The sequence below is a fragment of the Ureibacillus chungkukjangi genome (assembly GCF_044795995.1).
Lineage (GTDB): Bacteria > Bacillota > Bacilli > Bacillales_A > Planococcaceae > Ureibacillus > Ureibacillus chungkukjangi.
The window spans coordinates 1571787-1629457 of the sequence record NZ_CP085009.1 but is presented as its reverse complement, the minus strand read 5'-3'; the positions used below and the strand labels follow the sequence as shown (position 1 = coordinate 1629457).

Annotated in this window: 58 protein-coding genes and 1 other RNA gene (2 of these 59 cut by a window edge); 3 read left to right on the top strand and 56 right to left on the bottom strand. The window is 37.0% G+C overall.

The features are described from left to right. The 7 genes from LG296_RS07985 to LG296_RS07955 all read right to left on the bottom strand — a co-directional run. On the bottom strand, positions 1-147 hold the beginning of the coding sequence (locus tag LG296_RS07985; protein ID WP_404427884.1) for a putative bifunctional diguanylate cyclase/phosphodiesterase. Its footprint begins 1605 nt before the window's first position; only the first 147 of its 1752 coding nucleotides appear in the window; its start codon is at positions 145-147; the stop codon falls past the left edge of the window. A 140-nt stretch (positions 148-287) separates the two neighbouring features. Beyond that, positions 288-670, bottom strand: an RNA gene (gene rnpB / locus LG296_RS07980) — RNase P RNA component class B. A 122-nt stretch (positions 671-792) separates the two neighbouring features. After that, entirely contained in the window at positions 793-1092 is a 300-nt protein-coding gene (gene gpsB, locus LG296_RS07975) for a cell division regulator GpsB (protein WP_251400576.1), read from the bottom strand. A 283-nt stretch (positions 1093-1375) separates the two neighbouring features. Beyond that, positions 1376-2641, bottom strand: coding sequence for a ribonuclease H-like domain-containing protein (locus tag LG296_RS07970; protein ID WP_107934357.1), 1266 nt, complete (start codon positions 2639-2641; stop codon positions 1376-1378). A gap of 6 nt (positions 2642-2647) precedes the next feature. Beyond that, positions 2648-4924: a DEAD/DEAH box helicase gene (locus LG296_RS07965; RefSeq protein WP_404427882.1), complete on the bottom strand. Its 2277-nt coding sequence runs from the start codon at positions 4922-4924 to the stop codon at positions 2648-2650. Beyond that, on the bottom strand, positions 4914-5285 hold the full coding sequence (locus LG296_RS07960) for a YppE family protein (RefSeq protein ID WP_107934353.1): 372 nt from the start codon (positions 5283-5285) through the stop codon (positions 4914-4916). Before LG296_RS07960 ends, LG296_RS07965 begins: the two co-directional genes overlap by 11 nt. Before the next feature lie 21 nt (positions 5286-5306). After that, the gene (locus LG296_RS07955; protein WP_404427881.1) at positions 5307-5534 is read right to left on the bottom strand and encodes an endonuclease; all 228 of its coding nucleotides are present in this window, start codon (positions 5532-5534) and stop codon (positions 5307-5309) included. 153 nt (positions 5535-5687) lie between these two features. Between LG296_RS07955 and recU the strand changes: the two genes are divergently transcribed. Both recU and LG296_RS07945 read left to right on the top strand, forming a co-directional pair. Beyond that, a complete protein-coding gene (gene recU / locus LG296_RS07950) occupies positions 5688-6302 on the top strand; it encodes a Holliday junction resolvase RecU (RefSeq protein ID WP_107934349.1) in 615 nt (204 codons plus the stop codon). Between the two features lie 26 nt (positions 6303-6328). Beyond that, the gene (locus LG296_RS07945) at positions 6329-8956 is read left to right on the top strand and encodes a PBP1A family penicillin-binding protein (protein ID WP_404427880.1); all 2628 of its coding nucleotides are present in this window, start codon (positions 6329-6331) and stop codon (positions 8954-8956) included. Positions 8957-9194: 238 nt separating this feature from the next. Here the strand turns inward: LG296_RS07945 and LG296_RS07940 are convergent, their stop codons facing one another. The 16 genes from LG296_RS07940 to dapB all read right to left on the bottom strand — a co-directional run bounded on the left by LG296_RS07940 (position 9195) and on the right by dapB (position 25017). Further along, on the bottom strand, positions 9195-9545 hold the full coding sequence (locus LG296_RS07940) for a YpoC family protein (RefSeq protein ID WP_404427879.1): 351 nt from the start codon (positions 9543-9545) through the stop codon (positions 9195-9197). Beyond that, a complete protein-coding gene (gene nth, locus LG296_RS07935) occupies positions 9542-10201 on the bottom strand; it encodes an endonuclease III (protein ID WP_404427878.1) in 660 nt (219 codons plus the stop codon). The genes LG296_RS07940 and nth overlap by 4 nt, the downstream gene beginning before the upstream one ends. A gap of 11 nt (positions 10202-10212) precedes the next feature. Continuing rightward, positions 10213-10932, bottom strand: a complete 720-nt coding sequence (locus LG296_RS07930) for a DnaD domain protein (protein ID WP_404427876.1) — start codon at positions 10930-10932, stop codon at positions 10213-10215. Positions 10933-11079: 147 nt separating this feature from the next. Continuing rightward, positions 11080-12375 carry an asparagine--tRNA ligase gene (asnS, locus tag LG296_RS07925; protein WP_404427875.1) on the bottom strand — a complete coding sequence of 432 codons (1296 nt, stop codon included), beginning with the start codon at positions 12373-12375 and terminating at the stop codon, positions 11080-11082. A gap of 113 nt (positions 12376-12488) precedes the next feature. Further along, positions 12489-13682, bottom strand: coding sequence for a pyridoxal phosphate-dependent aminotransferase (locus LG296_RS07920; protein WP_107934339.1), 1194 nt, complete (start codon positions 13680-13682; stop codon positions 12489-12491). Between the two features lie 15 nt (positions 13683-13697). Next, positions 13698-14180 carry a DUF5590 domain-containing protein gene (locus LG296_RS07915; RefSeq protein WP_107934337.1) on the bottom strand — a complete coding sequence of 161 codons (483 nt, stop codon included), beginning with the start codon at positions 14178-14180 and terminating at the stop codon, positions 13698-13700. Between the two features lie 34 nt (positions 14181-14214). Beyond that, entirely contained in the window at positions 14215-17025 is a 2811-nt protein-coding gene (gene dinG / locus LG296_RS07910; protein ID WP_107934335.1) for an ATP-dependent DNA helicase DinG, read from the bottom strand. Positions 17026-17417: 392 nt separating this feature from the next. After that, on the bottom strand, positions 17418-17801 hold the full coding sequence (panD, locus tag LG296_RS07905) for an aspartate 1-decarboxylase (RefSeq protein ID WP_107934333.1): 384 nt from the start codon (positions 17799-17801) through the stop codon (positions 17418-17420). After that, on the bottom strand, positions 17794-18657 hold the full coding sequence (panC, locus tag LG296_RS07900) for a pantoate--beta-alanine ligase (RefSeq protein ID WP_107934331.1): 864 nt from the start codon (positions 18655-18657) through the stop codon (positions 17794-17796). The genes panD and panC overlap by 8 nt, the downstream gene beginning before the upstream one ends. Then, positions 18654-19493, bottom strand: coding sequence for a 3-methyl-2-oxobutanoate hydroxymethyltransferase (panB, locus tag LG296_RS07895; protein WP_107934329.1), 840 nt, complete (start codon positions 19491-19493; stop codon positions 18654-18656). Before panB ends, panC begins: the two co-directional genes overlap by 4 nt. A 458-nt stretch (positions 19494-19951) precedes the next feature. Then, positions 19952-20077, bottom strand: a complete 126-nt coding sequence (locus tag LG296_RS07890; protein WP_255502509.1) for a hypothetical protein — start codon at positions 20075-20077, stop codon at positions 19952-19954. 256 nt (positions 20078-20333) lie between these two features. After that, positions 20334-21320, bottom strand: a complete 987-nt coding sequence (locus LG296_RS07885; RefSeq protein WP_107934327.1) for a biotin--[acetyl-CoA-carboxylase] ligase — start codon at positions 21318-21320, stop codon at positions 20334-20336. Beyond that, positions 21298-22482 carry a CCA tRNA nucleotidyltransferase gene (locus LG296_RS07880; protein WP_107934325.1) on the bottom strand — a complete coding sequence of 395 codons (1185 nt, stop codon included), beginning with the start codon at positions 22480-22482 and terminating at the stop codon, positions 21298-21300. Before LG296_RS07880 ends, LG296_RS07885 begins: the two co-directional genes overlap by 23 nt. Continuing rightward, a complete protein-coding gene (gene bshA / locus LG296_RS07875) occupies positions 22479-23615 on the bottom strand; it encodes an N-acetyl-alpha-D-glucosaminyl L-malate synthase BshA (RefSeq protein WP_107934324.1) in 1137 nt (378 codons plus the stop codon). Before bshA ends, LG296_RS07880 begins: the two co-directional genes overlap by 4 nt. Before the next feature lie 184 nt (positions 23616-23799). Beyond that, complete coding sequence (gene mgsA / locus LG296_RS07870; protein WP_107934322.1) at positions 23800-24204, bottom strand: methylglyoxal synthase; 405 nt, start codon at positions 24202-24204, stop codon at positions 23800-23802. A 15-nt stretch (positions 24205-24219) separates the two neighbouring features. Further along, positions 24220-25017: a 4-hydroxy-tetrahydrodipicolinate reductase gene (gene dapB / locus LG296_RS07865; RefSeq protein ID WP_107934320.1), complete on the bottom strand. Its 798-nt coding sequence runs from the start codon at positions 25015-25017 to the stop codon at positions 24220-24222. A 439-nt stretch (positions 25018-25456) separates the two neighbouring features. Here dapB and LG296_RS07860 point away from each other — a divergent pair, with 439 nt between their 5' ends. Beyond that, a complete protein-coding gene (locus tag LG296_RS07860; protein ID WP_107934317.1) occupies positions 25457-26323 on the top strand; it encodes a YitT family protein in 867 nt (288 codons plus the stop codon). 102 nt (positions 26324-26425) lie between these two features. Here the strand turns inward: LG296_RS07860 and LG296_RS07855 are convergent, their stop codons facing one another. From LG296_RS07855 to LG296_RS07695, 33 genes are all read right to left on the bottom strand, one after another. Further along, the gene (locus tag LG296_RS07855; protein ID WP_107937149.1) at positions 26426-28639 is read right to left on the bottom strand and encodes a PQQ-binding-like beta-propeller repeat protein; all 2214 of its coding nucleotides are present in this window, start codon (positions 28637-28639) and stop codon (positions 26426-26428) included. Between the two features lie 328 nt (positions 28640-28967). After that, the gene (locus LG296_RS07850; RefSeq protein WP_107937200.1) at positions 28968-29642 is read right to left on the bottom strand and encodes a zinc metallopeptidase; all 675 of its coding nucleotides are present in this window, start codon (positions 29640-29642) and stop codon (positions 28968-28970) included. Between the two features lie 144 nt (positions 29643-29786). Further along, a complete protein-coding gene (locus LG296_RS07845) occupies positions 29787-30395 on the bottom strand; it encodes a DUF1405 domain-containing protein (protein ID WP_107937151.1) in 609 nt (202 codons plus the stop codon). Positions 30396-30531: 136 nt separating this feature from the next. Then, positions 30532-31320, bottom strand: coding sequence for a menaquinol-cytochrome c reductase cytochrome b/c subunit (locus LG296_RS07840; RefSeq protein WP_107937153.1), 789 nt, complete (start codon positions 31318-31320; stop codon positions 30532-30534). A 49-nt stretch (positions 31321-31369) separates the two neighbouring features. After that, positions 31370-32044, bottom strand: a complete 675-nt coding sequence (gene qcrB / locus LG296_RS07835) for a menaquinol-cytochrome c reductase cytochrome b subunit (RefSeq protein ID WP_107937155.1) — start codon at positions 32042-32044, stop codon at positions 31370-31372. A gap of 20 nt (positions 32045-32064) precedes the next feature. Beyond that, positions 32065-32568, bottom strand: coding sequence for a ubiquinol-cytochrome c reductase iron-sulfur subunit (locus tag LG296_RS07830; RefSeq protein WP_107937157.1), 504 nt, complete (start codon positions 32566-32568; stop codon positions 32065-32067). Positions 32569-32724: 156 nt separating this feature from the next. Continuing rightward, positions 32725-33174, bottom strand: a complete 450-nt coding sequence (locus tag LG296_RS07825) for a YpiF family protein (RefSeq protein WP_107937159.1) — start codon at positions 33172-33174, stop codon at positions 32725-32727. Between the two features lie 225 nt (positions 33175-33399). Beyond that, positions 33400-33957, bottom strand: a complete 558-nt coding sequence (locus tag LG296_RS07820) for a ReoY family proteolytic degradation factor (RefSeq protein ID WP_107937161.1) — start codon at positions 33955-33957, stop codon at positions 33400-33402. 16 nt (positions 33958-33973) lie between these two features. After that, the gene (locus LG296_RS07815) at positions 33974-35230 is read right to left on the bottom strand and encodes a lipopolysaccharide assembly protein LapB (protein WP_107937163.1); all 1257 of its coding nucleotides are present in this window, start codon (positions 35228-35230) and stop codon (positions 33974-33976) included. Between the two features lie 217 nt (positions 35231-35447). Continuing rightward, positions 35448-36746: a 3-phosphoshikimate 1-carboxyvinyltransferase gene (aroA, locus tag LG296_RS07810; protein WP_251400598.1), complete on the bottom strand. Its 1299-nt coding sequence runs from the start codon at positions 36744-36746 to the stop codon at positions 35448-35450. 34 nt (positions 36747-36780) lie between these two features. Then, positions 36781-37878 (bottom strand): prephenate dehydrogenase, encoded by a 1098-nt coding sequence (locus LG296_RS07805; RefSeq protein ID WP_404427873.1) that lies wholly within the window; start codon positions 37876-37878, stop codon positions 36781-36783. Then, the gene (gene hisC, locus LG296_RS07800) at positions 37875-38975 is read right to left on the bottom strand and encodes a histidinol-phosphate transaminase (protein ID WP_404427872.1); all 1101 of its coding nucleotides are present in this window, start codon (positions 38973-38975) and stop codon (positions 37875-37877) included. The genes LG296_RS07805 and hisC overlap by 4 nt, the downstream gene beginning before the upstream one ends. A 16-nt stretch (positions 38976-38991) precedes the next feature. Next, positions 38992-39366, bottom strand: a complete 375-nt coding sequence (gene aroH, locus LG296_RS07795) for a chorismate mutase (protein ID WP_107937171.1) — start codon at positions 39364-39366, stop codon at positions 38992-38994. Next, entirely contained in the window at positions 39363-40454 is a 1092-nt protein-coding gene (aroB, locus tag LG296_RS07790) for a 3-dehydroquinate synthase (protein WP_404427871.1), read from the bottom strand. Before aroB ends, aroH begins: the two co-directional genes overlap by 4 nt. A 2-nt stretch (positions 40455-40456) precedes the next feature. Further along, a complete protein-coding gene (gene aroC / locus LG296_RS07785; protein ID WP_251400604.1) occupies positions 40457-41638 on the bottom strand; it encodes a chorismate synthase in 1182 nt (393 codons plus the stop codon). A 250-nt stretch (positions 41639-41888) separates the two neighbouring features. Then, entirely contained in the window at positions 41889-42659 is a 771-nt protein-coding gene (locus tag LG296_RS07780) for a CheR family methyltransferase (RefSeq protein WP_404427870.1), read from the bottom strand. Positions 42660-42775: 116 nt separating this feature from the next. Beyond that, the gene (locus LG296_RS07775; RefSeq protein ID WP_248283794.1) at positions 42776-43015 is read right to left on the bottom strand and encodes a hypothetical protein; all 240 of its coding nucleotides are present in this window, start codon (positions 43013-43015) and stop codon (positions 42776-42778) included. A 131-nt stretch (positions 43016-43146) separates the two neighbouring features. Continuing rightward, positions 43147-43563, bottom strand: coding sequence for a nucleoside-diphosphate kinase (gene ndk, locus LG296_RS07770; RefSeq protein WP_404427869.1), 417 nt, complete (start codon positions 43561-43563; stop codon positions 43147-43149). Positions 43564-43674: 111 nt separating this feature from the next. Then, the gene (gene hepT / locus LG296_RS07765; protein ID WP_107937183.1) at positions 43675-44649 is read right to left on the bottom strand and encodes a heptaprenyl diphosphate synthase component II; all 975 of its coding nucleotides are present in this window, start codon (positions 44647-44649) and stop codon (positions 43675-43677) included. An 18-nt stretch (positions 44650-44667) separates the two neighbouring features. Continuing rightward, complete coding sequence (locus tag LG296_RS07760; protein ID WP_251400605.1) at positions 44668-45372, bottom strand: demethylmenaquinone methyltransferase; 705 nt, start codon at positions 45370-45372, stop codon at positions 44668-44670. 66 nt (positions 45373-45438) lie between these two features. Then, positions 45439-46197 carry a heptaprenyl diphosphate synthase component 1 gene (locus tag LG296_RS07755; RefSeq protein ID WP_404427868.1) on the bottom strand — a complete coding sequence of 253 codons (759 nt, stop codon included), beginning with the start codon at positions 46195-46197 and terminating at the stop codon, positions 45439-45441. A 130-nt stretch (positions 46198-46327) separates the two neighbouring features. Next, positions 46328-46549 (bottom strand): trp RNA-binding attenuation protein MtrB, encoded by a 222-nt coding sequence (gene mtrB / locus LG296_RS07750; RefSeq protein WP_107937188.1) that lies wholly within the window; start codon positions 46547-46549, stop codon positions 46328-46330. Positions 46550-46677: 128 nt separating this feature from the next. Further along, a complete protein-coding gene (folE, locus tag LG296_RS07745; protein ID WP_107937190.1) occupies positions 46678-47247 on the bottom strand; it encodes a GTP cyclohydrolase I FolE in 570 nt (189 codons plus the stop codon). A 214-nt stretch (positions 47248-47461) separates the two neighbouring features. Beyond that, positions 47462-47734, bottom strand: a complete 273-nt coding sequence (locus LG296_RS07740; RefSeq protein ID WP_004232618.1) for an HU family DNA-binding protein — start codon at positions 47732-47734, stop codon at positions 47462-47464. A 403-nt stretch (positions 47735-48137) separates the two neighbouring features. After that, positions 48138-49616 (bottom strand): stage IV sporulation protein A, encoded by a 1479-nt coding sequence (gene spoIVA / locus LG296_RS07735; RefSeq protein ID WP_107937192.1) that lies wholly within the window; start codon positions 49614-49616, stop codon positions 48138-48140. A gap of 235 nt (positions 49617-49851) precedes the next feature. After that, entirely contained in the window at positions 49852-50604 is a 753-nt protein-coding gene (locus LG296_RS07730) for a hypothetical protein (RefSeq protein ID WP_107937194.1), read from the bottom strand. Positions 50605-50671: 67 nt separating this feature from the next. After that, positions 50672-50932, bottom strand: coding sequence for a DUF2768 domain-containing protein (locus LG296_RS07725; protein WP_235867704.1), 261 nt, complete (start codon positions 50930-50932; stop codon positions 50672-50674). A gap of 164 nt (positions 50933-51096) precedes the next feature. Further along, a complete protein-coding gene (locus LG296_RS07720; RefSeq protein ID WP_107937196.1) occupies positions 51097-52107 on the bottom strand; it encodes an NAD(P)H-dependent glycerol-3-phosphate dehydrogenase in 1011 nt (336 codons plus the stop codon). A 22-nt stretch (positions 52108-52129) separates the two neighbouring features. Further along, entirely contained in the window at positions 52130-53440 is a 1311-nt protein-coding gene (gene der / locus LG296_RS07715; protein ID WP_107937198.1) for a ribosome biogenesis GTPase Der, read from the bottom strand. 505 nt (positions 53441-53945) lie between these two features. Next, positions 53946-55091, bottom strand: a complete 1146-nt coding sequence (rpsA, locus tag LG296_RS07710; RefSeq protein WP_107935381.1) for a 30S ribosomal protein S1 — start codon at positions 55089-55091, stop codon at positions 53946-53948. Between the two features lie 126 nt (positions 55092-55217). Continuing rightward, positions 55218-55892, bottom strand: coding sequence for a (d)CMP kinase (gene cmk / locus LG296_RS07705; protein WP_107935380.1), 675 nt, complete (start codon positions 55890-55892; stop codon positions 55218-55220). Positions 55893-56095: 203 nt separating this feature from the next. Then, a complete protein-coding gene (locus tag LG296_RS07700; protein ID WP_404427867.1) occupies positions 56096-56752 on the bottom strand; it encodes a flagellar brake protein in 657 nt (218 codons plus the stop codon). A gap of 173 nt (positions 56753-56925) precedes the next feature. After that, positions 56926-57671, bottom strand: partial view of a PepSY1/2 domain-containing protein gene (locus LG296_RS07695; protein WP_251400438.1) — the 3' portion only. The gene runs 544 nt beyond the window's last position; the window shows 746 of its 1290 coding nt (coding positions 545-1290); its start codon lies off the right edge, out of view; its stop codon occupies positions 56926-56928.

The window sequence follows — 57671 nt, the reverse complement described above, 5'->3', positions numbered from 1 at the left end:
ATTATTCACAAATAAAATTTTCATTTGTGCGTCAGTGATCATTATACCCTCTTGTATGTTTTCAAATACCTTTAATAACAGGCTAGTAGTATGTAGTGTATTTCCATTATTTATGTTCAATCTCAAATTATTAAATAATTCCCTCATATTGACTCTCCTATTCACTATAAGAAAAGCTCTCCAATTTGAATGGAGAGCCTCTTATGTGACTTTAGTAAACTCAATTTGAATTTACATGAATAATTTTTTATTTTGTATGAAAGTAATTGTATTAATAATCATAGAAATTCATAAGCCATGTTTTGTTCCCGGGTACTCAAGCGGCGTTAGCCTCGTACGTATCGGGTAGTAATCATCTATCTACGAGAATTAGGCTTCTCGTCCCTCCATCCGTTCAATTCCTTTTGGAGAGTGCCCCTACCATAATTTGGGTTTCTCACTCGTGGGGTTTACCTCGTTCCACCTTTATTGTTTCCAATAAAGCTCCGTCACTGTGGCACTTTCAGGAAGTGTCAACCATATCGAAACCGACTTAGGTTTTCCTTCCGCCGTCAAGGTGAATCACCTTGCCTTACCTTATTTTTTCAGTAAGCACGAACACTACGGTCATCTCAGAGCCGTGTGAGCATGGACTTTCCTCTACAATAAATTGCAGCGATTACTCGAATTTGACTATGATAGATAATATTATACTAAAAAATCATCAAAATGACAACATTTTATTATTATTTGGCATAAATTCGTCATGGTTTTAATAGCATACAGACTATCAACTCACAACAAGCCTATAGCTTACTCAAATAATTTGCTGCCAAAAACATGCTTTTCTAAATTTGAAAGACGTTTTAAAATATCAAAATTAGTATTTCCCACAGCTGGAGGAGACACTTGTGTTCTTCTAGCTGTATTATTTTCTAATTCTTCTTTTAAACGGTTATTTTCAGAACGTAATTCTTCGACAATTTTCTCAAAAACATCATAATCTTCCATAATTTGATCTAAAAATTGATCTACTTGGTCAACACTGTAACCTTTCATCGCCTTTTTAAATTCTTTTTCTAATATGATTTTTGAATTTAATTTAATTTCCATTCACATCGCCCTTCCATCCCATACAGTACATAACCCAATTATATCATATGAATGTCATAAAAGGCATTTAAAGTAACTATTTCTTAGAAAACTTGGCTAATCGAAAAGACCTTTATTTGTGATTAACCGAAGTTGCACTTTGAAGTTATAAATGCTTCTACTTACCTTATGCCTAAAATAATTTTATCTTCCTTTGACTCGAATCGACACAAACCCGGTTTGTTGTCAAATTATGCGCTTGCCTGGGAAATTATTTTTGTAATTTTCTAAAATTTCCCCAATGTTAGAGATTAATTTTATTTTTTAATAGCTTCATCTCAAGCCTTTGAAGTCTTTTTAACCAAACACCTCGAAGTTTAACAGCTTGGTCCCTTTTCATAAATAGATTGTTATCTATCACAGTTATGCCCTTGTTGGTATAATGTAAAGCTTTTTCATAGTCTTTAAATTGATGCTCAAATACAATTGCTAACTGCTCCAATGCTTTTAGTTTTTCTCTATTTCCAATAAATAATAAGGCTTTTTCAAAAGAATTTACTGCTTTTGCATATTGCCCGTTTCTTTTTTGTTGAAGTGCTAAATAATAATTTGCTAGCCCTGTATTTTCATCATCATAATTATTTGTAACCGTTGTTAGTACCTGTTCACTTTGACCTGAATCCTTTAAATCTCCAAACCATTTCCCGATATTTGTATAGGTAGTGGCCGATTCACTCAATTCCTGTTCTAGTAATAGATTAGTAGAATGGATATAGAGTGTGACTAAGGATAAAAGATCCCATTCGTTATGATGCAATACCTTCATTAAAGCATCTGCATTTCCACTTTTAATCGCGTCTGAGTAAATGATAGGCGCTAAGAATCCAGGAATATCACCTTGTCTTGTAAATCCAAGCTTTTCTTCCTCTACCTTTGTTAGCTTCATTCTTTCCAAATTATTTTTCCATATCCGTTTTGAGCTATGTAATAAATCAATTTGTTTTTGTGAGCGTAATTTCGGTAAAATTTGTTGGTTTAAAGTCCATCTTGTTTCCAATTGTGGCCAATCAAAGCTTTTACCGTTATAGGTAACCACCGTCTTTGAATGCTGCCAGAATTTCGATTCAAATAGAAAGGATGCTTCATTTGCCGGGTCAGCTAATACATATTGCGTTAAAACAAATTGATCATCCAAAGCATCTAACAGCCCTATTAAAAAGATGTTCGTCCCCACACCTTTTAGGCCGGTTGTTTCCGTATCGAAAAAAACAATAGATTCATCAAAATTCATGGCATAGGGATGCTGAATGGATGATTGCTCCCATTTTTCAATCGCATCATACAATAACCCTAATTGGTAGGAACCATGGAGATAATCAAGTGGATACGTCACTACCCGTTTAAACAAAACACCAAAATCATTTTCAACTAATGTTAATCCTGCGCTTTCCCATTCTTTTATATAAAATGGTTTTTCTGGTCGTCGAAAGGTCGGTTTCTCTTCTTTTTGCTGTTCCTTCTTTTTGCCGAGCTTTTGTTTTAACTGCAGCATTTTATTTTCGTAAGACATGGGAAATCACCCTATTTCATTCTTTAAAATTGAAAGCACTTTGATTACTTTGTCCTTGCTCTCATTTAAGCTATCCTGTGCACCAATACAGGATGGGCAGCCACTTTTACATGGACAATTTTGAACATGATGGATTGTTGCATCTAAAATCGGCCCCAAAATATCATATACTCTTTCAGCTAAGCCTATTCCACCAGCGTAGCTATCGTAGATAAATAGTGTTGGCTTATCATTATGCGTGGATTTCACCTGCGGCACGACCGATAAATCACTTCTGTCACATTGAATATACAACGGTATAAATGAACCAATGGCATATGCTGCCCCCGTTAATGCATCTGTTAACATCTCCTCTGACCAATTTTCAGGTAAGTTAAAGGACATCCACGTAGCATTTGTATGCATTTCAAGTGGTGGAATATGAATTTTCCCCGAACCAATATTTTCATGGGTCTGGAAGCGTATTTTTTTAAAGATTGTCGGTATCGCCAAAATACTTATATCACCATAGCTAATCGTTGCAGAATTTAATGCTGCACTTTTATCTTCATTGAGAATTTTTAATTCTACTGCTAAATTCGCATCTGTAAAATAGTCAACATCTACTTCACGTACATACGCTTTCTTTTCTTCCCAATCTAATATTTCAACCTGGAATTGAGTTCCCTGATGGAGATAAATTGCTTCTTCATGTAAAAGAGTCATTGCACTATAGGTATCCATCTCACCGATAACCTTAGTTCCAGCGGGAATTGTCTGATCAATAATAACCACATTCTCTTGTGCAGCAGAACGTAAAGAAACCTCATGCGCAGGGAAGCGTTCACTCATCCAATACCAGCTTGAGCTAGTTTTAACAAGGACACCTTCGTCTTGTAAAAACTCCAGCAACTCCTGTACATCAAACTCTCCATAAGTATCTGTCACTGAAAATGGCAATTCAAAAGCCGCACATTTCAGGTGATCCATTAAGATTAAGATGTTCTCTGGATTGATTAGCGCCTCTTCTGGTGAGCTGCCTAACATATATGTAGGATGATTTACCACATATTGATCAAGGGCTGTTGAATTTGCTACATAAATTATGAGCGCTGAGTCTTGTCTTCTTCCAGCCCTTCCTGCCTGCTGCCAAGCACTTGCGATGTTACCTGGGTACCCCGTCATAATACATGCTTGCAATTGACCGATATCTACACCCAGCTCTAAAGCGTTAGTACTGACAACTGTTTGAATCGTTCCATCTCTAAGACCTTTTTCAATCTTACGACGTTCTGTTGGTAAGTAGCCGCCTCTATACCCTCGAATAGATTCATCTTGGATTTTGTTCTTTGTAAGGCTTTTTAAATAGGTTACTAGCATTTCCACCCGAACACGTGATTTTGCAAATACGATGGTTTGAATTCCTGCTTCAAATAAACGTGTGGCTAAATCACGCACCTCTAAAACACTACTCCGCCTCACGCCAAAGGTTGGATGCACAATTGGTGGGTTATAAAATAAAAAGGTCTTCTTCCCAACCGGAGCTCCTGAATCTGCAATCAGCTGATGCTTTGTATTTGTTAAGCTTTCAGCCAGCTCTTTCGGATTTTTTATAGTAGCAGAAGTACAAATAAATATCGGATCACTTCCATAAAAAGCACAGATTCTTTTTAGTCGACGAATAACATGTGCTACGTGACTTCCAAAAACTCCTTTATATGTATGCAATTCATCTATGACAATATATTTTAAGTTTTCAAAGAGTGAGACCCATTTTGTATGATGAGGTAAAATCCCCGAATGGAGCATATCTGGATTTGTCATTACAATATGTCCTGCTTTTCTAATTTTTTGTCGAATTGCAGGTGCAGTATCTCCATCATAGGTATAGCTTAAAATTTCCTCCCCCATTTCCTCTACCAGCTCATTTAAATCGGATTTTTGATCCTGAGCTAACGCCTTTGTGGGGAATAAATATATTGCTCGACTCGATTTATCTTCTAGAATTTTTTGTAGCACAGGCAAATGGTAGCACAGAGATTTTCCAGATGCAGTAGGTGTTACAGCAGTAAAAGATTCTCCAGAAGTGGCATGATCAAAAGCTTCCCTTTGATGCGTATAAAGCTGTTCAATCCCTCTAGCTTCAAGAGCTTTTTGGATAGAAGGATGCAGCTCTTTTGGAAAAGAAGCATATTTTGCCGGTCTAGGCTCTAAAGTGTGCCAATGCAAAATGTTTTGTTTTAGCTCTTCGTCAAATCGCCATTCTGTCAGCAGATCATCAATTGAACGTTTTTTACTGAACATCCTGATCATTCTCCTCCTCTAAATATCTTAAAAAGAAAGATAATGTGTAGTGTACAGATTGAACAGATTGAATAAAACGTTTCTTACTTGTTTCCTTATAAAAGGACTGGACGACAAATTGATCCATTGCATCAACAACATTTTGAATTTGAGATTTGTGCATATATTTAGGACGATTTTCTTCAATCCAATTTAAGGCATGCTGTTGCCAATCTATTAAAACGGAATGATAAAAATCCGCATGTGGTTTAACTTCTTCAAAAAATTGAGGCGTTGCGTCAAGTTCACGCTGTTTAAAAAAGCGACTAATTGACGCATCACACTCATTTAACAATTGCTTTGATAGTTCTATTAGTTGCATTTTAGTACCCTCTTAAAATTATTATATTTCTTCTTTTAAGTGTACCAAAATCTCATTGTTAACACTAGTATTAGGGGAACAGGCATTCTTTACATGAAACTGCTTTTCTGCTAAGCTTACTTTTTGATAAGTAGTTCCTAATTGAGAGAAAATTTGGCTGTGAATTTGAGCTCTTTCATTATCAATTTTTGCTGTCATAATTTGATCGATACACTCAAGTTGTGAAATAAGCATTTGAATTCGTTGCATGGTCATTCCTCCTTATAGGAGGTTTAATTCCTTGCAATTATTCAATTCCCTTCCTACTTGTCAAAACTAGACATAGGTTGCTAAAACAAGAAGATTTTCGATATGTTTTTTATGCTAAAAATGGGTATCATTTTAAGAAGGAGTGTTTTTTCGATGTTTCATTATCCAAATGGCAAACCGTACAAGCCTAGTGAATCTTCAGTGCAAAAATCTACCTCGAAAAAAAAAGATTCCTCCTTTAGTAATCGGGGTAAAACACTAGAAGATGAAATTAACGAAACAAATACTTACTATTTAAATCAACAAATTGCAATTATCCATAAGAAACCTGTTCCAGTGCAAATCGTCAAAGTAGAGTATCCATCACGAAGTGCAGCAGTTATTCGTGAGGCATACTTCCGAACACCGTCGACTACCGATTATAATGGTGTATGGAATGGATATTATATTGACTTTGAAGCCAAGGAAACAGAAAGTAAAACATCCTTCCCATTAAAAAACGTCCACCTTCATCAAGTAAACCATATGAAAGAAGTGACAAATCAAAAAGGAATTACTTTTACAATAGTCAAATTTACGACTTTGGATCGTTATTTCATCGTACCATTTAATGTTTTACACGAAGCCTGGCAAATGATGGAATGCGGCGGCAGAAAATCGATTCCATTAAGTGTATTTGAATCAAAAACAATAGAAATCCAACCCGGTTACAATCCTAGGATTGACTACTTAACCGTAATAAAAAAAATGATAGCAAACGAAAACTAATTGTTTGTTAAAGTGAGGAGATTACTTTGGCTGAAAAACGTCGAACTCGCGAGGAGTTAAAGCGCGAACGTGAATTACAAAAGAAAAAACATAAAAAACCAGTAGGCATATGGGTAAAACGCATCGTTCTAACGATTGTCATTATCGGCATTGTCGGGCTGATTGGTGGTGCTGGCCTATTTGCTGTATATGCAAGCTCGGCTCCAGAACTAGATGAAGAATTATTAAAGGATCCAATTTCATCAGAATTTTATGATACGAATGGGGAGCTTTTTGCAACAATCGGTGCTGAAAGTCGAAAATATGTAGAATATGACGATATTCCGGAGGATATGGTAGATGCTATCCTAGCAACAGAGGATGTACGCTTCTTTAACCACTTTGGGATTGATGTTTGGCGATTAGGAAGTGCCGTTATTGCAAACTTTACACAAGGATTCGGCTCTCAAGGTGCAAGTACCATCACGCAACAGGTTGTAAAAAATTCATTTTTAAGTAATGACAAGCAGCTAAAGCGTAAAGCACAGGAAGCATGGCTTGCCATCCAGCTTGAAAGACAATATGAAAAAGAAGAAATATTCGAAATGTATTTCAATAAAATACTTATGTCAGGTCGAATTTACGGATTTGGTACTGCCTCAGAGTATTTCTTTGGTAAAGAGCCAAGTGAATTAGAGCTTGATGAAATGGCATTATTAGCCGGGATTCCACAAAGTCCCAATAGATATAATCCATATAAAAACCCAGAGCGTGCTCAGCAACGAAGAGACCTTGTTTTAGACTTAATGGTACAGCATAAAAAGATTACACAAGAACAAGCTACTGCTGCAAAAGAAATTGATGTAACTTCTCGCCTATTGGCTGAGGAGGAACGCCAATCCGTAGCTGGTACTAAATATGATGCCTTTTTAGATGTTGTGTTAAATGAGCTTGAGGAAAAAGGTGATGGCGAAGCACTAGCTGAAGGAATTAAAGTATATACAACACTTGATCCAAAAGCACAATCGACTGTAGAGGATATTTTGAATAATCCTGAAAACTTCCCTACTGAAAATATTGAAGCTGGTGTTTCTGTAGTAAATACTAAGACTGGTGAAATCGCAGCAATTGGTGGAGGTAGGAATTACGCAAACCGCGGCTATAACTTTGCACAGGATTTAACACAACGTTCACCTGGTTCAACAATTAAGCCATTAATTGACTATGGTCCTGCAATTGAAAATTTAAAATGGTCTACGGGTCAAACAATTGTAGATGAAAAAATGAATTATTCTAATTCGAAGCAGGTTATTACAAACTTTGATAACAAATATTTAGGAACGATGACAGTACGTCAAGCACTGTATCAATCTCGAAACGTTCCAGCTGTAAAAACACTTCAAGAGGTTGGAATCGACAAAGCGGAGGAATTTATCAATAAGCTCGGTATCGAACCAGAAGCTGTCTATGAATCCGATGCAATTGGTGGCGGTAAGGTCTATATTAGTCCAATTCAATTATCTGCTGCATATGCGGCATTTGGTAATAACGGAGTCTATAGTGACCCTACTTCTATTAAAGAAGTCGTTTATCGAGATGGCACTAAAAATTCATACAAATCAAAACAGGTACCTGCTATGAGTGACTATACTGCCTATATGGTAACAGATATTTTACGTGATGTTGTAAGTCAAAAACCAGGTGCTTCTGGAACTGCTGCAGCTGTGTCAGGCATAGATATCGCTGGTAAAACAGGTACAACAAACTATTCAGCCGATGAGTTTGAAAAACAAGATTTACCAGGAAGCAGTGTTCCTGATTCTTGGTTTGCTGGTTATTCAACGAATTATTCAATTGCTGTTTGGAGTGGATATTCGAAGCGTTACGATCCAATTACTACTTGGGATGAGCGTCGTTTACCACAGCGATTATTCAAATCGATTATGACTGAGATTTCAGCAGATATTGAAACAGCAAACTTTAAAAAACCAAGTTCAGTTGTGGAAGCAACAATTGAGGTTGGAACAAACCCATTACAATTAGCAAGTGAGTATACTCCTTCTGAATTAAGACAAACAGAGCTATTTGTAAAAGGCACGGAGCCAACTCAAATCTCGGAAGAATTCGAGCAATTAGAGTTAAATGCCCCAACAAACCTACAAGCAAATTACAGTGTTGAAGGCAATCTTGTAGATCTAACTTGGGACTATTCCCCTCCAAGTGATGAGGAAGATATCGACATTACATTTGAAGTGTCAATGGGGATGGATAATCAAAAACCAGTTGTCATATCGTCAACTGGAGAAATGCGAGCAACACTTTCAAACTTAGAAGCCGGACGTAATTATACGTTTAGTGTAGTGGCCATTTCGGGCGATGTCCGAAGCGAGCCTGCTTCCGTATCAATTTATATCGAAAATGCTGTTGAAGAGCCTGAAGTAGATTCCCCAGAAGAACCTGAAAACGGTGGTGGGAATGGAAATAACGGTAATAACGGCAATGGAAACGGTAATAATGGTAATGGTAATGGCGGGAACGGAAACGGGAATGGCAATGACAACGGTGGAAACGGTGAAGAAGATGGTGATTTCGACGATTGGTTCGGACCTGGTGGTGATGAGGGAGAAGTAGAAACCCCCACTGAGCCAACAGATCCAACTGAAAAACCAGAATAAGATATCGGGGGATGCATCTAATAGTAGTGCTCCCCCCTATATGGATACAGATGGCGATGAAAAATGTAAATTTTTCATCGCTTTTTTTATTTCATAGCTTTTAATTAGGATGAAGTGTGGGACTATTTAATTGGCTATTATCCATGGGGAATGTGTGTCGCGTATTTCATTACTCACCAAAAAAAGACTCAAAAGCAATATATAATTGCTTTTGAGTCTAATGCTACACTATAAATAGCTATAATTTTATTCTTAGACGGGCTAGTCTTTTTTTAAGTTCTTTGAAGAGCTCGTCTAACTGGCGAAAGCAGGCATATTGTCCAGGACGCATTTTTATGAACTGAAGGCGCTCCATGCCATTAATCGGAAGGACCTCGTAGTCTTCCTTTTCATTGATAGTTTGAAATGCTGTTTCCGAGCAATTTAAAATACAGGATTCGAAAAGGTCGATACCTTTTTCCATTAAGGTTTTGGCCTCTCCGTTTCTTAAATCATGTGCTTTGTGGATTTGCTCACTCAAATCATTCCATTGTTCAAAATATGGCTCCACTGCTTCTTTTGCAATCGATTCTATATGAACTTTAATCATTGCTTCACCAATCCTTTTTTCAGTCGCTTTTGCCCTTCACGACAATCATCAAGAAGTGGGCATATATGACATTGGGGATTTTGGGCTTTACAATGATAGCGACCAAAGAAGATCAGCTGGTGGTGCGTTTTCGACCAATTATCCATTGGCGTCTTTTTCATAATTGTTTCTTCGACTTCTAATACCGAGTCTTTTATGCGACATAAACCCAGGCGTTTGGAAACACGCTCCACATGGGTATCTACTGCAAGTGCAGGGATATTGAAAGTAACGGATAATACAACGTTTGCCGTTTTTCGACCAACTCCGGGTAGTGTGACTAGCTGTTCTCGGCTTTGTGGAATTTCTCCGTTAAATTCATTTAATAGCTTCTCACAAAGCAGTTGAATATTTTTAGCTTTATTGCGATATAGACCAATAGAACGAATATCGTTTTGTAATTCCTCTAAAGGTACAGCCAGATAGTCCTCTGGTGTTTTATATTTTTGAAATAATGTTCTCGTTACTTTATTGACGAGTACATCGGTGCATTGTGCTGATAATAATGTTGCAATCGTTAGCTCAAATGGGTTCTCGTGAACAAGCTCACAATGCGCATCCGGGAACATTTCGTCCATTACTGCCAAACAATGCTCCCACTGTTTTTTCGTAAGCATCGTTACACCCCCTATTCTCTTTCCTCTAGCCAGTTGTAAAAGGATACTTTTTTCGTATTTTCTGGTGCCACACTTACTTTCGGCTGCACAGAAGTTGTTTTACTATGAAATTGCTCCGTATGTTTTTCAACTTGCTTTACGGATGTAATATTTTTCTTTTTCCACTCAAATAAAATTCGGTCGATATAACGTAATGAAATTTTACCTGCAAGAACAGCCTCTTTAAGGGCAGCTTTGATGATTGCTGGTGAATGGTTGTCGGTATCAAGCCACATTGAAATCGTTTCAATTTCCATCGGTGATAGAAGACGCCCAAACTCCTGCTCAAAAATGGCGAAAATTTCTCCCTCTTCATTTTTCTCTGCTTCAATTTCTTGCTGCATTGAAGAGGCTTCGATATGATCCAATATTCTCTCCCATAATGGGTAAATCGAGTATTTCTCATAGACGATTCCATTTCCATCAATTCCTTGAGTAATCTCTAAAAAACCCTTTTGCATAAGTCTTTGTAACTTCGAGCTTATTTCGTTTTCACTAGAATAAATTCTTTTTGCTATATCACTTGGAGTGGGAAAATCATTTTGCTCTGAATGAAATGCCAATAAATGTAATAAGAGCAGTGCTTCATCATCTGCAATCTTTAACGCTTTATAATACTGGAAAAACAGCTTAGGTATCGAAACATTTCCTTGCTCAATCCACATATGGAGTCGCTGATATTTCTTTTTCAATTGATGGACTCCTTTCTTTGTTAAAATACTAAAGTATGTCTATTTGAACGAATTCCGTTAACGCCAAAATACTTAAAATACCAAGGAAAGCGCCCGTGCGAGACGAGCGCTTTAACTTTATCTAATGGAATTTAACTTACCTAGAGCTTATGGATATAGACGGTTTAAAAGTCTTGGGAATGGAATACTTTCACGAACGTGCTCTGCACCACTAATCCATGCAACTGTTCGCTCTAAGCCTAAACCAAATCCTGAGTGAGGTACTGAGCCTTGTTTACGTAGATCTAAATACCAAGCATAAGCTGATTCATCTAATTTATGTTCAGCTAAGCGTTGTTTTAGTAGATCGTAATCATGGATACGTTCAGAACCACCGATGATTTCCCCGTAGCCTTCTGGTGCAATTAGGTCTGCACACAATACAACATCATCACGTTCTGGATGTGGCTGCATATAGAATGGCTTGATACCTACAGGGTAGCATGTAATAAATACCGGCTTGTCATAGTGTTCTGCAATCGCTGTTTCATGTGGCGAACCGAAATCGTCACCCCACTGAATATCTGTAAATCCTTTTTCATGTAAGAATTTAATCGCATCATCATAAGATATACGTGGGAATGGAGCTTGGATGTTTTCTAATTTAGAAGTATCACGCCCAAGTCTTTCTAGTTCAATCTTACAATTTTTCAATACTGATTGAACAATGTAAGCCACATATTGCTCTTGAACTTCTAGGTTTTCTTCAAATTCCACGAAAGCCATCTCTGGCTCGATCATCCAGAACTCAATTAAATGACGACGTGTTTTTGACTTTTCTGCACGGAATGTAGGACCAAATGAGAATACTTTTCCTAAAGCCATTGCCGCTGCTTCCATATATAATTGTCCAGATTGAGAAAGATATGCGTCTTCGTCAAAGTATTTTGTTTGGAAAAGCTCTGAAGTTCCTTCTGGAGCTGAGCCCGTTAGAATTGGCGGATCCACTTTAACAAAGCTGTTATTATTGAAAAACTCGTATGTTGCACGAATTACTTCGTTACGGATTTTCATAATAGCATGTTGTTTACGTGAACGTAACCATAAATGACGGTTGTCCATTAAAAATTCTACACCATGCTCTTTTGGTGTAATTGGATAATCTACTGCTGCATGAATTACTTCGACACCAGTAATAGCTAACTCACAGCCAAATGTTGAACGTGTATCTTCTTTAACAACACCTGTTACGTACATAGACGTCTCTTGAGTTAAACCTTTTGCTGTAGCGAATAGTTCTTCCCCTACTTCTTCTTTTACAATTACACCTTGCACAAAGCCTGATCCATCACGTAATTGTAGGAAGGCAATTTTACCACTTGAACGTTTGTTTGCTAACCAAACGCCTAATTTTACAGTTTCGCCAATAGCTCCTGGCATGTCTTTAATCATTATTTTTTTCATAGTTGTTCCTCCGTCAAAAAACTAATCATGTTGCTACTTTGCATAACCTTGAGAATGAATATCTAGATTGCAGGCTAATAATTTTTTACTAGCCTGCAGCTTGTTAGCTTAAATTAGTCTTGCCATTTTGATTTTACGAAATTATCCATACGACGAACCGCTTCTTCCAGGTTCTCTAAAGATGTAGCATAGCTTAAACGTATTGTAGATGGTAGTCCGAAGCCTGAACCCGGTACAACTGCAACATTAGCATCAGTAAGAAGAGCTGTTACGAAATCATCAACAGAAGCGTAGCCCGTTTTTTGTGCTGCTTCTGATACATCTGGCAATAAATAAAATGCACCTTGAGGTTTAATCACATTAAAACCAGGGATTGCATTTAATTTTGGATAGATTGTTTCTAATCGAGATTCAAAAGCCGCTCTCATTTCTTCTACAGAATCCTGTGGCCCGTTATATGCTTCAATTGTTGCATATTGAGATGTAGTAGTTGGATTTGATGTTGAGTGTGAAGCAAGGTCAGTCATTGATTCAATAATCTCTGCATTACCTGCTGCATAACCAATCCGCCATCCTGTCATTGAATGGGATTTTGCTACACCATTTATAAGGATTGTACGTGCTTTCACTTCCTCAGAAATTGAAGCAACAGAAAAATGTTCTAATCCATTGTATAGAAGTTTTTCATAAATTTCATCCGATACGATTAAAATATCTTTTTCTACTGCAACTTCTGCTAAAGCTTCTAACTCTTCACGTGTGTAAACCATTCCAGAAGGATTACTTGGTGAGTTAATAATTACTGCCTTTGTCTTTGGCGTTACTGCATTCCGTAATTGATCCGCCGTAATTTTGAAGTTTTGCTCACTTGTACTTTCAACGTAAACCGGTACACCACCAGCTAGTTTTACTTGCTCAGGGTATGAAACCCAATAAGGAATTGGGATTATTACTTCATCCCCTTCATTTAGAATGACCTGGAATAAGGTATATAGAACGTGTTTAGCCCCAATTCCCACGAGAATTTCCTTTGGCGTGTATTCGAGATTGTTGTCTCTTGCCAATTTGTCTATAATCGCTTTCTTTAAAGCAGGCAGTCCACCAGCTGGAGTATATTTTGTATGTCCTTGATACATCGATTCTGACGCAGCATCAAGAATATTTTTTGGTGTATTGAAATCTGGCTCCCCTGCTCCTAAACCAATCACATCAATACCACTCGCCTTTAACTCTTTTGCTTTTGCAGTTATGGCTAAAGTTGCTGATGGTGTTAATGTTTTTACACGATTGGCTAATAATTCTCTCATGAATGATCTACTCCTCTACAAGTTTAAAATACGTTTCCACCATTGTCCGTCCTCAAAAATAATATAGACATAGTTAAGTTTGTCATCACTGTTTGTATAAGTAATTTCCCAAACTGGGCCAACTTCCTCATAGCCTAATTTTGTGTGAAGGATTTCATTTACTTTGACTTCATTATTTAAAACCGACAATGCTTGTTCCTTTGTAACTCCGTCTTTCAAAAAAACTTCCTGTATCTTTTTTTCTTCTAAACTGATTGGAACAAATACTGCCTTTTCGTTACCATCCGCATCTTCGCCAAAGACAGTAACGTACGGTTTATTGCCATTATAAACATATGAGTCCGATACAACATCTAATATCTTAGTTGTTAACGCTAGCTCTTCTGCCTTTTTTTCAATTTCATCGAATGGTGCGTCGGATTTCCAAATTACGAGTACAGAAATAACAAGTGCCAAAGAAACTATAAAAACGGAAATGAAAATTATCCAGTTCTTCATCGAATCACCTTCATCTCTGCTACCTTTTCATATGTCATTGCTTGTCAACCTGCTTTCTTTCCTCATCCTTACTATTATACCAATGTTCTATCTCTAAAACCATATGTTGTAGAGGTAGTTTAGTGACAGAAATTTGCGGTAAAGCACGTAAAAATTCTACTCCATACGATTTTGTTTCGATTCGGCGGTCTAATACGACAAAAACTCCCTTATCCTGTGAGGATCTGATTAATCTACCGAAGCCTTGTTTAAATCGTAAAATTGCCTCTGGTAAAGAAAGCTCGGTAAATGCATTTTTACCCTGTTGCTGTATAGCTGCAGATTTCGCCTTAAAGGTAGGTTCATCTGGCGCAGAGAATGGCAAGCGTACTACAATAACTGATGATAGTCCGTCACCAGGTACGTCTACTCCCTCCCAGAAGCTATTTGTCCCAAATAACACTGAATGGCTAAATTTTTGGAAGGATTTTAGCAAACGCAATTTACTGCCGCTTGTAACACCTTGTGCAAAAATCATGTAGTCGAGAAGCAGCTCACTTTCTTGGATTAGCTCAACCGTTTTTCTCAACATGTCCTGTGAGGTAAATAATACAAAGCATCTCCCTTGAGTTGACCTGACAATCTGTGTAATTGCCAATGCAACGGATTCAATATAATCTGATTGAGATACTCCTTGAATATCCGGCATATCATTTACGATAAAGGCTTTTGCCCCTTTATAATAATGCTCTGGAGCTTGAAGACGTTTTAAGGGTACATCCTTTTTGATTCCTAATTGCTTGGCTATGAATCGCTCATTATTAGGTACTGTTAAAGTGCCCGAGGTCCAGATGACTGCTGACTTTTGTCTTATTGGATGAAAGAGCTGTTCGATTGTTGACGAAATACTGATTGGTTTTTTCAGTACACGAATACTGCCAGGAATATTTCTTTGATCGATTTCAATCCAAGTGGTGTAATCCTCATCATATTTGATGAAAATTTCATCCCATTCACTCGCCTTCATCTTATACTCGCGAATCCAGTAATCCCATTGCTCTAAAACTAATTTATGCTCTGGGGCAATTTGTTCAATATCTTTTTTGAAATGAGCAGACATTTGGTCGGCTAAGTCAATCCATTGCTGCATAGCCTTTGAAAAATCCACAATATATTCCCTGTTCAAGGATAGCTCATGCATAAAATCCAATCGCTTTGCATTGGATTTTGAATGATGAGCAGATACCCTCATTTGGGAAACAATATCCTGCATCGTCTTATCGAATAACTCAATCATTCGGATATATATTTTTTCCAATTGATGAAAGGCACTTAATGGTACTCTTTGTTTTTTAATAGCGATTTTTTGAAATGCCGTAAATAATTCCTGATCTGTTGACAATCCAATTCGACCGAAAATATATTTCCAATTTGTAAAGGTAAAAATAGCTTGATCCCGTTGCTCAGCTGCTTGAACAAATTGATGCGCCTCATCAATAATCCAGCCGTCGATTTCATCAAAAATCGGTTCATGACGCACTAAGTCGGCTAGGAGCATGGAGTGGTTTGTAATAATTAAATCTGCATCCGAGCTCTCCTGAATGGCACGATCATAATAATCAAGGCTGTGTTTTTGCTGGGTCTTTTCAGTATTTTTACGGATTTTATCAATAAACAGCTGACCCCCACCTGAACAATTCAGCTCTGAAAGGTCCCCGGTTTCGGTTTTAGATAACCATACAAGTACTTGAAGCACGGTTAAGGTTTCATCGTAGGATAAATCCTGGCTTTTCATTAATTGCTCAAAAAGGATGACATCCACATAGTTTTTCTTTCCTTTTAATAAAGTCACATTAATAGGACGTCCAATTATTTTTTCTACCTTTGGGATTTCATTTGTTAAAAGCTGTTCAAGTAAGTTTGTTGTATACGTACTAATACATACTTTTCGATTGCTCTTTTTGGCATAGAGGATGGATGGTATCAGATAGCCAATTGTTTTGCCAATTCCCGTTGAAGCCTCAATCATTACTTCCGATTTATTGTTCAAATTGTCCCAAATGATATCCATCATCTCGAATTGCTCCTGGCGCTCCTCGAACTGCTCCATTGCTTGTTTAAAAAGCCCTACTTTTTCTGGAGTCGTAATAGGGTACTCTATCCCCTCCTGTAAATCCTTGACGCTTTTTGAAGGCTTTTTTAATGCAAGTTTGTTGTAATAAACATAATCGTCTTCTTTCTCAACTTTTCCACGCTTAATTTGTAACGCTTCAAAAAATAGCTGTGAAAGATTCGTTTTTAAACGAAAAGACTTTTTATGCATCTGCTCTAAAGTTACCTGTGGGAGTGAAAGGATTTCTTCCCAGCATTCCTTTAGTAATAAGGCACAAGCCTTTGCATCATCATCTGCTCGATGGGCGTTGTTTAGAGGGATATTAAGCTCTACTGCAAGGTCTCCTAATTTATAGCTCAAGGAAGATGGAAATAATATTTTTGACAGCTCAACCGTATCGATTACTTTGCCATTCCATTTGGGTAAACCGACACGTTTAAATTCACCCTGTAAGAAGGACAAATCGAAATCCGTATTATGAGCGACAAACACGGTATCCTGTAATAATTCATATATATAATCTGCATGTGCCTCAAATGGTAGTGCATCTTGTACATCCGTATCGGTAATGTTTGTTAAATCCTGTATAAAAAGCGGGATTGATTTCCCAGGGTGAATGAATGATGTAAAAGTCTTCTTGATACACCAATCCTCCATGATGACAATTGCTATTTGAATCATACGGTCTCCGTTTGCTTGGGAATGACCGGTTGTTTCGATATCAACAATTGCATATTTCTGACTTTCCACCATTTTTCCTCAACTCACAATTTAAGTTTATTATCATCAGATTACGAAGCTGTTAGTTATAATTTAATACCGTAATCAGAATTCTCTATCTAGATAAGCGAATTTTATCATACCTACAGTCAATCGGTCATCTTAAGCCCCGCGAGAATATAAAAAATACCCAAAAGTCATTAGGACCTTTGGGGTGAAATGATGTCTTATTTATAAAAAGCATTATGTACAAATAAAAAGAGCAGGGGCTCATCTCCCTGCTCATAAAAACAAAGTACTCCGACAAATCCGTGTCGTAATGAGTACTTTGGTTGTAAAGTATAAACTTTACATAGGTTTGGCACCTAGAATCTATTCTATCTCAAGTTTGATAGAAACTCAAGTGGAAAAATATTTCTCTATAATTATTTAATTGTAGCCTCTGGTTCATAGGAGATCATTTCCTTGATTGTATTATTTTCTCCCATGATTGCTATTGTTGGTTTGTGATCTTGCGCTTCTTCATTTGTCACGTATACGTAAGAAATGATAATGACGATATCCCCTTTTTGAACAAGTCTTGCTGCAGCACCATTTACACAAATTACGCCACTACCGCGTTCACCCGCAATAATATATGTCTCAAAACGAGCACCATTATTATTGTTAACAATATGAACCTTCTCATTTGGAAGCATCCCTACTGCATCTAAAATATCTTCATCAATTGTAATGGACCCTACATAATTTAAATCGGCTTGTGTTACCTGTGCACGATGGATTTTACTATTCATCATCATTCTAAACATTTGCTGTTTCCCCTTTAGTTGAAAAAATAATATTATCAATTAGTCTTGTTTTTCCAATATAAACTGCGGTTGCTAGTAAAAAATCATTTGTAGTATCTGTGACTGCTTTTAAATCTGGATAAGATAAAAGCTCTAGATAGTCAATTACCCCACCTGTTTTATCAGTAATATGCTTCGATGCTAGCTCAATTGCCGCAGTTGCATTCCCATGTAATATAAACTCTTCTTTTGCAAGAATTAGTCCTTCAAAAATGGCTGGTACCACGGCACGCTCCTGCTCTGTTAAATAAACATTGCGGGAGGACTTCGCAAGCCCGTCTGCCTCTCGAACAATTGGTAGAGTTTTAATTTCTAACGGAAAATTGAAATCTCTCACAAGTGTTTGAATAATGGCAACCTGCTGTGCATCCTTTTGACCAAAATAGACGCGCTTTGGCTCTGCAATATGAAATAGCTTTGCAACCACTTGTAGTACCCCATCAAAGTGACCAGGTCTAGAAGCACCACATAATATCTCAGACTGTCTGCCAGCTCTTATTGAAATCCCGCCATCTTCTGGGTACATTTCATCAACAGATGGAGCAAATATAACATCTACACCAACCGATTCAGCCAATTGTGCATCTCGTTCTAAATTACGAGGATAGGATTCAAAGTCTTCATTTGGACCAAATTGTGTTGGGTTTACAAAAATGCTCATTACAACAAGATCATTTTCTCCCCTTGCTTTCGTTGCTAAAGCCAAATGTCCCTCATGGAGGTAACCCATTGTGGGTACTAAGCCAATGGATTTTCCTTCACCTTTTGTATCGTGGACTATGGATTTTAACTGGGCAATTGTGTTGATAATTTTCATTTTTCTACGCCCCCATAGATTTGCGTGAGCTCTTCATCCTTCATGGTAAAGCTATGCTTTAATGTTGGGAAGGTACCTGCTTTCACTGCTTTTGTATAGTTTTTAATGCCACGTTCAACTTCTTCACCAACAAATGAAAAGCTTTCAACAAATTTTGGGATGTGGTGATTTCCATACCTTAACAAATCATGGTAAACAAGAACCTGCCCATCAGCTGTCGCACCAGCACCAATTCCGATTGTCGGAATCGTCAGCTCTTTTGTAACCGCTTCCGTTAACTGATGAGGTATACACTCCAATACGACAGCACAGGCACCTGCAGCTTCACATTCCTTCGCATCCTGAATGAGCTTCATTGCTTGCTGAGCTGTTTTTCCTTGAACCTTATATCCACCAAGAACATTGGCTAGCTGCGGCTGTAAACCTAAGTGAGCAACAACTGGGATTCCAGCAGTAGTAAGCTTTTCGATGGCCTTCACTACTTCTCCAGCACCCTCAACCTTAAGTGCATTGGCACCTGTTTCCTGCATCATTCTAACTGCTGTTTTTAATGTTTCATTTTGATCGCCGTGATACGAACCAAAAGGCATATCTACAACAACAAATGTATCCTTTGCTCCGCGTCGTACAGCTTTTGCGTGGTGAACCATGTCTTCTACTGTAACGGGAAGCGTTGAGTCATAACCGAGAACAACCATCCCCAATGAATCACCTACTAAAATCATATCGACACCAGCCTCTTCAGAAAACCTCGCTGCTGGATAGTCATAGGCCGTAATCATGACGATTTTTTCATCTTGTGCCTTCATCTTCAAAAAATCACTCGTACTTTTCATCATTTTTTCCTCCTTTTTATTAAGAAGAAAACATGAGAAGAACATACGATAATCGATGTTATTCTCTTATACCGAGTCCCGATGTAAGCGCTTCTCAGCATAAAAAAATCCCTCTGTCTTAAAAATAGACAGAAGGATTGCGTTGTTAAAAATTAAAAATAACGCAGTTTGTTTTCTTCCGTCCCTGTCTTATAAAAGATCAAGGCAGATCTTTTTAGTTATTTAAACGTGTAACAAGGTACAGTTCAAAAAATGATACTGTCCATACCGCTACTATAACAACTTTTAAAGTAAACGTATACAGGTTTTTATAAATTCTCTACAGCTTTTTTAATAGACAAGCCTTTAAAATTAGCCAAAGTAAAACCCTACCATTTTAAGCTTTAAATGGTAGGGTCATTTCATAAAACACTAATACAATTTCAATTTTTTTGTAATCCATATGCAAACCTTAGACCTTATGTATTCTCAGCAGATGATGAATTTGATGAACGTACTTTCCCACAACGAACACAGCGATCTGTAAAATAACTGTATTTATGATAGCCAAGCATACGACAAAACATAGAACTGATCATTTTCATAAAGCTAGTTCACCCCGAATCTAGTAATTTACTCTTTTCAACTCTTTTACTTATCATTATATTCCTGTCTATAAGAGAAAATACCATATTCATAGTAAAAATATAATAAAAGTTTTGAATATTTTTACATTTTATCCTTTTTGAGTAGGTTTGCAATTTTATTTCGAGAGACTTTTTAACTAAAAATTAGAAAAACTCTTTTTCAACAGTGAGATTTCACCTACGAAAAAGAGTTTTCTAAAAAATATATATTCTATTATTCATTCAATTCGATATCAGCAGAATAGATACTTCGAACTTCTCCATTATCTAGCTGAATTTCCAAAACACCAGATTCAGTAATACCGATTGCTTTTCCTTCAATAACTTCTGTTAAAGTTGTGGCTTTAATTTGTTTACCTATTGTTCCAGAGGCTTCTTCCCATAGCTTCTTAATAGGACCAAAACCTTCTTTCACATATAAGTCACTATAGTTCTCTAAGTAATTTAAGATAGTTCCAACAAGTTCAGCTCGGTTTAATACTCTATTTTCCTCGATACTTAAAGAGGTTGCAATCGTATGAAGCTCTTCTGGAAAATCCTCCTGCTGCTGATTGACATTAATGCCGATTCCAATCAATAATGCCTGGACTCGATCCATTTCAGCGATCATTTCGGTTAAAATGCCCGTACACTTCAGTCCATTTACTAAAATATCATTCGGCCATTTGATAACGGGAGTAAAATTACTATATAGAGATTTAATTGCATTAATAATCGATACTGCTGCCACTAATGTGAATTGAGGTGCTTGATGTGGCAATACATCTGGTTTGATAATAACTGTCATCCAAATGCCCTTCCCCTTTGTCGATTCCCAAGGACGGCTCATTCTTCCCTTGCCCGCGGTTTGTGACTCAGCAATTATAATTGTCCCATCCTTAGCACCATTACGAGCTAATTCATGTGCAATCGTTTGAGTAGAAGCACACTCGTCTAAATAATGGATGGACTGTCCAAATCGCTCTGTAGACAAAAAGGATGCTATACTCGCTGCATCCACTCTGTCTAGTTTATTTGTTAATAGATAGCCTTTTTTCTTAATTGTATCAAAAGTATAGCCATCCTCTTGTAAGGACTGCAAATGTTTCCAGACCGCCGTTCGAGAGATTCCCAATTCATCAGCTAAATACTGACCTGAAATCGGCTCCCCTGAGGCAAGAAGGAAACGCTTTAGTATTTTATCCTTCATTGATAAAGTCATTTAAGAACCATTCCTTCAACTTGTCTTCTTCATTTTCTACGTATCCGTTTAAAACAGCTATAATTGCAGCATCTAAAGCAACTTTAATCCAGGGACCACTTTTTCTAGTAGTCCAGCTCATCAAATGATTTCCGCTGATAGCTAATTGGTCAATGGCTTGAATTGGCAGGCTATTTTTAACCGCATGTATTTCTTCTTTTTCAAATGGTAGAGCAATGTTTTGCCATCTAGCAAAATCATAAGCTGTTTCTAAAATCTCTAGCTCATTTGAAAAATAATCCATTGCAGTCCACTTTTGTCTTAATGCATCAAAAGCATTTAGTGTTTTACGAACAAAGGTTTTTTCCTTTTTCGACAAACGGTAGAAATCCACAATATCTTGCATTTCCTGACGATTCAAAAGACACAAATAAGCCCAGCCAATCTCTGATTTTTCAGCTTTAAAAGTACGCCAATGCTCAAGCTGGTCCGAAAAATGCCCTACTAAAAATTTCGATAGATTACTTTCAATCAGTAATTGAAGACCATAGTATACAAATTTACTTTTCCAAACCTTAGCCATTTCCATTGCAATTCGTTCATTTGCTATAAAATCAATTAAATCACTATCAACCTGAATGGCCTTTAAAGTTTTTTCCTCGATAGTAAAACCTAATTGAGACCCAAAACGAATAGCCCTCAGCATTCGAAGGGCATCCTCACGAAAACGCACATTCGGATCACCAACAGCACGGATAACCTTATTTTCTATATCTTCTTTTCCACCATATAGATCAATGATATCACCGTCTTTTGTAAAAGCCATTGCATTAATAGTAAAATCGCGGCGCTGTAAGTCTTCCTCGAGGTTTCGAACAAACTTTACTTCCTCTGGTCTACGATAGTCACTATATGTACCTTCAGTGCGATAGGTTGTTACTTCAATTGGCTCCCCTTCATCTAAAACCAATACAGTTCCATGCTCAATTCCAACATCTACTGTCGATGAAAAAATTTCTTTTATCTCTAAGGGCAAGGCACTAGTTGCAACATCCACATCATTGACTTTTCTTTGCAATAGATGATCTCGTACAGCACCACCAACAATGACCGCCTCAAAACCACTTTTTTCAATCCTGTCAATCACCTGTAACGCAGCATGCCATTCCTTATTTATATTCATACGCGCAGTGCCACCAATCGTTCATAGAGTTGTTCATAATGATCAATAATAGGCTTCGCTAAAAATTTCGTTTGAATAGAGGTAATTGCAGCTTGACGGAATTGGATTAATTTCTCTTCATCTTTTAATAATTGAATTGCAAATTGGGCTGCTCCTTCAGTATCACCAAGCTCGACAATGAAGCCATTTTCACCATGTTGAATAACTTCTGGTATACCTCCTACATTTGTACCGATGCCGGGTACCCCGCAGGCCATTCCTTCCAATAATACTAAACCAAAGGATTCAGTTTCTGATAGCAATAATTTTAAGTCGCTTAAGCCAAATAACTCTGCAACATTTTCTTGCTTTCCTAAAAATAGAACATCCTCTTTATATGGCGATGTTTTCACATAATCGACCATTCTTTGTTTTTCAGGACCATCACCTACTAACAGAAGCTTAGCAGGCATTTCTGCTCGAACTTTAAAGAAAGTATTTATGATATCTGGTAAATTTTTAATTTTACGGAAGTTCGAAACATGGATAAGAACACGCTCGTCATCACTAATTCCATATTGTACCTTTAAATTACTAGAATCTATTGGCTTAAATATCGACTCATCAACAAAATTATAAACAGTTTCGATTTCTTTTTTTGTATCGATTAATTGATAGGTCTGTTCTTTTAAGGCATCCGAGACAGCTGTCACAATATCCGACTTATCGATACCATATTTAATAGCCTGAGTCATTGTCGAATCCTGTCCTAGCACTGAGATGTCGGTACCATGTAAGGTTGTAACTATACCAATATTTTCTCCACTCATTTCACGTGCAAGAACTGCACATACAGCATGCGGAATAGCATAGTGAACATGTAGTACATCTAATTTCTTCTCTTTTATAACATCCGCCATCTTACTTGCTAGAGCAAGGTCATATGGAGGGTATTGAAAAACAGAGTAATTATTTACTTCAACCTCATGAAAAAATACATTGGGGTAAATTTTATTTAATCGAAATGGAACACTAGATGTTATAAAATGAATTTCATGTCCTCTTTCTGCTAGCATTTTTCCAAGCTCTGTTGCTAGAACACCAGAACCACCAACAGTTGGATAACATGTAATTCCAATTTTCAGCTTCTTCATCCGACGTTCTTCCTCTCTATCCAAATAATTAATTACTTTAATCATTGAAAACAAATTAATTAATCAAATATGTGTAGATTCATATATGCTTATTGTTCAAAATTATTGAACAAAGCATCCGTCAGAAGTTCTGTATATTTAGATAATTAACAAATATTTTTAATGCAAAAGTTCAATATCACTTTTATTTACGTCTTTCCTGGATTAACCGCCAATCTACAAATCCCTCTTGTAGACCCTTTAGTAGAATTTCTGCTGTTCCCATATTCGTTGCTAAAGGGATATGGTAAACATCGCAAAGTCGAACAAGTGCCGTTACATCTGGTTCGTGTGGCTGTGCAGTAAGAGGATCTCTAAAGAAAATGACCATATCCATGTCATTATTAGCTATCATAGAGCCAATTTGCTGATCGCCCCCTAATGGTCCTGAACGAAATCTTATTAGCTTTAAACCAACCTCATCTTGTATGCGCTGTCCCGTTGTCCCAGTTGCATATAATTCATGCTCAGACAATATTTCTTTATATGCTATAGCAAACTCAACTAGACTATCTTTTTTACGATCATGTGCAATAAGAGCGATTTTCATTTTCTATCTCCATTCTTATAGGATATTTTCTAGTCCGTATACTAATTCTTCCAATGTCATGACCTTTTCAATACAGTAAACAACTCCACCCATAAAGGATTCACGGTTATAGGAATCATGGCGAATCGTTAGCATTTGCCCTTCTCCACCAAATAGAACCTCTTGATGAGCTACTAAGCCTGGTAAACGTACAGAGTGAATGCGCATTCCCTCAAAGTCTGCACCTCGTGCCCCTGGCATTGTTTCTACTTCAAATTCATGCCCCTGCTTTTGTGATTCACGAACCTCCGCAATCATCTGAGCTGTTTTCTTCCCTGTTCCAGAAGGTGCATCTAATTTACGATCATGATGCATTTCTATAATCTCAACATGTGGTAAATATTTAGCAGCCTCTTTTGCAAACTTCATCATTAATACAGCACCAATTGCAAAATTCGGCGCAATAATACATCCTACTTTACTTATTCTTGCAAGATTTGTTAGCTCTTCTAATTGTTCGTCAGTAAAGCCTGTAGTACCAACAACTGTACGTACATTATGTAACATTGCTTCTTTTGTATGCTCATATACAGAATGCGGATTTGTTAAGTCGACTAAAACATCTGGTTTTGTTTCTGTAATCAATTGCGTGAGGTTCGTATAAATTGGCACGTCTAAATTTGAAGGAAACATTTCAAGCTCGGCTAAGCTATCTCCTACATGCTTATAATCTAATGCCGCCACAAGCTCCAAACCATCGCGGTTATAAACAGTTTTTACTGCCTCTGACCCCATTTTCCCTCTACTACCTGCAATTGCAACTCTTATTGTCATACTATTCATCCTTTCTGCCTTTAATATTTTCTGCTATGAAATAATGTTAACTTATTGGATACCTAATGCATTTGTATAACATACTAAAAAAAAGAAAAAATCTCCTAATTCTACATTTGTATTTTTCAATTCAGACAGATTTTTTCGTCCCTATACAAGTTAGTAGTATTTTCTCCTGTAAAACTGCCTCCAACTAAGGGTTTTTAGTACCAAAGTTAGTTTTTAGAAAATCTAATTCTTGAATTTTTATATGTATTTATCTATTTTTTTACGGTAATTTTCACATTATATATCTCATTCGACATCATACCATGCACTTAGTATCATCGTATATAATAAAGGGCTATGTTGTCAAAAGAAGAAAAATAAAACATAATGTATCTATCGTTGGAGGTAAATAAAGTAAGCAAGAGTAATAATAAGTAACTATTTATTGTTAATGTTTGGAGGTTATTTTTTGAGAGGTATTAAAGTAAAAAACATTCTTGGAATATTATTAGGTGCAGCCATTTTTAGTTTTGGCCTCCTACATTTTAATATTCAAAACGAACTAGGTGAAGGTGGCTTTAGCGGTATTACGTTAATATTATACTTCACATTAAATTGGGATCCAGCAATCATGAACCTTATTCTTAATATCCCGATGTTTATAATAGGCTGGAAGCAATTTGGTCGTGTAGAGTTCATCTATACAATTATTGGAACTGTTGCAGTTTCCATCTTCCTACGTATTTTCCAGGTTTACGAAGTGAATTTGAATCTTCAAGACGATTTACTTTTAGCTGCTTTATTTGCAGGTGTTTTCGTCGGGATTGGGCTTGGAATTATTTTCAGATGCGGTGGTACAACAGGTGGAGTCGATATCATTGCTCGACTTACAAATAAGTATGTTGGCTGGAGTATGGGCCGTACCATGTTTTTATTTGACGCTTTCGTAATTTTAGCATCGTGGCTTACATTCTTAGATGCACGTTCGATGATGTATACACTTGTAGCTGTTTTTGTTGGTGCTCGCGTGATTGATATGGTTCAAGATGGTGCTTATTCTGCAAAAGCTGCACTAATCATTTCAAATAACCCTGATGAAATTGCAAATCTTATTTCTGAGAAGATGGAACGTGGAATCACTGTATTCCATGGCTATGGACATTACACAAAGCAATCGAAGGATGTTCTATACTGTATTGTCGGCCGTAATGAATTAGTACGACTTAAATCGATAATACGTTCTATTGACCCTAATGCATTCGTCTCAATTATTGACGTAAAGGATGTTACAGGAGAAGGCTTCAGAATCGATGAGTAGATAAAAAGCATAAAGCGCTTGGATTGATTCATTTCATCCCAAGCGCTTTTTTACTAATAATTAAAGGCTACATCTCATCTCGCAATAGGAATTAACCTAAGTTTATTCATCTGCTTTTGACAAGACCTCATTCACATAACGTGCCACCTCTTCGATTTCCTCTTCCGATAAAATCGTTCCAAATGCCGGCATTGTTGAACCACCATTTTTTATACGCTCTATAACATCATCTTTGTTTTCTGCTAGCTTACTAAGCTGTAGATTTGGTCCATTATGTCCGTTTTCCCCCATATTACCATGGCAGGATAAACAGTTTCCTTCATAAATAGAAAGTCCAACCTCATACGGATCACTTGTAGAACCAGTTGTATCGGAATCTTCTGGGTCATTTGATGTAGCAACTTTCTCATCAGACTTGCCGTCACTTTTTTCTGAAGCATCAATTGGTGTACCGTCCCATTTACCATCTAATTTAAATGTATACACCTTATCTCCATGAGCTGAACCGGCTAAAGAGTTTCCAGCTGCAAAAATTGATAAATATTGTTCACCATCAATCTCATACGTTACAGATGGAGCATTCGCACCAGCATCTGTTTTATAGCTCCATACTTCCTCACCAGTTTTTGCATTAAATGCAATAAGACGTCCATCATTGTGACCAACGAATATTAAATCACCAGAAGTTGCAAGTACTCCTGAATAGGCATTCGTATCCCATTCGACCTGCCATGCAATTGTATTTGTTTTTACATCCATTGCAGTGATTGTTCCTCTAGTTGGTGCATCTGAAACTGGAACCATAATACTTCCTATATACATTGAACCCTCTTCATAAATATCTTCATCCATTCGAGATAAAGCTATATAGCCATCTGTACCAAGAACATAGAAGTACTCAGTTTCTGGTGAATAAGCTGATGGCGGCCAGTTAGCTCCACCAAAGGCAGATGGTTTTAATGTAACAGGCTCCTCCCAGAAAGGAGTAAAGATAGAACCAATCGTCCCCTCAAAATCATCACTTAAATCACGTTCCACGTCCTCTTCCGTCACAGTTTGAGGAACAAAGGAATCACCTTTTGGGAATGGCTGTGTTGGTGAGGTTTTTTGCTCTGCAAGCTGTGGCACCTCTTTTTCATCAATCCCGATTAACGGTTCACCTGTTTCACGATCTAAAAAGTAAATCCATCCCGTTTTACCAGCTTCTCCAAGCGCTTTTCGTTTCTTGCCATCGATTTCTACATCAAACAGGATGACCGGGTTCGTCGGATCTAAATCCCATATATCATGATGCACCTGCTGGAAATGCCATGCATAATCTCCTGTTTCGGCATTTAATGCAACAATCGAGTTGGCATATAAATTATCCCCTTCTCGTTTACTTCCATCTAAATCCGGGGCAGTATTACCAGTTACAAAATAGATATATCCTAGCTCTGGATCCACTGCTGGTGTGTTCCAAACCGGAGCACCACCATGTAACCAGTTTTTATCCTCATCATCTGGCCAAGTATCGCCATTTTTCTCATATGGTGTAGGAATAGTATACCAACGCCAAACCTCATGACCATACTCAGCGTCATAAGCCATAATTCTACCTCGTATTCCGTATTCCCCACCAGCAACACCAGTGTAGACCTTACCATTATAATAAAGAGGAGCACTTGTAATTGTATACCCCTCTTCCCAATTAGCTACTTCTGTTTCCCATAGTAATTCGCCTGTTTCTTGATCTAACGCTATTAGTCTAGCATCTAATAAACCTGCGAAGACTTTCCCATCAGCAACAGCTACGCCTCGAGTCGTCCATCCACAGCAAACCGTATTAAGCTTTTCTGCGATTTCTGGACGGTACTCCCAAATCTTCTCACCTGTTTTTGCGTCCAGTGCTAATACATCATTTTCTGCTGTCGCAATATACATCACTCCATCAACGACAATTGGTGTTGCTTCCCCAGAAAATTTCATATCCAAGCTAGCGCCTAAACTAGTTACCCACTCTGGTTTTAAATCACCAATCGTTTCTAGGTTAATTTCTTCTAACTCTGAGAAACGTCGATTAAAATAATCTCCACCATGTGTAACCCATTCTTCTTTTGCAAACTCTACTTTTATATCTGGCTGACTAGGGTCTCTTCCATTGTTCGCGTCCACTTCTTCTGTAGGTGTTTTAACAATAAATCCTGTATCTTTTTCACCAGCCTTACCCTCGTCTAGGCTCTTTTTTGATAAAACTCCTGCATAAAAAGCAAGGCCAGCAATAATAATAATTCCCACAAAACTGAACAACAGCACCTTAGATAAACTGAATTTCATAACTCTCCCCCCTTATATTTCATTATGTAAAGCGCATGATTACGCTTTCATAAACTGAGTTATATTTCTACAGTCTATTAATCTAAAGTACTAGTTATTATCTTTTTAAAAATATTTTTTAGTTCCATTAAATTAGATAAAAAAAGAAGATGTCCCCATTTATTTTTATGGGAAAAATCTTTTTTAGGACAAATTACCGCATTCTGTATTAGAAAATATTACTCCTCGAATTTTTTAATTGTGTGTGTATTGTGTGTGTACCTGGTACACAAAAAAATCCCAAAGGTTTCTAAAAACCTTTGGGATAAATTTTGCTATGCAGTTTTACTTAATCGTCAGATCGCATGCCTGTGTATATTAGAATTAAACGTGCTAACTCTAATACTGCTACAGCAGCTGCTGCAACATACGTCATTGCGGCTGCATTTAAGACCTTTTTCGCAGCGCGTTCTTCATTGTTAGAGATAATGCCTAACGTTATAACTTCATTCATTGCACGTTTAGAAGCATCAAACTCTACTGGCAAAGTTACTACCTGGAATAAAACACCTGCAAGAAGTAATCCAATACCTAACAATAAAAATCCTGAACTAGAGGCAAAAATACCAATCATTACAAAGATCCATGATGCGTTTGATGTAATATTAGCTACTGGAGCTAGTTTTGAACGTAGGTTCAAAAACGTATAGGCTTCTTTATGTTGAATTGCATGCCCAACCTCATGTGCAGCAACAGCTACACCTGCAATGGATGCTTCATAATAGTTTTTCTCAGATAGTGCTACAGTTTTCGTCGCTGGATTGTAATGATCTGATAATACTCCTTGTGTCGGTACTACACGAACATCAGACAAACCATGAGTATCTAAAATCTGACGCGCAACTTGTGCACCAGTCATATGTTTTGAAGATTGAACTTGAGAAAATTTCTTGTACGTACTTTTTACCTTCATCTGTGCGTATATCGGCAAAATCAAAATAATTAGAAAGTAAACAATATACATTCCTGCTGTCAATTAACCTCTTCCTTTCTAATAAGTTACTATACTACTAATTTTAATGGCTCATTAAAACTTATGCAATTATTCACACCTATAAGCCTATTACAGGAAAACAAAATTATGACAAAAATGACATATTTACTAGCTTTAAGAAGAGTGATTTCGGGATGTATTAATAATATTAGTATAAACAAAATAAGCAATAGCAATGCATACAATAGATAGCCAAAAAGTAAAATAACCAATTTGACTTGCGTATTGACTAAGTACACTATAGGTAGGCATTTGACCAAAAACATAATCAATCACATCATTATGCAACGTCCAAATCGCAGCAATAGCTATATGAACCATACCAAATCGATAGTTAGCCATATAAAGAATCGCTTGAACTGCCATTAAACCATGAGAAAACACAAGCATCCATCCTGCTGGACCAATCGACCCTATTTCAGCCAGTGTCAACAAATTCATAACAACAGCCCATACCCCATATTTAACCAACGTAATCAAAGCTAAAGCTTCAATCAATTTAAAATGCTTTCCAAATATCCACCCAAGAACAGCAATACAGAAAAACAAGCTTGCTGTCGGACTGTCTGGAACAAATATTAAAAACTTTGGCTCTGTTCGAGATAATTGCGAACCGTACCAAATATAACCGTAAATTGTGCCAAATAAATTAATGAAAAATAATAATGTCAAAAAAGAACGATGTGTTAATAAAAACCAACACTGTGTGAAAAATGCCTTCATTTTCTATTCTCCTTATTATTCCACAAAATTTTAAAGATTTATGTATTTTTTCTTAAACTAGCACATATGTAAATTAGAAATAAGTAAAAGAGAAGAGAGTCAGTTTCCCGACTCTCTTTTAAGAAAAATATTAGAATTATTCTTCAGCTTTTAAACTTGCGATGAATTCAGCTAAAACTTGTAGCTCTTCTTCAGTACCAGCAAATTGGCCAGCTGGCATTGCGCCACGACCATTGTGGATCACATCGGCAACTTCTTCAGCAGTTAATTCGTTACCTACTAAAGCAGGAGCTGCAGCCCCACCTTGCATATCAGCACCATGACAAGCGATACAAGACTTACCTTGTTCACCAGTGAAGATTAAATAACCTTCTGCTGTCTCATCAATTTCGATGTCCACTTGTTCTTTGATTTCACCTTGTTTTGCTGCTGCTTCCCAGTCATGGTTTACAACAGATTCCCAAGTTAAGAAAATCATAGCAGCAAGTGCTAATAACATAAATGCCGTTGGTAATGGACGCTTAGATGGACGTCGTTCAGGACCTTTGTCTAAGAACGGTATTAACATTAACGCACCAATCGCTAAACCAGGCATAACGATTGCACCTACCACATTGTATGGACCTGATGCATAGGCATATTTTAATAATTGGTACAAGAATAAGAAGTACCAGTCTGGTAATGGAATATATGAAGCATTAGTTGGATCTGCCGGACCTTCAAGTGGTGAAGGATGTGCGACAGTTAATAATAAATATCCGATTAAGAAAACTGCACCAACCATCCATTCTTTTAATAAGAAGTCAGGCCAGAAAGCTTCTGTTTTACCTGGATACTCGGAATAATCTTTAGGCATATTCACCATACGGTTATTAGCTTTAACGCGTGAATCACCTACGAATTTCATCCCTTTTCCGCGATGCATAGTGTCCCCTCCTTTAAAAAATCATAGACCCTTATAAATTCTTACTGAATTAAAGTGGTCCAGAAATACCTTGACGGCGAATCATAATAAAGTGAGCTGCAAGTAATGCAAATAATGCTGCAGGTAAGAAGAATACATGAATTGCGAAGAAACGTGTTAACGTTTGCGCACCAATTATTGTTGCATCCCCAGCAAGTAATACTTTAATAAGTTCACCAATAAACGGAACAGAAGCAGCAATCTCAATACCTACTTTAGTAGCGAATAGCGCTTTCATATCCCAAGGTAATAAATATCCTGTGAAACCTAATCCTAACATAACACAGAAAATTAAAACTCCTACAATCCAGTTTAACTCACGAGGTTTTTTATAAGAACCTGTGAAGAACACACGAAGTGTATGTAAGAACATCATTACAATTACTAATGAAGCTCCCCAGTGATGCATACCGCGTACGATTTCACCGAATGCTACTTCGTTTTGTAAGTAATAAACTGATTTCCATGCATTTTCAACGTCCGGCACATAGTACATTGTTAAGAACATACCCGATAAAATTTGGATAACTGTAATGAAGAAAGTTAATCCACCGAAACAGTAAACAAATGCAGAGAAGTGATGTGCAGGGTTAACGTGCTCTGGCACTTCGTGGTCGGCTATATCACGCCAGATTGGAGTGATATCCAGTCGTTCATCGACCCAATCATAAATTTTATTTAGCACTGATGTTTACCCCCTAACTATTAACCTCTAGTATTTGCGATTTTTTTCCCAAGCATTACAAAGCCATCTTGTTCAGATACTTCATACTCGTCTAGCGGACCTAATGGTGGTGTACCTGGAACATTTTTACCAGTTTTTTCATAGCGTCCACCATGGCAAGCACAGAAGAATTGATTTGGGTGCTCAGTATCACTATTCCAGTTAACTGTACAGCCCAAGTGTTTACAAACTGGTGATAATGCAACTACTGCATCGCCACTTTTATAAACCCAAGCAGTATCAGTAACTTCAGATGTATACCATGCATCAACTTGTTCATATGAAAAGTCAACTTTTACAGGCTCTTCAGTAAGATCTGCAACTTTTTGGCTTGTTTGTACAAAATCACCATCAGCTTTTGTTTGTAAAGCTGGATCAATTGCAAAGCGAACCATAGGCATTAACATGCCCGCCGCCATAAATCCACCAACACCAGTTAAAGTGTAGTTAAGAAATTGACGTCTAGAAACTCGATTGTTACTCATCCTTTTCCCCCCTCTAACTAAAAGGTCAGTCCAACGGACATACTTTTACAAATAGTAATTACTAGGACATATCTATGATATATCAAGAAAATAGGTTGGTCAATATTGGCTTTCTATACTTTCGACAACTTTGTGAACATTTAATGAAACAATTTACTAACTTTGAAACCATTTGGAAGTTAATTTTGGTATGATTTGTTTCAATTGTTCTTCTAGTATTGTTTTTTTAACTCCTGAATCCATCGACTCTAGAGGAATAGCTGGTAACCAAATAACCTCTAATTGCTCGTTATTGCTTGTCCAAGTATGATCACACGTTATAAATAGTACATGTTTAAAGCCAGCATTTTGTAAGTCTTCCTTTAATAAGTTTACTGCCAAACCATTTTTTGTTTGTTCAGTATAAGAAAATGGAGGGACAAGCATTAATCTTCCCTTAAACTGCTGTTCTACAAATGCTGTAAGGGACATTAAAAATTCAGCAGAAGAGCTGCTTTGTTTGATTTTTGACTCATTAAAATCTAGTGAAAGCAGTGGTACGAGCGCCGTATCAATAAAATCCTTTTGTGCTTGAAATTGTTGTACATCTTTTACATTAAAAAACATTACTTCTCCTCCATACATCAATATTTACTATTACCAAAAACAAATAAAAATAACAGTTTAATTTTTATTAAAATTCACTTTTATGTAATTATAATAGCTTGTAAAAATAAGGAAACATCAAAAATCCCATCCAGCCTATGATCTCGACTGAATGAGACTAGAACATATTCCCCATAATATCTATCACGCTTATTGAATGTCCAACTTTTTCATATGAAGATATTGTTAAACATTTTTGGTAGTTTGTTTCAATGTCTGTAGTAAATTAGATAGCGAATAAAATTTTTCTTTATCTCCCTTATCTAAGGCATCATCAATTTCTTTTAATAATTTCTCCTCTTGAAATGCTAATAAGCTATTATTTAACATTTCCTCTGCGATAAGGCGATCCCTCTCACTAATATGCAAATACTTTGGCATGAATGGGTTTTCCTCTAAAACAGCTAAATACTGCTGACTCGGTGGAATATTAGGGAAGTTTAATTGGATATACATGCTTTCGTTTGGATGTAATCGTAAATCGTGAAATGACTTTTCAGCATCACTTGTCATAATATTTCCTTTGTAAAATCTGAACGGTACTCCAGTTGAATCGACAGAGGACATTACGATCGCTCTTGGACAATAATGCGCTTCTTCTACGAAATGAATGTTCTCAAGTAGGTTATCGTTACTTAATAAATAATTCAGTATCCAAACACATTCTCTTCTTTTTAATTGATAATTTTTAAGAAACCAACGAACAAATGATTTTTTATCAATAATCGGAATGGAAGAAGTCACTTTGCTATCCCTCCTTTTATTCAAGAGTGTAGAGAAGATCCAACCATTGTTGCTCTGTAGGCTCCAAAGCAATTAAACGATTAACGATACTTCGTGCTTCCTCTCTTTTTCCTTCTTCAATTAAGAAATAACAATATTTTTCTAAAAACGATGGTTCGTCTTTAAAATCATTATATGCTAGCTTATAAATTTCGCATGCACGTTCATACTGCTCATTATTTGCATAAGCATCCGCAACAAAGGGATATAAAGCGCTCCAGTCGAAATCATTATTTTTTAAATTTTCATACAATTCTATGATTTCCTCGTATTTTTCCTGATTTGCGAAGATGGACATCAGCACTAAAATTGCTTCCATGTATTCTGGATCAAGTGCAATCGCTTGTCGCAAATAATTTGTTGCCTCATCTGGCAAACTGTTTTTCAATGCCATTTTCCCAGCAAATAAATAAAATGACTTCTCATACTCATCACGCTTTATGCCTTCTTCAATTGTTTTGAGCGCCCTTCTGTTATCCTCTAACATTGCATAACTTTCTGCTAGTAATAAATAAGCGCTGAAATAATCTTGATCTAATTCTTTTAAATCCTCTAGTTGTTTAGTAGCTAAATCATACTTCTCAGATTGAAAGGCAGCATAAGCTGATCCAAACAGTAAGTCAGGTGTTACAGAGTCCTCTAACGCTTCCATATAATAATCTAAGGCCGTTTCATACCCACCACCTGCACGATATACCTCTGCTAGCCTAGAAGCTAATAAAACCCCTGCTATTTCTTTTTCTTTTGCATGTAGTTCTTCATAGATACGAGCTGCTTCAGTAAAGCGCCCTGTTTCAAATAGTAGCTCAGCTTTAGCAAATTGTAATAAAGGCTCATTGGGTAGTATATCTAACGCTTCTGTAATACGTTGTTCTGCCACTTCATATAAACCTTGCATTTGATAATAGTCTGCTAGCAATAGTAAGCTTTGAGGATATTCGGGAGCTTCTGAATCAATGCCCATTAATAATTGAAGCGCCTCATCCTCTTCACCTAATTCTATTAAAACCGATGCACGGTCTATTGCTAATTGAGCTTCCTCTGGAAACAAAAATTGAAGATGTTCAAAAATGCGATCTGCTTCATTTAAAAAACCATATTGCATCAACAAATCGGCAATTTCATATTGTTCATCCGCTTGTTCATTTAATAAAAATGCCTCTAATAAATTATTAATTTGCTGTAATTCTCCAGCTTGGATGGCTTGTATTAAATCATTGGTTGTATTTGTCAAATTTACTCACCTTTTTTATGTTTAGTCAATACTATGCTACTTCACTTAATTAATAGAAACAAGAAAAAGGACCTGTCCCGTTAAAATTCGGGGAGGCCCAACTATTTTCTATTAGAATCTTGGCTAATCGAAAAGAACTATAGCTTTTAGCCTTAGCTTTACTTATGAGAAGAAGGAAGGTTTTATATATTCTTATCCGAAATAAAAGTTTCAATGTTTAAGAATTTTTCATGAGTTTTTTTAGGTCGTCAAAGAAGGTAGGATAGGATACAGCAATACAATCTGTGTCATCGATTTCTATCGGTGAACTTGAAATTAATGCAGCTATCGCTGACATCATCCCAATTCTATGATCACCATAAGATTGTAAATTCCCACCGTGAAGCTTTGTTGGCCCATGAATAATCATTCCATCTTCAGTCGCTTCAATATTAGCACCAAGCTTTTGAAGCTCAGTTACAACAGCAGTTATCCGATCTGTTTCTTTTACTTTTAATTCTTCTGCATCACGTATTATTGTTGTACCCTCAGCTTGCGTAGCTAAAAGTGCAATAATTGGAATCTCATCGATTAAACGAGGGATTATATCCCCTTCAATTGTCGTTGCTTTTAGCTTTGATGTTTGAATAGTTAAGCTTGCAGTTGGCTCTGCTGCATTGGCATCGTCTACTTCAATTAACAGATCTGCACCCATTTTCTCTAACACTTCAATAATCCCTGCACGAGTTGGATTTACGCCAACATTTTTCATAACAATACTACTTTCTGGGACAATAGCACCTGCGACTAAGAAAAAGGCCGCTGAAGAGATATCACCTGGAACATTAACATGGGTAGCTTGAAGCAGTTGTCCCCCTTCAAATGATACTACGCCACTTTTCACCTCGACTTTTGCCCCAAATTGCTGAAGCATGCGCTCGGTATGATCTCGAGAAACTTCTTTTTCTCGGACGATTGTTGTCCCTTCTGCACGAAGTCCAGCTAGTAATATAGCAGATTTCACTTGGGCACTTGCTACAGGCATAGTATAATCTATAGCCTTCACCTTAGTCCCCTTAATAGCTAGTGGTGTAAATTGCCCATTTTCTCTACCAGCAATTTTTGCTCCCATTAATCGAAGAGGATCTGTTACTCGACGCATTGGACGTTTACCAATGGAAGCATCACCAGTCATTACTGTGTGTATATTTGAACCAGATAGAATACCCAGCATTAGTCTTGTTGTAGTACCAGAATTCCCCGTATATAAAACTTCCTTGGGTTCCTCCCAATTATCCATTCCTGGGCTCAAAATTGTAACATTGGTCCCCTCAACATGGATATCTACACCAAGCTTGCGAAAACAATCAATTGTGCTTAAACAATCTTCACCTAGAAGAAATCCACTAACTGTTGTCTTCCCTTGTGCAATCGATCCAAACATAACCGAACGATGAGAAATCGATTTGTCGCCAGGTACAATTATTGTTCCTTTTAGGCTCGCATTTTTATAATCTAAATTTGTTGTAGAAGACATTTTATGCTCCTTTCAAAATAACCATTTACAAGTATTATGACATATACAATTCATATTTAGCTCTTTTGCTTAAACACTTCTGAGCATTTTCACGGTCATCAGCATTCTGGAAGCTAATTACCAAAATACCGAATACATCCTCACGAGCTTCTACAACACGCAGATTCGTAATACTGATTTGCTCCTCAGCTAAATAACCCGTTACCTCAGAAATCACACCCGGATAGTCAGGTATATCAACATATAAATCGTACGTTGTATAAAAAGCACCTGTATTAATTGGTAATTTATCACGAACTTCTTTTGCAGCAGCAAAATATTGTTCAATTGTTTCCTCTTCGCTACTAAGAAGAATAGATTTTACTCTGTTCATTTCATCCTGCCAAGAATTTAACTGGTTTAGCAATTCCTCTCGATTTTGAAGAACAATATCCTTCCACATCAGTGGATTCGATGAGGCAATTCTCGTCACATCCCGAAACCCACCAGCAGCAAGCATACTTGTCATCGGATAGCTTTGTTGTTCACTATCTAACTGATGCACAAGCGAGGCTGCAACAATATGCGGGAAATGACTAACAACCGCTGTCATATGATCGTGTTTGGAAGCATCGATTCGCACTATCTTGGCTAGTGTAAATTTGAGTAAATCTTCAAGCCCTTTTATAAGCTCTTCTTTTTCATGCTCTAGGGGAGTTAGGATATAATAGGCATTTTCAAAGAGATGGGTTTTGGCAGCTTGAACTCCACTTTTGTGAGAACCTGCCATTGGATGACCGCCAATAAAAGCTATCCCCTTCTCGCTTAATTCTTTCCCCTTTTGCATTATTAACCCTTTAGTACTTCCCGTATCCGTCACAATTACATTATCCTTTAGTGGCCATTCCTTCATTTTTTCTAGCCAGTCTAAGGTCGCATTCACAGGTGTTCCAAAAATGATGACATCTGCAATACTTGCAGCTTGTAGCACATCGTCCACCACTTCATGAACAATACTAAGCTCACGTGCTTGTTGGCGCGTTTTTTCGTATAAATCGAAGCCGTAAATCTTCGTGTTAGGAGCTTTTTGACAGGACAGAGCGATAGAACCTCCTATAAGTCCTAATCCTATTACTAAGACATTACGTGTCATGCAAAGACTCCCTGGTCCACTAGAACTTCCTCCAACAATGATAAAAACTTGTCATTTTGTTCTTCTGTTCCAATTGTGACACGAATATAGTCGCTTATACCTAAAGCATTCCCACTGCGAATAATAAAGCCGCGCTGCATCATTTCTTTAAACACAACATCACTATCTGCTTTCACCTCAAACAAAATAAAGTTTGTTTGAGAAGGATAGTAGTTTAATCCATGCTTTTCACAAAACTGCTCAAATTGCTTTTTACCGATTTCATTTTTTTCTTTGCATTCTTCGATGAAAGCTTGGTCAGCTAAGGCAACAGTCGCAACCTTTTGACTTAGGATTGTATTATTGAAGGGAGCTCGTACTGGGTCTAATTTTGAAATGACTTCCTCCTGTGCAATTCCATAGCCCACTCGGAATGACGCAAGGCCATAAGCTTTAGAAAAAGTGCGTAAAATAATCACGTTCGGATATTCATTTACATAGGAAAGTGTATCTTTATAATCAGGTGAATTCACATATTCATAATAAGCCTCATCTAAAACAACCAAAACCTCTTTTGGTACTTTCTTTAGGAAATCTTGAAGCTCAGCATCGCTAACTATCGTACCTGTAGGGTTATTTGGATTACAAACCCATACAACAGACGTATTTTCATCAATCTCATCTAACATGGCAGTCAAATCGTGCTTCCCTTTAGCAAGTGGAACTTCTCTAACCTCTGCCCCTTCAACCTCTGCATTGTGGCGATATTGAGAGAATGAAGGTGTTGCCATAACTGTATTGACTCCAGGATATAGTAGTGCACGTGTCACGATAGCGATTAAATCATCTGACCCATTCCCAAATAGTAATTGCGTTTCGTTTACATTTAAATGCTTCGCAACAGCTGTTCGTAATATTTGGGCATAGCCATCAGGATAAATTGCATGGTCTGAATGATCACTGGCTAAAAGTGCTTTTACTTTCGGCGAAAAACCATATGGATTTTCATTTGAAGCAAGCTTTACTACTTCTTCTAATCCAAATTCTTTTTTCACTTCTTCCATCGGTTTACCTGGTTGGTATGCTTTCATATCAACTATTTGTTGTTTCCATTTCATGTTGGACGTCGTCTCCTTACTTGTTAGCCTCTTGTACTAAATCTGGTCGTAAACATACTGCCTCATTTAAATAGACATGTCGTATGTCTTTTTGACTTAACTCTGTATTCACATGCAGTAAAACACGAATACACATCGGAAGAGCATTAGGGACACTCATTTCATGCGTGCACATCGTCGGGACATATTGCCATCCCTCAATGGAACGTACTGCTTTAGCCGGGAATCCTGAACTAATATCCGTAGTAGTAGAAATAAGCACTGAGATAATATCTTCTGGCTGAATATTATTTACTGTCGCGATTTCCTTCACTAAAATTTCCGTCTCATTTAAAATTAATTCAGCTATATCATCGGTAACTGTTGTTGCCCCTCTTACTCCTCTAATCATTTACATACCTCCATAAGTAAAGCACGATACTCTAAATCTACTTCTCTACATTCCGATACTTCGATAGTTTGAATAAAAGGCTCCCCTATTGTGTTAAGTAGGACAAATTGCAATTGACCATATTCAACCTTTTTGTCCTTAACCAAAAATGGTTCTAGCGTATCAAATGAATAATTCGATACTGCATCAAATGGGTATCCATTGCTATAAGCAAATTTTAAAAATGATTTTGTGAATTCACGGGAGATTTTCCCATAGCGTTCACTCAAAATGAGCGCATAGACCAGACCGATTACTACAGCTTCTCCATGAGCAAGTCCACCATATCCTGCCGCCGCTTCAATGGCATGTCCATATGTATGACCTAAGTTCAAATATTTACGAACAGATTGCTCAGTTTCGTCTTCTGCTACAATGTTAGCCTTTACTTCAATCCCAGCTTTTAGATATGAAGCAAGCTGTTCATCTGCAATGCTTGTTATAGATTGAATCGACAATAATTCCTGTAGCCAAATCTCATCCGAAATCATTGCATGCTTTATGACCTCAGCCATTCCAGAACGAACCTCACGTTCACTTAATGTGCTTAAAAAGCGAGTATCATAGATTACTGCTTTAGGCTGATAAAAAGCACCAATCAAATTCTTTCCTTCTGGATGGTTTATGGCTGTTTTGCCTCCTACAGCTGAATCATGTGCCAAAATTGTCGTCGGTACTTGTATAAAAGGAATCCCCCTCATATAAGTAGCTGCTACAAAGCCTGATAAATCACCGACCGCTCCACCACCAAGGGCGATTAAAAGGGATTTACGTGTGCATTTATTGTCGATTAAGAATGAATTAGCCTCTTTATAGTTATCAAAGCTTTTGCATTCTTCCCCAGCCGGCATCACAAATACTTCAAAAGGATATGGAAAGCTTTCAGTAAAGTAGTTCTTATGAGCTTTCCAGACATTTTCATCAGTAAATACGATGATTTTATCCTCTTTTGGTAAGTGAAGGTGCAAGGATTCCATTGCACTCGTTAAAATGTCGTTCCCAATCACAACCTCATACTGATGCGATGCTGTGTTCACTGGAATTCTCATTTTTAAAACTCCTTTGAGTATTTTCGCATTTCTTCAATTTGTGCTTTTAACTGTGGTAATTGATCACTGTGGAATTGCTCGATAAGTACATTTGCTACTTCCCAAGCAATAACATTTTCCGCAACAATTGATGCTGCTGGAACTGCACAGCTATCCGAGCGTTCAACACTTGCCTTAAAAGCTTCTTTTGTTTCAATATCTACACTTTGTAATGGTTTATATAAAGTAGGGATTGGTTTCATAACACCGCGCACTACAATTGGCATACCTGTAGACATACCGCCTTCAAGCCCACCTAAGCGATTTGTGGCACGAGTGTAGCCATTTTCTTCATCCCAAAGAATCTCATCATGTACTTCTGAGCCTTTTCTACGAGCCATTTCAAAACCTATGCCAAATTCTACACCCTTAAAAGCATTAATAGAAAGCATAGCTTGAGCTAGTCTGCCATCTAATTTTCGATCGTAATGAACATAAGAGCCGATTCCTGCTGGCAGACCTTCAACTATAACTTCGACGACACCACCGATGGAATCCCCAGCCTTTTTCGTATCATCAATCATTTGTACCATTTGGCTAGAAGCTTCAGGATCGACACAATAGCAAGGATCCTCTTCCACAATTTCACGAATCTCATTTACTGTTTTGCCTTCTACTTTTGTTGTGTCAGCTTTAATGCCAGCAATTTCTGTTACATGAGATACGATTGAAATTCCTAACTCACTTAACAAAGCCTTTGCTACCGATCCAACTGCTACACGTACCGTTGTTTCACGGGCACTAGAGCGCTCTAGCACGTTTCGCAAGTCTCTGTGGCCATATTTCATGCCCCCTACTAAATCTGCGTGCCCTGGACGCGGTCGAGAGATTTGACGCTTAATTTCGTTTGGGTCTACATCTTCTGGAAGTGGGTCTGCACCCATAATTTTAGTCCAATGCTTCCAATCATCGTTTTTTACTACTAACGCAACTGGGGAACCTAATGTTTTCCCATGGCGTACACCACCTACAATTTCGACAGTATCTGTCTCAATTTGCATTCTTCTTCCACGGCCATGTCCACCCTGACGTCTCTTTAAATCATAATTTATTGTTTCTGCTGTAATTGGTAATAGGGAGGGTAACCCCTCGATAATTGTAGTTAATTGAGGCCCGTGAGACTCTCCTGCAGTTAGGTAACGCATAAAACACTTTCTCCCTTCAACTCGCTAAAGTATGTATTTTTTAATATAACATATAATATACCAAAAAACAGTGCGATTTTTTAAATATCCCTCAAAAATAGTACCGAATATTCAGAAATCCTATTATAGACCATATTAAGGAAAATTCCCTCATCCTGTTCAAAGTTACATGAAAAAAGGTCATATAATAGTAAAATACGCTTTTCGTTCAATACGAAAAGCGAAGACTAGAAGATGATTTGGTTTTTGACTACTTCTTTCGATAAAAGAAAGTGTCTTCAATTTCAAAGCCATATTGAGCAGGGTTAAAGATCTGTTCTGTAGAACCAACAAATAATATCCCTCCAGGACGCAGTGCTTTACTAAAGCTATGATAGATTTGATCCTTCGCTTCCTCTGTAAAGTAAATCATAACATTTCGGCAAACGATTAAATCATAATTCGAATCATATTGGTCATTTAGTAAATTGTGCTCCTTGTAATTAACAGTTCTTTTTATTTCATCTTTGACTTTATAGAAAGAACCTTCTTGAATAAAATATTTCGATTTTACATCGGTAGGTACCTCTGCAAGGGAACGCTCTGGATATAAGCCTAGTTTTGCTTTTTGGATAACATTCTTATCAAGATCTGTTGCTATCACTTGAACTTGGGAAAGTGGTAAATGGTGCGACAATACCATAGAAATTGTATAAGGCTCTTCCCCAGTTGAACATGCTGCACTCCAAATTTTTAAGCGTTTATTGGTTTGTAAAAGCTGTGGGAAAATTTTATTTTGTAAAACCTCCCAACGTTTTCCATTTCGGTAAAACTCAGAAACGTTAATCGTCATACGGTCTAAAAACTCGTTCATCAAATCACGGTCTTTTTCAAGCGCCTGCATAAATTCGACAAAATTACGATAGCCCTTTTTTTCGTATAAAGAGGTCAAACGTCTTTTCATTTGGGCTTCTTTATATAGAGCTAAATTTATACCTGTTTTTTTATTAATACCAGCAATAAATTGTTCATAATCTGACATTTGCTAATCTTTCCCCTCTTTATATCCTACTTTCATTATATAGGAATTATAGATAATGGGAAATATATATCATTTCAACCTCATGTCTATAGGAAAGAAAGTAATTACTAATATTTTCACTCGAGCTTAAACTCTTTTGGGTGATCCAATGTTAACTGCTGTCTCGTTTGTTCTATTTCTAATCGAAGCTTTTCTGTTTCGGCGATATGACCTTCATTCCTGATTTTTTCTAATTTAATCTCTTGTTTTAATACTTCTAATTTTAATTTTGATTGCTTATTTATATGGTCTGATAATATTCCTGCAAGTGAGACGATTGTTATAAATATAATTATTGCTATGAAAACACTTGTCAATTCTATCACCTCCATATCATATTATATCAAGAATCAACAACTTTCTTCCAGAAAATTCCGTAATTTAAGTTAAAAAAATAACTATTGCATAATGCAATAGTTATTTTGAGTGATATAAGTTAAAGAGAGAATTAAGCTAATTCTCCAGCGAACCATAATCTAATTTCGCGTTCTGCAGATTCTGCAGAGTCTGAACCATGAATAATGTTTTCAGAAATTGTAGTTGCAAAGTCACCACGAATTGTTCCTGGTTGAGAATCAGCTGGTTTTGTAGCTCCCATCATAGTACGAGCTAATGAGATAGCGCTTTCGCCTTCCCATACCATAGCGAATACTGGACCAGAAGTGATAAAGTCAACTAATTCACCAAAGAATGGCTTGTCTGCATGCTCTGCATAGTGAGCTTCTGCGATTTCACGAGTAGCTACCATTAATTTAGCACCTTTTAATTCGAAGCCACGACGCTCGAAACGGTTTACAACGTCTCCGATTACTTGACGTTTTACTCCGTCTGGTTTAATCATTAAAAAAGTTTTTTCTACTGCCATAATTATAAAACACTCCTTAGGTTTGTCTATAAGGTGTTACACCTACCGATAAATATTACCAAAAGATGCGTAATACATCAACATTTACTAGTTAAAGCTTGAAAATTAATATTAGAATTTACGTTTTCCTATAAATAAGGCTACGTCTCTAAGCTTTCTTTTCATCTGATGATTGGGTAATGCGTCAACTTCCTTTAATGCTTTTCTTAAGTATTGATTACTTAAAGTGATCGCTTGCTTTATCGCATCAGAATTACGAACAATCTTTAACATTTCCAAACGGTCCTCTTCTGATACAACACCACTTGAAGCTTTTTCTATAAATCTTTGGATTACTGGATGATCCTTTAATAATAAAATTGGCAAAGTAATATTCCCCTGGAGCAAATCACTACCAGCAGGTTTACCAAGCTCTTTATCTGTTGCAGTGAAATCTAAAATATCATCCACAATTTGATAGCTCATCCCAACAAAATAACCAAAACGTTTTAGATGTCTTATATTCTTATCATCAAGTCCACCAACGACTGCACCTAATTCGCAGCTTGACTCGATTAGTAATGCCGTTTTTCGCTTGATGCGGCGGAAATAATCCTTTAAATTTTGGTTATCTCGAAACTTATCTTCAATCTGAATAACTTCGCCATTACAAATTTCAACCATTGTCTTCGCTAAAATTTGATGAACTTTTACGTTTTCGATAGATGTTACATACTCTAAAGCTCGTGCAAAAATAAAGTCACCAGTGTACATAGCAACTCGGTTATTCCATTGAGCCTTTACAGTATGTCTACCTCTTCTCAAATCAGAATCATCAATAACATCATCATGTACCAGAGATGCCATATGAATTAACTCTAACGGTACGGCAATATTTTTAATTTGATCGATATTATATTGCCCAAATTTTGCACTTATTAGAACAAAAACAGGGCGAATTCGTTTACCGCCGGCCTGTAACAAATGGAGAGAGGCATCATTTATCAAGTGCGAAGATGAGTTTAACGCAGTTTCTAACTCTTTTTCGATGATGTCTATATCCGATTTCAAATCAGAGTAGAGTAATTTTAACTTCATCTTTTCCACATGCGAAACCTTCTCCCCCTAGTTTTCTTCTTTAACGCCCATATGCATAGCGGCAGCCCCACCACTATATCCTTTATATGTTACCTTTTTAAATTTCGCTTCCTCAAACATTGCTGCTAATTTTTTCATGCCTGGGAAATCATTTGCAGACTCCTGTAGCCAAGAATATTCTTTAAAGCTTTTGGCAAATAATTTACCAAATAACGGCATGATAAATTTAAAATAGAATTTGAAAAGCTGTCTATATCCTGGAATTTCAGGCTGTGATGTCTCAAGACATACTGCCATTCCACCTGGTTTTAGTACACGATTCATTTCCTTTAAAACCTGCAAATAGTCAGGTACATTTCGCAAACCAAAACCAATTGTTACATAATCGAAGGTGTTATCCTCAAACGGAAGCTCCATGGCATTTCCGTGAATCAATTCTACCTGTGGATACGGTTTAACTTTGCTTTCTCCAACCTTAAGCATGTTTTTACTGAAATCTAATCCTTTTACAACGCCTGTTTCTCCCGTTGCCTGTGCAAGTGCTACTGTCCAATCGGCAGTTCCACAGCATACATCCAGACATTTCGAGCCGGGCTTAACAGCCATTCGTTTCATTGTATCGGTGCGCCACTTAACATGTAATTGAAAACTAATAACAGAGTTCATTTTGTCATAGTTGTCTGATATACTCTCAAAAACCTCATGTACGTGCTCTTCTTTCGATTTAGCCATTTTTTCATTACCTTTCCCACGTATAATTTCTAAATCAAATGCGCCTAATTAGAAAAAGCAGGCTTTCTACTGAATGAAATTAAACGCAACCTGTTGCTGTATGTATAACTTTAAATCGTCCTTTAAAATATTAGACGTTTGAAGATATTCGTTTAGCAAGTTTTTGAGAGAATCTATTTCACCTTGAATGATTAACTCAATTGAACTTTCTTGATCTGAAACACTTTCTTGCATTTTTACAAATATATTTGATGTATTACCACTTGCATGTTTTTTTAGCTCCTTCTGCAATTGAAGAAGTAATAAACCCGTATGCATTATTGAACTATATTGTTCAAATTGATATACATTATAAAACCTTTTGATTAGCTCTGTTTGAATGACAGAAATAGTTTGATACCACTCTCTGATTGTGTATTGCGATGATTCATATAGCTTAATTTGATGTTCACATCGATTTACAATACCTTCAGAAAGCTGTCGAATTAAAGAGATATTACCAGAATGTGCAAGTATTTCGTAATAACGGCCACTATAAAAATCTCCAGAAAGAACGGTAAGCTGCTGTTCTTTGCTTGTAGCATTCGTTTCGCTAATTTTATCGTGTTCGTTAAGTGATGCGTGGACTATTCCTACAGTAATAGCGCTTACTTCGTTTTGTTCATCCCATTTCTCTCCATTTAAAAATGGTAATAGTAAATAAAACAATTGATTTTCATCGAGCACTGGTGATCCAGTATATTGAGTCAAAGTTCTATGACGAACATGCATGAAAATATTTGTTTTTAATTGTTCTATTGATTGTTGAATGTATGTTGCATCCATAGATATTACTCCATTCTACTTAAAGTGCAATGGGTGGCTCCCATTGCATTATTTCGTTTGGTTCACCAATAAAGCTGAATACACGGTTGTGTACTACAACTACTCTTAGAAATTTAGTTACTCTTGTACTTTATTTTTTCGAAGCACTTTCAACGATACCATGGGACGAATGAATTTTTGCTTTTCCTCTAATTTTCATCGCAGAGGTATGTTCTGTAAATTGAGCAATCATTACTTCCCCAGTATCTAATTTTTCCGAGTGATGAAACTTAGTATCAGTGCCACGTGTGAGACCGATTACATGTACGCCATCCTCTTGAGCTTCGATAATTATATAATCTGGTTGAGTCATCTTATCTTATCTCCTCAAAATCAATTTCCTCGAAAAAAAACGTATGTTTTCGCCTAATGACCGTGTCATTTTAAAAAAAAGAAGCTAAAACATATCCTTGTACATCATATCACATTAAAACTATTGTTTTAAGACATTTGAATAAATGAAATAACTTCTCTACGTAAAACCTCATCTTCTGCATATACTCCACGAGCTACTGAAGTAATTGTTTTAGCACCCGGTTTTTTCAAACCGCGCATTGTCATGCACATATGCTCAGCTTCAATTACTACATAAACACCGATTGGCTCTAGCATCTCCATTATTGTATCTGCTACTGTTGAGGTAATTCTTTCTTGTAACTGGGGTCTTCGTGCTACAGATTCGACACATCTACCTAACTTGCTTAACCCTGCTACACGTCCGCCTTGAGGCAAATAGGCTACATGGGCTTTCCCGTAAAACGGAACTAAGTGATGCTCGCACATTGAATAAAACGGTATATCTTTCACTAATACTAGTTCATCATGATTTTCATGGAAAACTGTACTAAAAAATTCTCTAGGATCTTGGTTGATTCCGCTAAACATTTCTGCATACATTTTAGATACACGCTTTGGAGTATCTAGCAGTCCTTCACGATCTACATCTTCTCCTACAGCTTCTAAAATCATTTTAACTGCTTCTTCTATTTTTTCTAAATTTACTTTCGACATCTTTCTTCCTCCTAAACAAGATGTACCGAGCTACACAATTTGAATCGTAGCACATCCTTACCCTTTACGCAAAATAGGATATTACATCTATCTAAAAAGTTATGTATATATTAAAAACTTAAGTTTACCAATCGTCAGTTAATTCAACAAGTAAAAAGAGCAGTCATCATGCTTGTCCATGACGACTGCTCTATGTAACTGCTAGACGCTAATATTATTTTACAGCATCTTTAAGAGCTTTACCTGGTTTAAAAGCAGGTACCTTGCTAGCAGCGATTTCGATTTCTTTACCTGTTTGTGGGTTACGCCCTTTACGAGCGGCACGTTCACGTACTTCGAAGTTACCAAAACCAATTAATTGTACTTTGTCACCCTTTGCAAGAGCATCTTGAATTGTATCAAATACAGCTTCAACTGCTTTAGAAGCGTCTTTCTTAGAAAGACCTGCAGCTTCAGCAACAGAGTTTACTAATTCTGTTTTATTCACACCATTCACCTCCTCTCAAAGGGTCATGAACCTAAATCATGTAAAAAGAGTAACATATAGAAAATCCCTACGCAACTGTATTTATCCATGTTTTTCTATAATAATTCGGTTTTTTTAATAAAATTATAAATAACAGGACTTTTCACCTGCAAAAAGTATAGATATGTTTCTAATTTATACCAATTTTATTCATTTTATACATCAAACATACACAAGAATGTAATCTGCCTAAGGTTGATTTGAGAGTGAAATATTTTAAATAATCAGCCAATAAACAACCAAAAAAGGCAATTGATCGGGGTTTTAACCCTTTCAATTACCCTTCATATTGACGTTACTTCTAGATGTAACTAAAGATATAAGTGCATAATGATTCAACTAGGAGCCTTCGCTAAGATTATGACTAAATAATAAACGTTACTAAGCCACGTTCACCTTCATTAACCATTCTTTCAATTGTTTGACGCATTCTCTTCTTAGCACTTGGAGGAACAGCATTCATTTTATAACGAATACCCTCCTGAAGCACCTCATGAAGTGTTGTGCCAAATAATTGTGTTTGCCATAGCTGATCACGATCATGCTTATAGGAATACTGCAGATCTTTAAGCAGCTGATTCGCATAGAATTCTGTACCGATTAAAGGTGCAAATTCTGTAGCCATATCTACACGGATGATATGGTAAGAAGGCGCACTAGCTTTCATGCGAACACCAAAGAAGTTATTTTGTTTAATAATTTCTGGTTCGCTCGGCTCGAATTCCTCCAATGTAGGAAGTGAAATTCCATAGCCATTATCGCTTGCTTCATCAATCGCTTCACGGAATCTTTTTTGCGCTTGCTTAGCCTCAGCAGCTTCTTTTATAAATAGAAGCCAATCCTTCTTAGTATCAATCGGCGCATCTAACCACTCATTGCACACCGCTTTATAGATTTCTGCTTTTAAGGTAATACGAACTGTTGCTACACCTAAACCAGCATCTACTCTTTCAATTTCACTTTCATCTACAAAATCAATCTCACGTAACTCTGACGCAGCTTGCGAAACATCACGTATCTTCGTTACCGAATTTAAAACGTTACCAACCGCATCTGATAGTGTTACATTCAATGGATGTGTATATTCTAATACATCTAACCAATCTGGCTTTTCAACCTCAATATCTTCAATCGGGAATTCATAAAGCGCTTCTTGAAGAATGTATTCCATATCCTTCGTATTCATTTGATCAATTGCCACCGGAATAACTGGAACCTCGTATTTTTCTAGTAACTCATGACGAAGTGCCATTGTGTTATTGTGTGTTGGCATTTGACAGTTCAACACAATAACAAACGGTTTCCCAATTTCTTTTAGTTGACTAACAATTTGTTCCTCTGCAACTGCTGCTGCATGACGATTAATACCATTAACTGAACCATCAGTCGTAACAACTACACCGATGTTGGCATGATCGCGAATTACTTTATCTGTACCAATTTTAGCAGCTTCCTCAAAAGGAATAGCCTCTGAGTGCCATGGCGTGTGGACGTATTTTGGACCATCCTCATCCTCGTAGCCTCTTACACCGTCAATTACATAACCTACACAGTCTGCAAAACGAATTCGGAACGGAATTTCACTTTCGCCAATCGTAATCTCTGTTCCCTGGGCAGGAACAAACTTTGGCTCAGCAGTCATAATTACAGGACCCGGTGAACTTTGAGGCAGCTCGTCCAGTGCTCTTTTGCGATCTTCTTCGTTCACGATATTTGGGAGCACAACTGACTCCATCATTTTCTTCACAAAAGTAGACTTACCAACTCTAACAGGCCCTACAACACCGATATATACGTCCCCATTCGTTCTTTCTGCTATTTGATGAAAGATTTCTTCGCCTATTGTAGCTCCTCCTTTACGTAATTTAGTCTATGTACGACATTCTTCAAATATGAAAACGCCTTGTACGAAAATTTTTAAATATGGAGTATTTTTCGATATCTTTGGCTTATTGAAGAAATATATCGTACAAACTGAATTCTTACTTATACATATGAAAAAAGTGTTTAAAAAATATGTAAAATCACATATTTTTTAAACACTTAAATTTATATTCAGTTTTTATTCGATTTTCAAACTAATTGTTGGATGTTGATGCTTGTTCTTCAGCTTGGGTTTCCGTTGGGTCATACATAAAAATCGGTTCATTATTTTCATCTACTGTATAAGGCAGTGAATAAGCTGGTACGACTGGATAAGCATCTACTAAAAGCATACGAATATCTTCTCCGGCTTCTGGCGTTAAATTATTTTCTTTGATAAAAATATTTAAATCCACTGAATAATCAATGTAGATTTCCCCTTGTGTTGTTACAATAATAGGAAGTAAATTATTTGAATAGGGGCTTTGTACGGTTAACGGCTCCTTATACCCGATTTTTTCGAAGTCGATTGAATAGACGTAATCAGCAATTTTGTCCTTAAAAGTAGGGTAATAGGTACTCATAAAGCGGATATTCAATTCACGAATTCTTTCAGCAGAACGTAAATCCACTAGCTTTACCGTCGGATTTTCCTCTGGATCCCAAATAATATATTGGAATAACCCACCTTTTTCAAAAGAATTGGCAGGAGCATTTGTTAAATACTTAGGAATTAGTTTCTCGAAATCGATTGGATATTTAATAAACTGATCTGTATCCATATCGCGCGTTTTAATAGGAAGTACACCTGTATCAGCTTGGAATTCCTCCACTGCCTTTTGAACAGAGGCTAACTGAAGGTCATCAGGTATCTGATTTTCTGCTTTCTGCTCTTCTGGGAAAAGACAGCCTGATAATAAAACTGTAGTTAGAGCTAGTACAAAAAACAGGCTCCATTTTCTCTTCATTTTCTACTCACCTCATAGATTGTTTCACTAACAGCCATCAATTAATAGATAGACTATGTATGTAATTTTAGTTCGGCCATGTCAATACTACGAGCACCATTAAAATGGAACCGATAGCAAAAATGACAAAAGCTACTAATCGTAATATAAGAGATAAACATCCATTGTTTACCCATTTTCTTGTGAGTCCCACAATCAATACAGATAATAACATTGCACCAATCGAATAAAAAGATACCCACATAACATCTAAAGCATGCATGCTCGCAAGTGGTCCCCTTGCCGATTGCAATGTTAAATAATTCATAGAAGATAACAAGTTTTGCAAGCTGTAAACCTCCTTTCAATAGAAAAACACAACTCCACCATAATAAGGCACGAGTTGATGTCTTTACTTATGCGGATTCATTTCAAAAGTTTTACTTTCCTACCGCAAGAAGAGGAGGTAACGAATTACCTCCACATACTCATTCATAACTATAAAATTCCACTCTAATAAAGATCAATTTCACGTTTTTTCATTCGGATCATTAATTCATCCACTGCTACTTTTGGTTCTTTATCAGTAAATAATATTTCAAAAAGAGCGTTAGTAATTGGCATTGGAACTTCATATTCCTGAGATAGTTGATAAGCAGCCTTTGTAGTGCGTACGCCTTCTACTACCATGCCAATTTGCTCAAGAACTTCATCGAGTTTCATGCCTTTTCCAAGCATATTTCCAGCTCTCCAGTTTCGAGAGTGAACACTTGTACATGTGGCGATTAGATCTCCCATACCGGTTAAACCACCAAAGGTAAAGGGATTTCCGCCCATTTTCACACCTAGACGAGTGATTTCAGCCAAGCCTCTAGTAATTAGAGCAGCCTTGGCGTTATCACCATAGCCTAAGCCATCAGATATACCCGCAGCCAAAGCGATAACATTTTTTAACGCCCCACCTAGCTCTACTCCCACTACATCGTCATTTGTATATACTCGGAAGTATTGATTCATAAATAAATCCTGCACTCTTTCAGCTGCTTCCAGATTACTGCACGCAGCTGTAATCGTTGTAGGATGATGTAATACCACTTCTTCTGCATGGCTTGGACCAGAAAGCACAACGATTTCTTCCACTACATCAGGCGATAGACTTTCTGTAAGCATTTCTGAAATACGCATAAGCGAGTCTGGTTCAATACCTTTAGAAACATGAACGAATAATTTTTTCTGTTGAAGGAATGACCCCATAGTACTACATACTTCACGTATAGCTTTAGTTGGCACAGCGACAACAAGTATATCTGAATGAAGCACGGCCTCTTCTAAATTACTTGTAGCCTTTAAATTTGGTGCCAATGTAGTATCAGGAAGGTATTTTTGATTTTTATGCTGTGTATTAATCTCATTTGCTTGTTCTTCTCGATGTGTCCAAACAAGTGTATGATGACCATTCTCAGCTAAAACCTGTGCTAATGCTGTTCCCCAGGAGCCTGCCCCTAAAACCGTAACATTTTCCATACTCTCTCCCCCTAAAATTCAACTAGTCGCGTGCACGAGCGATTAATCGAATAGGTGTACCTTCAAAATCAAAGGTTTCACGAATTCGGTTTTCAAGGAATCGTTCATAAGAGAAATGCATTAATTCTGGATCATTTACAAAAGTAACGAATGTTGGTGGCTTAACTGCAACCTGAGTCGTGTAGTAAATACGTAAACGTTTCCCGTTGTCTGATGGTGCTGGATTACGTGCCACTGAATCTTCAATTACTTCATTAAGGATTGATGATTGAATACGCATTGCATGATTCTCACTAACTTTTTGTACAATACTTAAAATTTGATGAACACGTTGTTTTGTTTTAGCCGATACGAAAATAATCGGTGCGTAATGTAAATACAAGAAGTGTTCACGAATTTGCTGTGTATAATGTTTCATCGTTTTTTCATCTTTTTCAACGGCATCCCATTTATTTACAACGACAATTACTGCTTTCCCTGCTTCATGAGCATAGCCTGCAATTTTCTTATCCTGTTCCTGGATACCTTCTTCACCGTTTAAAACAACTAAAACAACATCAGAGCGTTCAATGGCTCTTAATGCACGTAGCACAGAATATTTTTCTGTAGATTCATACACTTTCCCTTTTTTACGCATCCCTGCTGTATCAATGATGACATACTCTTGTCCATCATATGAATACGGTGTATCAATTGCATCGCGTGTAGTTCCGGCTATTTCACTAACAATAACACGGTCTTGCCCTAAAAATGCATTAACTAATGATGATTTCCCAACATTTGGACGTCCAATTAAGCTAAATTTAATCGTATCCTCTGAATACTGTTCTTCATCTTCTTTAGGGAAATGCTTAGCACACTCATCAAGTAAATCACCAAGCCCTAGACCATGTGAACCCGAAATCGGGAATGGTTCTCCAAAGCCTAGAGCATAGAAGTCATAAATCATCTCACGCATGTCTGGGTTATCGACTTTGTTTACTGCTAAAACAACAGGTTTTTTTGTTTTATATAAAATTTTTGCTACTTGTTCATCTGCTAATGTAACGCCTTCACGTCCATTTGTCATAAAGATAATAACATCGGCTTCTCGAATGGCAATTTCTGCTTGCCCGCGGATTTGTTCTAAGAAAGGTTCGTCTCCTATTTCAATTCCACCGGTATCAATGATGTTAAATTCATGTGTTAACCAATCTGCCGAACTATAAATACGGTCACGTGTTACTCCTGGAATATCTTCCACGATTGAGACGCGTTCACCAACAATACGGTTAAATATTGTGGATTTTCCAACGTTCGGACGACCTACGATGGCGATTACTGGTTTTGTCATCTGTACTTCATCCTTCCAAATTCTTATCTTTTGTATTATACACGAAAATACAAATTATATCATTGTTTCATATCTAAGCAATTATTATTTGGAAAAGTTGGGTGATGGAGGGGGGCGAATATATGAATCTATTGAAAAATAGTAGGTGGTAGTTGTTGTCATTTGGATTGGAGGATGGTGGGATGTGGGGTTCTTGGGGTTAGAGGGCGCGCTTTGGTGAAATGCATTGCGGGCTCGATTTCATTTCTTCGTGCAGTTCATTGTGCTGATGAAATGCTTCATACTCTCATTTTCACTTCACTATGCAGTTCATTCCACTTATGAACTGCATCACACTCTAATTTTCACTTCACCATGAATTTCATTCTACTCGTGAAATGCATCACAAGCTCACTTTCACTCTACAATGTGTTTCATCCTCCTATATTCACTGCTAGGACAGCCAACTCTCCTCCTTAAACGCCAAAAAGGCGCACCGAATTCGGCACGCCTTTAAACTGTAGCTTTATTTACTTGTAAAGCCTTTTAGTTTATCTCCAATTACATCACTTAAAGAGAAGCCAGTTGTTTCTTCTGGTAATTCATAGTCGAATACTTCTTCTTTTTCAGGATTATTTTGAAGTTCTTTGATACTTAAAGACAGACGTTTTTCATCTGCGTTCACATCTAGGACTTTCACTTGTACCTCTTCACCTTCTTTTAAGGCTTCATGAGGAGTGTTAATATGCTTATGTGAAATTTGAGAGATATGAACTAATCCTTCTACTCCTGGGAACAGCTCGACAAATGCACCAAATGATACTAAACGTCTTACTGTACCAGTTAGAATAGCACCTTTTGTTACTTGCTGAGCAACGTTTACCCAAGGTCCAGGTAATGTATCTTTAATAGACAATGAAATACGCTCATTTTCCGGGTCAACAGAAAGTACTTTTACCTTTACAGCTTGCCCTTCTGACAATACTGTACTTACATCGTCTACATGATCGTGGGAGACCTGTGAAATGTGAACTAATCCGTCCACACCACCAATATCAACGAATGCTCCAAATGGTGCTAATCGTTGAACAGTTCCTTCAATTACATCACCAGCGTTAATTTCGTGTAAAACACGTTTTTTATTAGACGCTTTTTGTAGCTCAAGTACAGCACGGTGAGATAAAATCAGACGACCCTTTTCTTTATCTAGCTCAGTAATTTTAAAAGTTAATGTTTTGCCTTTATAGTCTTCGAAATCTTCTACGAAATGATCTTCCACAAGTGATGCTGGAACGAAGCCACGTACACCTAAATCTACAACTAGGCCGCCCTTCACAACATCCTTAACCTCTGCTTCGAACACTTCTCCTGATGCAAATTGTTCTTCAAGCTTATCCCATGCTTTTAACGCATCGACTTTGCGTTTAGATAAAACAAAGTTTTCATCTTCCACTTTCGTGATCATCAGCTCTAGCTCATCACCAACTGATACAACGTCAGAAGCTTTTTCAATGTGTAAGCTTGAAAGTTCGCTGATTGGTAATATCCCATCGAAAGGAGCACCCTCGATTGAGATTGTTACTGCTTTTTCATCTACCTGAGCAGCAACACCTTTCACAATATCTCCTTCTCGAAATTCTTGGTTTGATCCTAAGTTCATTTCTTCAGACATATGTAACCCTCCTTCGCATCTTCCAATTTCTATTTTATTCTAAATTGTCCATAAAAACAAAAAATTTTCCTTTAATATCAGAAATTTCATAAACTTTTTTCTTGAAGTACTAAACAGAGGCTGATTTTAAGCCATTTGTTGTTTGGCTAATTTTAAAATTTCACCAGCTGCTTCTTCAATTGAAAGCTCTGTTGTGTCAAGATAAATGGCATCCTCTGCTTGAATTAATGGAGATGCTTCTCGTTGACTATCAAGTTTGTCGCGTAATGCGATTTCTTCTTGTAGTTTTTCAATTGTAGAAGGAATTCCTCTTCTTTCATTGTCGATGAATCGGCGTTTTGCTCTTTCCTCAACGGAAGCCGACATGAAAATTTTCAGCTCCGCGTCCTTAAGAACATGTGTTGCAATATCTCTTCCGTCCATGACAATTCCACCGCGTGCAGCTAGTTCTTGTTGCTTTGCCACAAGAATTTCACGAATATTTGCATGTGCTGCAACTTCACTTACATTTGCTGTTACTTCGTTTGAACGAATTGCTTCTGTTACATTTTCCCCATCAACAAAAACAAGTTGTCCATTTGGTGAAGGCTCTAAAATAATTGAAGTATTTAATAACATAATTTCTAACGAGTTTGCATCACTTAATTCTATGTTTTGAGATATTGCTTTATTCGTAACTGCTCTATACATTGCACCTGTATCGATATAGGTAAAGCCCAAATTTTCTGCAACAATTTTTGCTATAGTGCTTTTTCCAGCTCCTGCTGGTCCATCGATTGCAATTTGAATTTGTTTATCCATAAAATCCCTACTTTCCTACAATATTGTACCATATACACAAAGTAATTACTTAGTTGTTACACCTGTAATTGTCCATATTTTTGTGACCATAATCCCTCAGTTACAACAAAAATTTTCTTCTCTAAAATGCAAGTCCGCTTTAACAATTACCTAAAAAATGCCCCAAAAGTTTGTCTGCACAAACCCTTGGGACAGCTGTTTAGTTAAGTTGTATTTGCTTCTAGTTTCCTTCTATTTAGCAATTGTCTTTCAAAACAAAATCGGACGATATACTGCTTGTCAATATCCTCTGTATCTGTAAATTGAAGGGAGGCTATGGAAATACGATCCTTTTCTATTATACGAATAATATTTCCATCTGTTTTAACATAACGGATTTCTCCATTCATAAAAGGTAAAACGATTGTCAGGTTTACGCTTTCCCCTTCGTTAAATGGAAATTCTTTATTGAAATGAATCGCTAAGCCACCAGCACTTATATCTTCAGTTACAAATTGATAAAACTTATTATTATAGTCAAGTGCAATATCTACAGAGGTATTAACTCGAACAAATTCCCGTCTTTGAATCTTCACAAAATCTTCAATTGGAGGGCACGATAGCAAAATCGTAGGAATATTACCAAGCTTACGGCCTAAAACTTCTGTGTTAAAGGCATAGCTCACTTTATCTTCTGATACAAATGTGGCACGAAATTGTGCACCATCTACTAAAAAAGCTGTTTTGTTTGTCATAGTATTAACCGGATAGTCTATATAGATTATGTTATTTTCTTGTTCAACTATTTTACACCGGAATTTTTCGACTCTATCTGTATAAGTGGGTTCTAAAGTCAATGCAGTCCCTATTTTTAGTTGCATAATCTTCGCCTCGCACAATCATAATGACTTCATTATTGCACGAATACTACTTTTTTTCTATATCATCAGGAGATTTTACTACATTCTCATGGATATTCATAAAGAACTATTAGAATAATCCATGGGAATGAAGTGCTCACCTAGATAAAAAAGCTATATGTGGAGGCAAGAGATTAATTCATGTACTCAACCTTTATAACATCATGATTTTCTGCATCAACAACAACTCGGAATGTTTCATTTAAATCATTATCAAAGCGTGCAATGACTTGATAACACTTTCTGAGCTGGAAAGCCTCATTTTCAGTATAGATTAACTGCTCTTCCTCAACAGTAGTACCCGGTCTGAAGAACGCTTCCCAATCAATTGGTTCTACTTTTTGGTCTTCATTGATTTCTTCTTTTTGTACATATTCCATAGCGTTTAGCCCTAATAACTCTCCGCTATCCTTAGAGATTTTTACTTGAATTCCATCTGGGTAAACAAGTGCCTTATCATCTCCAACAACTCGAGCTAAAGACAAATGCCACGCTTGATGGTTTTCACGCATTTCAACCAATTGTAAATCTTTATAACCTGCTCGATTTAATAATTCCATAACTTGATCGCGAATTTGCTGTTGAGTAATTCCTGTTTTCTCTTGAACAGGACGTTCAGATAAGAAGGATAATATATAGCCACCCTTTTCAGTGATGTCAGCATATCCAATTCGACTTCCTTTAACAAATTGGATGTGATAGAAAGGATATGGGGCATCATCCTTACTCTTTGTTACCGTGTAAGTGGCATCCTTAACACCTGGTACGAGTAATTCAAGCTTATCTATCGCCTGTTCTTTTGTAATTTCTTTATCATCTAGATTTTGAAGCTCTCTTTTCTTCAGCCAATCCGATTCACTAGCTGTTAATGGGAAATCTG

Coding starts and splice junctions, on each gene's coding strand:
- recU (WP_107934349.1), top strand. CDS start 5,688: ATGTTTCATTATCCAAATGGCAAACCGTACAAGCCTAGTGAATCTTCA.
- panB (WP_107934329.1), bottom strand. CDS start 19,493: ATGAAAAGTACGAGTGATTTTTTGAAGATGAAGGCACAAGATGAAAAA.
- ndk (WP_404427869.1), bottom strand. CDS start 43,563: ATGGCAGTAGAAAAAACTTTTTTAATGATTAAACCAGACGGAGTAAAA.
- nth (WP_404427878.1), bottom strand. CDS start 10,201: ATGCTTACGAAAAAACAGTGGGAGCATTGTTTGGCAGTAATGGACGAA.
- LG296_RS07915 (WP_107934337.1), bottom strand. CDS start 14,180: ATGAAGAACTGGATAATTTTCATTTCCGTTTTTATAGTTTCTTTGGCA.
- panD (WP_107934333.1), bottom strand. CDS start 17,801: ATGTTTAGAATGATGATGAATAGTAAAATCCATCGTGCACAGGTAACA.
- cmk (WP_107935380.1), bottom strand. CDS start 55,892: ATGGATAAACAAATTCAAATTGCAATCGATGGACCAGCAGGAGCTGGA.
- folE (WP_107937190.1), bottom strand. CDS start 47,247: ATGTCGAAAGTAAATTTAGAAAAAATAGAAGAAGCAGTTAAAATGATT.
- LG296_RS07760 (WP_251400605.1), bottom strand. CDS start 45,372: ATGGCTAAATCGAAAGAAGAGCACGTACATGAGGTTTTTGAGAGTATA.
- rpsA (WP_107935381.1), bottom strand. CDS start 55,091: ATGTCTGAAGAAATGAACTTAGGATCAAACCAAGAATTTCGAGAAGGA.
- LG296_RS07730 (WP_107937194.1), bottom strand. CDS start 50,604: ATGAAGAGAAAATGGAGCCTGTTTTTTGTACTAGCTCTAACTACAGTT.
- LG296_RS07855 (WP_107937149.1), bottom strand. CDS start 28,639: ATGAAATTCAGTTTATCTAAGGTGCTGTTGTTCAGTTTTGTGGGAATT.
- dapB (WP_107934320.1), bottom strand. CDS start 25,017: ATGACAATAAGAGTTGCAATTGCAGGTAGTAGAGGGAAAATGGGGTCA.
- hisC (WP_404427872.1), bottom strand. CDS start 38,975: ATGAAATGGAAACAACAAATAGTTGATATGAAAGCATACCAACCAGGT.
- LG296_RS07840 (WP_107937153.1), bottom strand. CDS start 31,320: ATGCATCGCGGAAAAGGGATGAAATTCGTAGGTGATTCACGCGTTAAA.
- aroH (WP_107937171.1), bottom strand. CDS start 39,366: ATGATTAGAGGAGTAAGAGGGGCAACAACAGTTACCGATGATATAGCT.
- LG296_RS07885 (WP_107934327.1), bottom strand. CDS start 21,320: ATGACTTTATCAATGAAGGATAAAATACTAAAGCGTTTCCTTCTTGCC.
- LG296_RS07850 (WP_107937200.1), bottom strand. CDS start 29,642: ATGTATATTGTTTACTTTCTAATTATTTTGATTTTGCCGATATACGCA.
- LG296_RS07780 (WP_404427870.1), bottom strand. CDS start 42,659: ATGTCAGATTATGAACAATTTATTGCTGGTATTAATAAAAAAACAGGT.
- LG296_RS07860 (WP_107934317.1), top strand. CDS start 25,457: ATGTTTGGAGGTTATTTTTTGAGAGGTATTAAAGTAAAAAACATTCTT.
- LG296_RS07830 (WP_107937157.1), bottom strand. CDS start 32,568: ATGAGTAACAATCGAGTTTCTAGACGTCAATTTCTTAACTACACTTTA.
- gpsB (WP_251400576.1), bottom strand. CDS start 1,092: ATGGAAATTAAATTAAATTCAAAAATCATATTAGAAAAAGAATTTAAA.
- asnS (WP_404427875.1), bottom strand. CDS start 12,375: ATGAAAAAAATAATGATTAAAGACATGCCAGGAGCTATTGGCGAAACT.
- LG296_RS07940 (WP_404427879.1), bottom strand. CDS start 9,545: ATGATTAAAGTTCATATAGAATCGATTGCAAAAGAAGCAGTGGAGCCA.
- LG296_RS07755 (WP_404427868.1), bottom strand. CDS start 46,197: ATGGATGCAACATACATTCAACAATCAATAGAACAATTAAAAACAAAT.
- aroC (WP_251400604.1), bottom strand. CDS start 41,638: ATGCGTTACCTAACTGCAGGAGAGTCTCACGGGCCTCAATTAACTACA.
- LG296_RS07955 (WP_404427881.1), bottom strand. CDS start 5,534: ATGCAACGAATTCAAATGCTTATTTCACAACTTGAGTGTATCGATCAA.
- panC (WP_107934331.1), bottom strand. CDS start 18,657: ATGAAAATTATCAACACAATTGCCCAGTTAAAATCCATAGTCCACGAT.
- aroA (WP_251400598.1), bottom strand. CDS start 36,746: ATGTCTTCTACAACAAATTTAGATTATAAAAATGCGAGCCTAAAAGGA.
- LG296_RS07890 (WP_255502509.1), bottom strand. CDS start 20,077: ATGAAAATGATCAGTTCTATGTTTTGTCGTATGCTTGGCTATCATAAA.
- LG296_RS07700 (WP_404427867.1), bottom strand. CDS start 56,752: ATGCAACTAAAAATAGGGACTGCATTGACTTTAGAACCCACTTATACA.
- LG296_RS07720 (WP_107937196.1), bottom strand. CDS start 52,107: ATGGAAAATGTTACGGTTTTAGGGGCAGGCTCCTGGGGAACAGCATTA.
- mgsA (WP_107934322.1), bottom strand. CDS start 24,204: ATGAAAATCGCTCTTATTGCACATGATCGTAAAAAAGATAGTCTAGTT.
- LG296_RS07805 (WP_404427873.1), bottom strand. CDS start 37,878: ATGACACGTAATGTCTTAGTAATAGGATTAGGACTTATAGGAGGTTCT.
- aroB (WP_404427871.1), bottom strand. CDS start 40,454: ATGAGAATTCCAGTGAACACAGCATCGCATCAGTATGAGGTTGTGATT.
- dinG (WP_107934335.1), bottom strand. CDS start 17,025: ATGGTGGAAAGTCAGAAATATGCAATTGTTGATATCGAAACAACCGGT.
- LG296_RS07960 (WP_107934353.1), bottom strand. CDS start 5,285: ATGCAACTAATAGAACTATCAAAGCAATTGTTAAATGAGTGTGATGCG.
- LG296_RS07970 (WP_107934357.1), bottom strand. CDS start 2,641: ATGTCTTACGAAAATAAAATGCTGCAGTTAAAACAAAAGCTCGGCAAA.
- LG296_RS07965 (WP_404427882.1), bottom strand. CDS start 4,924: ATGTTCAGTAAAAAACGTTCAATTGATGATCTGCTGACAGAATGGCGA.
- der (WP_107937198.1), bottom strand. CDS start 53,440: ATGACAAAACCAGTAATCGCCATCGTAGGTCGTCCGAACGTTGGAAAA.
- LG296_RS07920 (WP_107934339.1), bottom strand. CDS start 13,682: ATGAGAGAATTATTAGCCAATCGTGTAAAAACATTAACACCATCAGCA.
- LG296_RS07825 (WP_107937159.1), bottom strand. CDS start 33,174: ATGTTTTTTAATGTAAAAGATGTACAACAATTTCAAGCACAAAAGGAT.
- LG296_RS07845 (WP_107937151.1), bottom strand. CDS start 30,395: ATGAAGGCATTTTTCACACAGTGTTGGTTTTTATTAACACATCGTTCT.
- mtrB (WP_107937188.1), bottom strand. CDS start 46,549: ATGACTCAACCAGATTATATAATTATCGAAGCTCAAGAGGATGGCGTA.
- LG296_RS07880 (WP_107934325.1), bottom strand. CDS start 22,482: ATGAATATAAATAAGGAATGGCATGCTGCGTTACAGGTGATTGACAGG.
- bshA (WP_107934324.1), bottom strand. CDS start 23,615: ATGAAGAAGCTGAAAATTGGAATTACATGTTATCCAACTGTTGGTGGT.